Source organism: Francisella-like endosymbiont (assembly GCF_003069505.1).
In the GTDB taxonomy this organism is placed as follows: Bacteria; Pseudomonadota; Gammaproteobacteria; order Francisellales; family Francisellaceae; genus Francisella.
Window position 1 is genome coordinate 1 of record NZ_QAPC01000006.1, and the last position, 57,671, is coordinate 57,671.

Below are 57,671 nucleotides of genomic sequence, written 5' to 3' on the forward strand. Positions count from 1 at the left end.
CTCCCGTAGGAGTTTGGGCCGTGTCTCAGTCCCAATGTGGCTGATCATCCTCTCAAATCAGCTATGGATCGTAGCCTTGGTAGGCCCTTACCCCACCAACTAGCTAATCCAACGCAGGCTCATCCATCTGCGACAGCCCAAAAGCCACCTTTAATCCACAGATACTATGCGGTATTAACAGTCGTTTCCAACTGGTATCCCCCTCAGATGGGCAGATTCCTACGCGTTACTCACCCGTCCGCCACTCGTCAGCAACTAGCAAGCTAGTCCTGTACCGTTCGACTTGCATGTGTTAAGCATGCCACCAGCGTTCAATCTGAGCCAGGATCAAACTCTTCAGTTTAAATCAAATTCTGACTCTAACTACTGATACTCAAATTCTTTAACAAAGTGTTTGTATATAATATATCTCTTAAATATCATCAGAAACTTTCGCCTCTCAACCGCTAACATCACCCGTCCGCCAGTGAAGACATATAATACACATCACCTCACTACAACGCAAGTCATTTTTCAAAATTTTTTAACTTTTTCACTTCTTTTTTTTACAACAAACATCTCAATCACCTAAATATAAATAAAAAATTAATACTCAATATAAAAATATAAGTATAAAATTAAATATTTAGCTGACTTCATCCATAAATGTCTATATAGCTTGTCATTTAAACTATTCGGAGCTACAATAAATATAAGTAAAAGTAGTTTTTATATGAAATTTTTAGGCATTGAGGATTTTTTAAAAATGATGAAAGTACTAGCTAACATATCGAAATTAAATATATATAATTTAGTATATAAACTAGCTTCTGAAATTAAAACTAGTGAAAATAACCAGTCTCTAGCAGAAATGGCTGGACAGATTAATGATTACCTTGCAAGTACTAATTGTAAGGATTTTAAACTATTGAATACTCAGTTATTAAATACAAAAGCATTATATAACAGCGGTGTATTATTGGAATTAGACTATAAAAAATACCAAAAATTCTACGAGATCACCAAATTAAAACAAAATATAGATGATTATATATCATGCTTCTCTAATAGCCATAAAGACAAATTAAAACTTAGTTTTGCTCTTGATGAAATTAAGAAATCGTGTTCAAATGAAACTATCCTGGAGTTACCATCTTAATATATCAGAAAGTTAGACATACTCATGAATATTCTTAACAATGTAATACAAAGATCTCATGAGCTAGACAAAAAAATATTAAAACAATTCAACAAATTAGAAAACATTCTTACTAAAACAATCGCCTATAACCCTTTACTTCAAAAACAAGAGTTAACGATAAGTATAAAACCATTAGACTCAAATTTTAAACCTCAAGATTTAAATTTTGTTTCATCAAAAAACAAACAATCATTTAAAGAAAAATCTCTTAAACTAAATAACTTACATATAAAATGCTTAGAAATTCAAAATTATATATGGCTTAGAAGGAAACTTAACTTTTCAACTAGCATATACTAATAATCACAAAGATTTTGATTTCTTATTAATTCCAAATCAGCCTTTATTAATCGATATTAAAATAGACGACACTTTTAATTTCTTTAAAAAAGATTCAAAAAAAGATCATCATACGCGATCCACTCGTTATGTAGCAATAGCCTTAACCCCTGACAAAGTTAATATTCAAGAAAATTATCAATATGAGTATATATTCATACTCTAAGAATTTTTCATCAGGAATTAAAGAATTCAGATTAAACTTTTATGATCCTCTAAAATCATTATGGATGACGCATAAACCTTCATATATAGACATCAACAAGAGCTTAGATGATATATTTAAAGATAATTTCTATTTTGATAGTTTATTAACATTAGATACCAATAAAAGTAATAAACTAAAATCACGTATGCCCCAAGTGTTTATATCCACTCTAAACAGAAGCTTTTATGATTTTTTTATCGAGCAACTAAAGTGTAACAAATGTTTCTTAAAATACTTCTGTGATAAAAAAACTGGCAAATTAACTTATTATGTTACCGATGAGATTGATGCTTCACTACAAAAAAATATTGCTAACTCAGATGAAGATTTAAAAACCAAATTATCAGCATATGATTTAAGCTGTTTGAAAAAACAAACACTAGTTTCAAAAAAACCACAACTTTTATATAAAAGAGAATAATGTTAATCCTGACATGGTTATAAGCTCATCTAGAAAAGAAGAAAATCAATTTCAGATGCTGAAATAAAAGCTTTTTCTAAAATGTACCAAGATAATATACGACCAATATCATATTATTCACAAGATCCTGATAATGATAAAGAAGTAGAATTACCACAGTTTGAACTTGAGCTTATATCGAAAAATACTCTACCGTTTATTGATAGTGATATCTCTCTAGTGAAGTTAAAAAATGATGGTGATTATCTATTAGGTTCAAGTGATACAAATAATTTTTCATTATTAGAAAAACTTTGTCATTTAAAAGAACCAAATATACTACTAAAGAGCTATATGAAAACATATCTAATTTTCATTATTAAAGTGATTCAGAGTCTGATGTATATGAAAAAATATCATACAGTAAATACCCAAGCCTTACTCATAGAAATACTATAAAATATATTATAAAAGATTATAAGCAACTAAACCTAGAATATCCTACTTACATTAAATTCAATAGTTTTTATATTACTGGTAAAATAACAATTGGAGAAAATGTAAATAAAGACTCGAAAAAGGCTTATAAATTCTTTAAAAACTATAAACCAGAAGAAAGTTCTTTTGAAGAATTTCAAGAATCAAGTGAAAAAGGTTTGTCTTTAATATTAAATAGTAAAGTAGGCATTTTATATGCTATCGAAATAGTTAAAGAGATGCTCTATGCTAAGTCATCTGAGAAGCCTATTATATATCTTCCATCAAAGATAAATATAAATTCTGCCAACAACCAATTTATGCCTCTAAGAAATGAGGATATTATCATTATTGAGCTACAGTCAATTAATAAAGGCGAGATTAAAGAATTAATTTCAAATTCAGCAATCTCGACCAAAAAGGCACAAAAACAACTCCTACAAAGGCAGTTATTAGGTGCTAAAGAAAATTGTGAAATTGCTTATAGCCAAACAAGTGATGGTGAGACTTTCTCATTAACGCAACTAAATAGTACTAGTGAGAACTCTTTTTTATTAAATGATAAAAAAGAATTTTTTAAGATATAAATCAAAAGGAAATTAGAATATGAGTTTTATAAAAAATCACCAAATAATAGTAATTTCTATAGTAATAATAACTCTCATTTTATTAGTTTTCAGTGCTTTTATTATAAAAAAATGGCGCAACTTATCCAAATCATCAAATAAGAAATCTTTATCGGATATCATAAAACAAGCTAAAGCACTAATTAAAAGTCATAAAATAAAAAATAAATTAAGTGAGCTATATATATTCTATGGAGATTTCCGCAGCAAGAGATTATATAATTAAATTAAAGTCCGAATCTAAAGTTATTGATAATAATGAATTACCATTAATAGCTATTGATAGTAATAATACTTCAGTAATATTTGCTAACGATAATACTAAAAGCCTAAAAAAACTTAAGAAAAAACTCGATCTTCATTTTTATAAGTTAAACTTCTGTTTTGATATAGCAAGTCCTCATTTTTATGAAGATAATAAAGTTATGGAGACATACAAAGATTGAGCAAAATTAAGACTTAAAACCTTAGTAGTCTCATTTTATAGCAACTCTAACGCTGAGAATATTGAAAGCTTCAATAAATCAATTGGTAAAAATCAATATTTAAGCTTACTAAAGATGAAGATGCTAACAAGAAAGTTGATCAAATAATTTTATCTAAAATTCTTCACTCAAAAGATAGTGTCAGCAATAAATATTTCAATATTAGAACCCTCAACCAAATTAGAAAATGCTTAAAGGTAATTTATCCTGAGTTTAGTAATATCGATAAAGAAATATTTTTTAACTTTAGCATAAATAAGCCTGATAATATAACAGCAAAAACAGAAGCTATCTTTTTTAGCACTTCTCCCAAAGGAATCACTATAAATTTCATCTCATTATTATTTAGCTTAATATTTATAATAAATATTTTCCAACAAATCGATTTAAAACAAAAATCTCACTTAAAAATCTAAAAGAGCTACCTAATAATAGTACCGATGAAATACTTCAAGAGTTTAAAAACAAAATTAATGATGCATTATTATTAGAAGGTATTTATCCTAAAATATAAAATATCATTATATCTATGAACAATATGCTAGTGACCTTTTAAAGAATGCAATCTTACCAAAATATAGTCGAACTGACGATCTACTACTAGTGACATCATTCTTGATATTTTTTTGAGTATATGAATAATAATTACGCAGTCCCTGAATTAGATAATATGCTCAAAGTAATAAGTAGTCTAACAAATTTATCTGAAAGCCAGCTTGAAATAGTATTGAAATACACCAGTTCGAGTGTAAAGACAGAAACTATGCAACTAGTTCTCAATATGGCTAATAGACTCTATAATAACCATCTTATCATAGTAGGAGCTGATTCTGAGGGTCATTTAAGTACTCAAGGATTTAACGCAGAATACTTAGGAATATCTAACATACAAAGAGTAAAAATAATAAACGATATTTATACAAAATACTTATATAGATGTACTATTGATAACGTAATACATACTTTAAAACATAACTATATAATCCCTATCGAGATAAATAAAATTTTCTCATTGTATGAAGACCAAATTGGTATTTTGTCAAAAAAACTATGTAATTCTTCATATATTAAATCGCTTACAAAGCCTGTTTCATTAATATTTAATCAAAAGAGACAAGTAAAAAATTTGAGAGTTTCAGTGATATGCTAGATCATATAACTTACTTAATAAAATTTCTTGAGAAAAATACTGAAGGAGTATATAATAAAAATAAGGAGCAATCTCAATCAATAACAATCTCTCTAATAAACTATGTTTTAAATAGCATTATTAACTCTACATACAACAACAAAGAATTACCTTTGACAAATCCAGTGAGTAAAAAACTTTATATGGAATTTGCTCCTAATTTCTACAGTAAAAGAATCCTAATATCGCCGATATATTCAAAAAAATATATAAAAGATAATATAGATCCTATCAATAACAAGTTTGATAGACTTATTGAAAATCTAAAAAATAATTACAATATAGAACCTAACTTTATGATAGCAATTTATAAAAGTTCCATAAACAATTATAATTCTAAATATATTCAAGCTTATACTCAGATGATTAATGAACTTAACAGCGATCCTGAATTTAATAAAAATATAACAAGTAAAAATTCTCTTAATTTATATCTATTAGTAATGTCATCAAAAGACTCTTCTTTCAATAGTTTGATTGACTTTTATGCTGCAAATACTAATCTAATAAATGAAGAAGTAGATAATAAATTAAATAAAATAACCAAGAGTCAACAGTTTTATAAAAAGATGGCTAACAGTATAGTTAAACAAGATAATAAACAACAATATGATGTTTCCTTATGGTCACCTATAGGATAACTATTTCAAAGAAAATAATGACTATCTTGAGTCAAAAAGCTATACAGAATACAAAAATATCTTTAAGGAGCTTAATAACCTAATAAGGGAACAAGGCTATACAAATACTTATAAAGATATAAAACAAGGCTTCAAACCTTTACAAAAAGTCTACTCTGACTTATCGGCAATAAATGATCCAAATAATAATAACTTATATATTCTACTTAAGAAGCACCTTGATGTTGCTATTGATGCTATAAGAACAATTACAATACAAGATGCAATAACTAATCTTGAAAATACTGTTAACCTCGAATACGAACTAATAAATAGTCAATTCCCTTTTAACAAAAATAGTGATAAAGTCGTTTCACATACACTAATAACAAAAGACTTTGATAATAACGGTTATATATACTCTAACTTTGTAGAATATCTGGAGCCGTTACTTACTTATAATGATACAAGTGACAAATGGGAAAGCCAAGATTTGACAACACCAGAACAACAAGATTATCTCACCAAATTTAATAAGGTATATGCTTTAAACAAGCTGCTATGGGATAATAAGAGAAACCCAAAACCTATTGAGTTTGATCTGACTCCAATTGCAAATATAAAGATAATGACTATATTTCTTTAGCATTATTTTAGATAAGGAAAACTTTGTCAATTCACTAAATATAGAATACTCAGAAAGTATGAAAATACTATACAATTAGAATTCGACTGAGTCAACAACGATAACTATAAAATTTAATGATGGAAGTACAGACCAAATAAGTTATCAAGGTAAATGGTCTATCCTAAAAGCAATCAAAGATGGCGACTGTAGCCAGGATAACATTTGCACATGGAAAATAAAACATGAGGGAAAAATATACTCTGTAAGCTTTAAAGTAGAGTCAAAAATTTTAGGAATACTAGGTTGGAAAAAGCAAGGAGGCGCTAATGTACAATAACTTTTTAAAGACTTTTTTTAATAATAGTTATAATATTAGGACTTACCAGTTGTACAAGTGATGGTCTATATATCAAAAATAATGTTCCTAAAACAAAAATAGTTCTAGAGTCTCAACCGAACAACAATATTTTCTACTCTGATACTTACCAGTCAGTTACTCAAAGAATTTATAATGATAACATCAAGGTATTCAATCTCAAAATAGGAAAAATGAGTTCACTCTAGATAAAGATAATAAAAATTATGCCGTGTACTTTATATTACCAAATAAAAAGACTGAAAATTGGAAATATTTAATAAATTCTGATAGTGCAAATGAGTTTATTGTAAATGATGATAATATAGAAAAAGATTAAAGGATATTACTATGTCAAAAGCAGACCATATTTTTAACTTAGAGAAAAAAATTATTCATAGATATTAAAGATGAATCTAAAGGCTGCTCAACAAAACTAGAATCCTCTGGTAAGATTACTACTAATGCAACTGAGTCTATAGAATCAAGTGCAGATAAACAAATCGTTGAAAATGTTAAAGACTCAAAAATCTCAATATCGGAGAAAGAAATAATCCTAGCAACAAAAAAATCAAGCATCATGCTAAGTGATGATAAAATTGTTCTAAAAATAGGCAATTCGGCAATAGTCCTTGATGATTCTAGCATTTCTATTGAATCTAATACAATTAATGTAAAAAGTTCTGCAAATACAAATATTCAAGCATCTCAGAATATTGGTATAAAAAGCTTAAATACTAGTATCAAAGCTGATGTTAGTCTTAATGCTGAAGGTGTAAATGTAAATATAAAAGGAAGTACCACAGCAAGTATAAAAGGCTCTGCAGCTACTATGGTAGGATAGTCATGAATAATATAGATAAGAGTTTTGAAACTCTAGTTATGAATATTTTTATATATTATCAGCAAGAATATCAATCCATTACTTCAAAGCTAGATAATTGTCTAAAGATTACAAAAGAGTTTATCTATAAGCCAATTTCTAAAAAAAGTGATGTTTATGATCTTACGTTTATTACTGAGGAGATAAAATATTCGACAAATTATATTCTCTCAGACAAAACTATATATTTGAGTGAGAAAATATTAGTAATACTAGAGAATATATCAAATTCAAAAAACTACGAGGAAATCAAAATTCATTTAAAGAGTTTAATAACTCTCATAGAAAAATACAAACTAACTTTAGGTCAAGATTTTTCTGAGAAAATTGAAGATATCAAAATCAAAAACATTGCTGAGCTAACAGTTAAACTATTTGATAAATTAACTGAAGAAGACATATTTATCATAAACAAAGATGAACTTGTACAAATATATAGCAAAACTATAAATAACCCTAATCAGGTTGTAATTGATCAATATACAGTTTTTTTAATCGTCTTAACGCATTCTTAAAAGAAGAACACACTATAGAAAATTTCATACCACTAAAAGAAAATCCTATTCTAAGTCTAATAAAATTAGCGTACCTCACCAAAAATGGCTCTTATAAGAAAAATAGGCTATGCAATACTGATATCTTGCTTTTAAAAGCTTTTTTCTCATCGAAACAAGATATAGAGAAGTCAGATATAGTTAATATGTATGTAGAGAAGAATAACAATATTGAAACTTTAAATAAAATTCAAACAACACAACAATCTAAAGATTTACGATCAATTATAGAGCATATAGAGCTACAAATATTTCGTCTATCTAGATTTTTTTCTGATTTTTGTATAAATGATATTTTTTCCACCTCACTATCAACAAATAGATATAGCAAGCCCTGAATCTCTAGAGCAATTAATTTACTCTTTAAAAGATCTACCAACTATTCTTTTTGATACAAATACTCTTTACAAGAAAATAAATACTAAAGATGAACCATATAAAAATCTCTTTAATAAAGATAATTATAAAAGACCCTTACAAACAATTATAGAAAATTCTCCCGCGACTTTGCTAACAAAAATAGCTAATAAATACTTTCAAATGTTACTCGAAGTAGCAACAATAATAAATATTCAATTATCAAAAATGACTTAGAACTAATCTCGCCTTTTTTAGATTTTGAGAAATATTTTAATCAACTAACTATAGAGATATCTAAAAATTCTCAGCTAGATCTGCAGATGTTGAATAAAGAAATTTCAAATATTGTCAAATCAAACTATTCATTAATAGAAGCTTATAATATACTAAAAACTAAAGAACTTGATATAATTAATAATCAAAATTTCATAAATTCAGTAGATATATGTAAACTTAACTTTTTTATAAATAAAAAAGAATTTTTGAATTTTAAAGAAATTAAAACTACAACAGCTATGAACAATGTAAATATTAACATTGACAAAAAATTAACCAAAATAAATAAAAGTATTGCTAATGCCAAATATCAAAACGCTTCATTAACCGCAAAAAATTTGACTATGCAGCTTTTATATAAAACATACTACTCATCTCCTAGATTAATAGGAATATATAACCTCCCCCAGTTTCACACAATTTTTATTTAGTGATCAAAGATGTTGCAAATACTTCAATTTTTGATAATATGAAAAATAAACAAGAAATTTACTGGAAAGTTTAGATGTTAGCTACTATAGATGACTCGTTAAAACGCTTAGAGCAAATAAAAGCTAATGATGAAAGTATTAAAAATTCGATAGATGATTTAATTTCAGAATTGAATAATATAAAAACTCTGCTATCCCCTACACAGCTAAATATATCAAGTAACGCATCAACTTTAGTACCTTCAATGGGAGCTCAAATTAAATGCTCTTTTAGCCTAGCTCCAGGTGCTTATCTTAGTACTAGGGTAAAGACATTGGCAGGCAACCTACCTGCTTCAAATATTACAGACTCTAAACTCGGAACGAATATACTGCCTTTTGCTGGGTGTGTAAACCCTGCTAACCCTACCATGAACCCATTTAGCTTTCCTTGGGTATGTATCCCAAATCTTTCTCCTTTTATACCTACTAACCCAACAACATTATTAGAGAATGCTCCTATAACTACGATGAATAGTAAAGCAATGTGTATGTTTGCTCCTGGAGGAATGGTTAATTTTATTAGTAGTGGACAAATAAATGTAAAAATAACTTAATAAGGTTTTTATATAGATGGTTTAAATAAAGAATTAACTACAAATGAAGCTGTTATTCTTAAAAGAACTTTTGAGCAAATAGGTAATAATATAATAAATGACTATAGTAATAGCTTATTATTTAAGTACTATAGTAGCCTTTATTATTTCCTTCCTAAGTCATGTTTATTGGAAGTAAAGGATAAAGGACACAATGGCTACTATATTTATCCCAATGAACACTTTCTCATAGAGAATAAGAGAACTAATAAAGTTTTGACTTATAGCACAAAATCAGAAAATATAGTATTACCAATCCAAGAAATTAAAACTATAAAACAAAATGAAACATCTTTAAATTTATCCATAAGTTTTTATAATCACTTTGAATATGACAATCTAACAATATGGTTAGATCCCGAATTATGCATTCAGAACCCTTTTCTTGCAACGTATATTTTTAATCAAATAATCAGTAACTCTGGTACTGCAAAAATTGAGTTTTCAAGTCATAGCTATGCTATAAGAAATATAGAAATTAAGCCTATTAACATACAGCTAAGACCTACTGAAATGTTAATTCTCAATTTACACCTACCTAATTTAATGTATGGATTTAATATAAAGATTAAAGACTTGTTCAAATATAAAAACGATGACTTTAAGAAAATAGATTTATTCTTAAAAGTTATGATTGATAATTATCCTGAAGAAAAAGTAAATTCCTTATTCAAAGCAAATTTAATTCCGGTATTTAATAGTTTCAATGATTATTCTAATTCAACTACTGCTCTGATTAACTTTTCTAATATTAAGCTTACACATTATCAAAAAGATGATGCTCAGGCCATTGAAGTACTATCAGTTTATGAAAATAACAAACAATGTGCTTTTGATAGTTTTCTTTTCTCAGGACTAAATGAGTACTACTTTAATCGTAATACACAATCTCTAAATTATAATGTAGCCTTTCCGCAACTCAACAACAAAATAGTAGAAACAAAAGTTCATACATACGCAACCTGGACACAAATAACTGAAATTTCTGATATAATTGAAATTAGTTCAAACGCAATAACATCGATTAATTCTAATATATCACCAGTGATTATAAATAATGCAATACATAATTATAATCATAATTCTATGTTTAATATGGTAGATATGATTATTTCTAAGAATATATATTCAAAAACAACTTTTCTAGCTATAGCAAAGCTTTTAAAGGTCGATACTAATAATATATCATTCTTATCAAAATTGTTACAAAATGTAGAAGTGAATCTTATTACAAATGAACTAATTTTAACTACAACTGATAAATATAACAAAAAACACAAACATTTTTTATATTTTTTTGTAAATATTATATGCAAATTTATAAGTCAAAACACTTTTTGTTTTATTAAAAAAATAGTTTTGAATGACTCTAGATAAAGGATTATAAAATGGCAAGTTTTTTAGAAATAGAAATTATTCTAAATATAATAAAAGATACCAGCGAAATTACTAAAGAGCATAATGTTGACAATGAGCAAATAGCTTATTATCGAAATAATATAAGAAAAAATATTTTCTTTCTTCAAGAAGAGCTTTTAGAAAAATATATGAGACTATATGTAAGTATGTAGTTTTCCCGATACTTGCATACGTTGATGAGAAACTAATGTTACTTAGAGAACAATCAGGAAGTAGTATTTCTTAGAGTTTACTACAATTAGAGTATTATGATAGAAAAAATGGTGGCGAATATGTATTCGAAATAATAGATAATCTTTTATCTGATAATATCTATCCTCAAATTTGCTATCAAACAATGTCTATTATTTTACATAATGACTTCTATGGTAAATACTATGAAAATATATACAATCACAGCTATCTTACTTACAAGAAAGAAGTAGATAAATATTTAGATCAACTTTCTGAAAAAGATTCAAGCAATTTTATTGATATTTCCGTTAATACTAGTCCACCATTGCGAAGATATCGTAAAATTATAAAAATGTTATTAATAATTAGTGTTCCAGTAGGTTTATTCTCTGTAAGTTTATTGATTTTCTTAAGTTGGTAACAAAAGGAGATACTCATGAGCGAACTCATGTCTATATTGCAAAATATCGAGTTAATAACATTAAATAAAATAAATCTTATCAGCAATATGCAAATTCAAGCAAAATATGAAAATGCTGAATATAAATCTTTTATTAAAAAAATACTAGGTATTATTAATGACACAAAAAAATATCGATATATACAATTTATTTTTAGCATTAAACTCAGAAATATGTCTTAGCTTAGCTGAAATTGAAAAGATACCGGAAATTATTAGCTCATATTACTCTTTTTTAAGTACGAAATTTACAGAAATAAGTCCTGCAGACACAAAACAAAAAAGTGAATTATCTGAAAAAGGTATAAATAAATTTTATTTATGCTTCAAACTAACTTCGCAGAAATAAAAAACTATAATAATCTATCATCTAAAGACATACAATCAATTATAGATTTAATACAAAACATAGTAATTTTTTTGAGGAAAATCATCTAAATTATGATGTTGATACAAAACTACAATTAAACAAAACCCTTAAAAAAGTTAAAGACTCACTACTATTAGAAGAGAAAAAGTATCAAGAGATTGATATTAGCTCTAATAAAGAAGCTACAAATAAGTCTTCCTCTAGTCAGAATACTCAAGTACCCTTATCAAAAAATATTAACAGTGCTACTAAAGGTTCTTTAAAGTGGATAACGCTTATTGAGAAAATAGAAGTTTTAAAATCATTGATCGATAGTGGAAGGATATTTGAAGTGTCTATTGTCTATAATGATATCCAGAATCTATTAGCAAACTTTGATCCTAAAGAGTATTTCCCAGAAATTTTTTTCCCTTTATATCAAAAAATAGCACCATTCATTAGTAATATACATAATACTATAGATTATTATTCATCAAGTATAGAATGTAGTATAGCTGAAAAAATGTATAATATAGATTATAATAAATTCTTACATACACTTGAAAAATACCAGAAAATAATTTTCTAAACTCTTTTTCTGAGGCAAATAAAAATTACTTTTATGAAACATCTTCAGAAGTAAAAAAACTCCTACAGAAAATCATAAAATAATGACTGATATAGATGCTATTAAAGAAGAAATAGAAATAAAACAACATACTAAAAAAATCAAAACTCACTACAGAAGGTATTTCAGATCAGCTAGATGAAAATTATTTTGAAGATTTTTTTAACATGTAAAATAATATCCATATCCATATTTGGGAAATCTTAAATATGAAATATATAAATAATATCAATAAAAATATCTCACTAAATAATTTTATAAGCTTTCTAAAGAATCAGAAATACCCTTTGGAAAAAATAAAGCTTATACCAGTACCAATGGACAATTTATCATCATCTACCATATTAGATATTTATGAAGATCAAGAAACTCTAAATGTAAAAATAAATATATTTAAAATCAAGCCATTCGCCAAATTACAAAGCATGTATCAAGAATATATCCAAAACAATAATAGTTTGGCTATTCAAGTGCTTGAATATGGTATAAAAATTCTGCTAAATATATACATTCTAGATAATAAAATGCTATACAAACTAACACAAGAAAATACTTATATTCAATCTACCCCTAAACACACTATAGATAGCATAATAAATAGCCTATATAAATTACTCTCAGAGGACTATTGTACTGTAATAAATTATACAGAAAAACCAGTTAACATTCAAAGAAAACAAAGATTAATAGGGCACTCTAGCGTTGGAAACACTTTCTTAGGAGGAAATATGCCTTCAATTATATATAAATATCAGTATATTCCTTCTTAAGAAGAAGGAATCCATTATAGAAAAAATCAAATCACAAATTAAAAAAATTGAGGAAAAAAATTACAGAAGTCCATTTAAAATAGAGTTCCAAATATCAATTGAAAATAGTAGAAAAAATTGTATATACTTAGGTTATTTTAGTTTATGAAAACTTAAATACTATACCTCCTCTGTACACGATGTTTTTTCATAATTTGAGTTGTTTAGTTATTTTATTAATTTTTAACCACAAAACAAAGTCTCTATTTGAGATAGGATGACTTTTGAATAGCATTGGCAATAATACCTAAACCATATCTAAAATAAGAGTTCTTTTTTCTAGCAATTGTTTTTATTTTAGCATCTTATACCAACCAACCTTATGAGCCCCATACAAAGACTATATAGATAGCAAAGCTAATAGCTTTCCTACTTTATTAGTACTAAGTCAAATTGTATCCTCAAGATTAAACTATCTACTTTTAAATCCTTGAAATAAATTTTCAATCTCCTAGTGCATACTATAGATTGCCTATACTCTTAGAATTACTAAAGACTGTTGATTAAATCTATAGATTTCTAACCTCGTAGCCTTAGGATGTACTTTTTCGCAAAAATTAATATGAACTTGTGTTTTTATGTTTATATCTGCAATTTTGGCAGATATATACATTTATTCTAACTAACCTCAGTTCTATAATTATTTCATAGATAAAAGCTTATAATTATTGATTTTGATAGGGTTTATAATAAATTGAGCTAATATGAGTAAAAGCATTATTGATTGCTCTATGTGTATGCCATAAAGTTAGATTATTTTTAAGATAATTGAAAATAGTTTCAATGATAGATCTTTTAGCAAGCATAGCTTTTTCAAAGCTAGTTCTAGAAACTTTTTTCACTTTTTCATATTTTTTTAGTTTTGTTATAAGCTTTAAGCCTTGTTGCTCAAGCAATATAGCTTTCTCTTTAGAAATATAGCCTCTAGTGCCAAATACTAATCCTTTAAGTCCTTTACATAATTTGGTTAAGAGATTCTATCATCTTTATTACCAGGACTAATATTAATACTAAGATTTCACCAATATGGTTTGTCAATAAATGAAGCTTAAAGCTAAAGAACCAACCAGTACTGTTGTCCCTAGCTGCTAAACCTTTAAGCACTCTATGCCTGGACTCTACTTATATTATGACAAGCTGGCAATTTAGTAGCATCAACAAAATATAAGTCTGCATGTTTGCCGTGATTATTTGAGATAAAGTATATCAAAGGCAACATGGCCTTATCTATTAACTCAACAAAAAGATTATATTATGGTGCTGCAGGGAAATAATGCTTCCAATAAATCTTTATAAACTCAATGTAGTAACTCTTAAAATTTTTATACCTGACTGCTTGATACATAATCAAAATTGTCATTATTTCATTAAAGATATACTATACTTTTTTTCTGTTGTATAATAAATTCACTTGCTTTCTAATTGTCTATGGTAAATAATACAAAAGTCGTCTATACGGCAAAAGATTGAAATAAGTTGATCTATCATTATTAGTGGTTTTTAAACGGTTTTTCGCTTATTTTAACCTAAAAACAACTAAACTTCATTCTACAAGGCTTCTAATACCTAACTAAGGTTAACTAAGTCATCATACTGACTGCTTTTAACATGTTAAAACAGCATGATTTTAATAATGCTTGAGCTTGTACTTTGACCGTAGAAAAGTAAAAATTAAATCCTCTTTTTAATCTACCAAAGCATTGCTCAATCTTATATTTAATTTTAGATATAAGAATATTATTAACTTTCTGTCTTTTTGTTATTGGTTTGTTTCTAATAGCTTTTGGCAATATACGATCTTTGATATTTCTACTTTTTAATAGATTTCTATTATCAGCGATATCATATGCCTTATCAGCTAACACCTCTTGAATTGACATCTTTAAATAAAGCCTCAAGCATATGTGCCTTATAGGCTTCTGCTAATTCTGTATAAACAGTTTGAATAAATTCGTGCTTGTTCATCTACACTAGCAAAAACCTTATAACTATAGTGACTTCTTTTGCCTTTCTTTATCCATCTAGCATCACTATCTTTACCATAAGATATATCAGTCTTATTTTGATTTATCTTCCTTTCTATCTTCAATAGGATCTTTTATATATTTGTCCGGTCTACCTGCAGACTCAACTAGTGTAGCATCTATGATTGCACCATTATTAGCACTATTTATATATAAACCTAATCCATCAAGTTGCTTATTTAACCCTTTAAATAGCTTCTTTAACTTTCTCTTTTTTATTAATAAGTTTCTAAACTTATTAATCTGGAAGATTAGAGGTTGGCGTGAAACTCGTAAAATACATAAAATCTACTCTAATTCTTAAACTATTAGCTAACTTTCTATCACTTAAACTATACCATTGAACTAATAGTAGTAACATAAACATCACCACACTATCAAAAGCATAGGTCTACTTTGTCTTGTCACATCTTGTATATAGATTACTTTTAAGTATTTTTCTAAACTTATTAGAATCAACTAACTTATTTAGCTTAACAAATTTATTATCTGAACCTAATCTTTCTTCTAAACCTAAAAAGAAAAAATCCATAAAAATAAATATCTTTCATATCTATATTTTATAAAAATAACCAAGATTAAATCAATAGTCTTTCTGATATAGAATTTCTTTTCTAAAATTAAACATTTATCTAAAATATTGTACTTTCTCATAAAGTCTTCTGAAAGTAGCAGTCCGTAACCCAAGCGATAGTCTTGCTTGTATGTCTAGTCTATCATATGCCTTGATAATCCAGCATTTATTTTTTTGAGTTTATTGGAATGCCACATTTCATCAAACTCTATTTAAGAGGAGATTATCTGCTATTATAGAATTCTGTATAGCCGTTACTTACTCCAAATAATTTTGCTACAAACAATATAATAACATTTACCTAAATAATACATTATAACAATAATTGCTCCCTTTATTGCTGTCTCTGGATTGATTTATCCATTATTAAGAACAAAATTATAGCTACATGACTCACATTTATATCTTTGTTTATTCTTACTATTCCATTTTTATGAATTTCTTGTAAGTTACTAGTTTGCAAATAATAATCATTACAAAAAAAGCTACATACAATATGCGTAATAGCATTATTTTAATAGATTATCTATGATTTTACACTCTCAAATAAATATCAGTAAATTTATTAATAAGGCTAAAATTCATAAAACCTACCTTGATTATTTATAGCTAAGCCGATAACATTTTGCAAAATACACAAAATAACATTCATCATATAGTAAAAACTTAACTATTAGCATAACATTCTGTGAGCTTATATTATAGTAATTTTCTTCTCATAATAAGGAGGTGCTCAGCCATCAGCTATTCGTTCAATATTTACATTCAAAAAATCACCTTCATTATAATTCTTCTTACAATTTTTATTATTTTCATTTATTAGAATACTTCCTTCATCATGTGATAAATATAATTGTGAAGATACAAACCAATTATATATGGCTTTTGAATGGTATGTTTCATATTTATCATTTTTAAATAGACTTAAGCATAAATCTATAACTTCTGGAAGAGGATTTTTTTCATCATATTTATATGAAACTGTTAAATCTTTAACTGATTCGCTAGTAATTGTGACAGCTAAATAATAATTGATACTACTAAGCGGTTCTCTAATTAATTCAGTCATATAAATACATTATTATCACTCTTATCTTTACATGATTTTATATTAGTTGGGCATACATCATCTAAGTTTAGAAAAATAGTAGCATCTTGCCTAGAGCTATTTTTTAATCAAACTTACCGACTGTTATTACATTACTAAATCCTGATTGACTGATATTGAATACCAGTAAAATTAATAATGATAATTTGAATATTTTTTACTCATACGTTGTAGACTCCTTATCTATTTTGATATTTTTCAAAAAAGTTTGATTTATATAGTTCACTTATTTTTTTATATGTTTTTTCAATAGTTATTAGCTTAGTATGAAATACTTTATATTTATCACCATTTAAATTTTTATTTTTATAATAAATAAATTATTAATTAATTTATTTATTATTTCATATTTATATTTGCTTAATACGTCATAAAGTAAAGAAGAAGTATTAGTAGTTTTTGATTTTAAAAGTATTCTGTAATGAACGGCTATTTCTATTAGATTCATAAGAATTTGATAAAAATTTAATTTGTTTTCTCTATTTTCAATTTGTTGATTAATCATATTTCTTTTATATTGACTACACCCAGATTTTAGTTGTTTAACTAACTTCATTATTAAAATATTACTTCCAATATAATCATTGCATAAGAATGAGTTTTGAATATAAAAAATATATTCAAACCAAGCGCTAAAATTAATTTCACTTTTATAATCCTTGTTTTTATGACTATGAATATATAACTGTAGAGCTTTTAATTTTAACTGTTGTCCTTCATATTGAAACAAGATTATTCGTAAACGGCATAATATCAAATTTAAAGTATTATCATCAATATATATTAAGAATAATTAGAAATCTATCTATCACTGCTCTAGAAGCTTTACTAAGGGCAATTTCAAGATTTGTTTTAAATTGTAGTTCAGTTGGTAAATAATAGTGCGTATTTATTGAAGAATAACTTATAATTTTACTATCAATCATTAAGAAACTTATAGTTCTACCATAATATAATTGCATTAATCTAATATAATATAAGGCATCGATAAAAGCATTAGACAATTCTTGTGTCCCTAAGTCATCTAATACAGAAAAACATGATATAGCTTTATGTGATAGACCGACCCAGATTTCATAGTTAGTACTATATAAGCTTTTACCAAAGTTTTTAACTATATCTTCTTTTTGCTTGTCAAAACTAATATATTTATATGATGTTATAATATCTTTAGCTACTTTTTTAAAATCATCTTTGTTGTTAAGCAACTCAAGTGATAATCTGTATATTTTAGAGTCTGAATTAGGAGTTGCAAAGCTATACTTTTGGTCATGCAGGTTTATTAAATAGTTTCCTAACCTATCTTTTATTTTATAAAATGTGGTGATTCTATTTTTAACAAAAAAATCATTAAAATATCCATAACAATATCTTGTATTTTGTTTTTTGCATATACATTACCGCTTTTATTTTCTTCTTTCTTATTTTTTTCTTTATAAACAACATCAAATCTGCTATCTTTAAAATTATATTTTAGATAATCTATATTCTGTTTATCTATAGAGTATAAATTAAAATCTCTTTCAATCTGCCTGTTATGAGATGAAGTATATTTTACTTTAGTATCATACATTCTACCTTGCGCGACAAAAGTTTTGTATTGATTAATTGTTGCATATGTATTATAATTAGCTAGTTTTTGTCCTTCACCATTTCCTATAAAACCTCTTCCTCCTATCTCGGCTTTTTTCTTGCGAGAATATTGTTCTAATAATGTAGAATGTCTTTCACTGTGTGTTGATAGTAAACCATATAAAGATCCTTCTGAAAGTGAACTGTACAAGCAGTTAAAGTTATATAAATCTTCATATAGACCTGATAATTTGGTTATTCTGTTTATATAAGCGTCTCTTAAAATTTTCGAATTTGGTTTACAACTATCTTCATAGCTTTTGACCAAAGATTTAAACTTATCATTTTTAGATAATCCAAATACTGGTCTAGCAAAAAAGTCAGCGATATTAAATATAGGATACTTTTTATCTTTAGAATTTATTAAGTAAGTATTCGAAGACATTAGTATCTCATCTACAGTATGATCGACACTATGTGCCATGAAAATACAGTAAAGGTATGTCATATATAACATTTGATCTTCATCAAGTACTATATTACCATTTTTTACTGTAGTTGCCATTCCAAGGAGTAATGCCTGAGTCATCGCCTGGTCTAAATTTTCCGAGATACCTACCTTAAAATCAAGATTATATAGTTGAGCTACGTTTAACATAGCGTTTCGTAGGCCAATTTCGCTTTTATTTGTTAAATTAAGACTAAATAATGACATTCCATTGTCAATTGAGTGATCTTTTGGTTTGTTAACAGATTTTGACATAATATTTTTTTCTTTTTCTGAGTATTTATTATGTAACTTTTCAGGTGAGTCATATAATTCAAATTCCATTCTATTAGAAACATTTGCGTTTGATCTTAACAAAGCAGTTGTTGAAACAAATGCACCATATCTAAAAACTACTGGTATATAACTTGGTTTAATTTGTGACGATGTTTGTTTTAGAAGTTTAACGACCTCAAGATCCATAAAACTCTTTATATATTTTCCATGCGATTTATTTAAATTATTTAAATAAAGGTTTTCAAGTAAACTTTTACTTTCTACTTTATCAGAATACCAGTCTATAAAGTCGTCATCTGCGATTACAGGGCTCAAGAAGCCTGGAAGATAGCATACTATGAATAATTTGTTTCTTATATCAGCAAAATACGCTTCTTTTGAGTTTCTAAGTTTACCAGTTTCCAGCATACAATTATAGTACGTAAGAGGATTGTTTCCTAAATACCCATAAGGTACTAGATAATTTTTAGTTGAACATAAAAATGCATTTATATAACTAAGAACTCTAAATTTTGGATCTTCTAAAATTTTTGAGAGGTTACTTGCATGTTTTTCCCTTTCTTCATCTGTAACAAAAAGTATTATACTTATTTTTATACTTTTCGAAACTTAGCGTTTTTTTGGATCTTTTTTATAATTTTTTTGTATAAACTTCATACTACTTTTGAAGATTTATAGCATTAATTTTCGGATTAATATTTCCTTCATCTAGAAGATCACATAAAGCTTCTGCCTCTTCAATGCTTAATCCATGAAATGTTTCACCAAGCCAAATAATACTACTGATTTTTTTGTATCATTTACTAATTGATTTTGAATATCTTTATTTAATAGTCCAGCTTTTAATAATTTACTATATTCAGGTTTTACTGATTTAATACCTTTTTCTATTTCATAAACCAAGTAAACTGCTATTAAATAGAGGTGCCTCACAACTAGTGTGTCTAAAAATGTCATTAATTTCTTAAGTAATTCTTCGTTTTCATACCAGGCATCAGATATCACATAATTGATTATATCATTTTTAATTCTCTCATTATTTTCAATTGCTAGTGAATTAAATAAGTTACTCTTTTTTTTATTTTGTAATGTTGGAGCTGCTTTTATAGCTTTTGAGAAAAAATCATCATTTGAACTTATTTCAAAGTCTTTTAATTTGGATACCTTTTCTAAATCTTTTTTTACCTTTAGCAAATTTTTTTAAAGGAATATTGATTTTATTTTCTTTCATATCTGGCCTTACCCAGAATGGTTCCGGAATTTTTACCACTAATTCTCTTGCATTCTCCTGATCTATATTATTGAAAAATTCTGGTGTATGATAAATATATAAAAAATCAGAATGGTATGCTAGATGTATGATGTTTTGGTTGCAGTAAGTTATTAATGGCATAAAGGATGTAAATTTATGATTAACTCAAACTTTATCACCTGTATAAACTACCACAAAATCAACTAATCCCCACAGTTTCTTAAAGTCAAAAATAACACTTTTATGTCCAAAAATAGCGAATTTAATTTTGTGAATCAGTGTATCTAAAGAAAAAATTGCAATTATAAATGAATCTTTTTCCTGTCTAATAGATTTGATTTTGCTCATTGCAATTTTTGAAGGATGAATAACTCTCAATATTTCCATATTTGATAAATAATTTTCTCCAAATTGTAATAGGTATATTTTCTTTTCTTTGTCATCACTTATTTTGAGCACTTTAATATCTGTTTTACTCAGCTTAAAGTCTGCTATGTTAGTAAGTAATTCTACTTTCTCATAATAGATATGGAACTTTTTTTATATTTGTCACTCATGTTCACATCTCCTTTTTATTTATTATGTATCTTACATATAAATTTTAATTTTTTAAAAAATCTATTTACTAGTATATAGATAGTTAGTTCTTTTTCAAATCATAAGCTATGCACAAAAAAATAAATTAGATAGAAAATAGCTAAATCGCTGTTATTTAAAAGTTGAAAAGCATTAAATATCAAAGGCTCAGCAGATGAGTTATCATATAAAAGAAATATTCTAGTCAAGTATTTTATTATTCCTAAAAGCACAAAAAAGTATACATACCAACGATGAAAATAAGTTGAGATTATTTATTGAAGCTGTGTATTACGCCCTGTTACGTACAGGATGTCAATAGAGAATGTTACCTTTTTACTATGGTAAATATAGAGCAATACATAAACGTTTTAAAGATTGGTTTGATAAGGATATATTTTCTAAATTATTTAAATCAGTTCAAGATCCTGATTTACAAGAAGTAATGCTTGATTCAACAGTAACAAGGGTAGATGCTTGTGCTATACAGACTACAATAGAAATAATAATCTAGCTAGTGGTAGATCAGTTGGAAGAATAACTACTAAGATTCATCGCTATGACTGTTTAGGTAATCCACTAGAAATAATAGTTTCAAAAGGCAAAACTCATGACAGTAAAGTGGCTATAAATCTATTACAAAACATAGATAAAACTAAAATTATAGCTGATAGGGCATATCATTCTAATGAAATTAGGGAACATATTGAAAGTATATCTTGCCAAGCTGTTATACCTTGTAAATCAAACAAAATAAACCCTATACCTTTTGATAAACAAGTGTATAAAGAAAGACATTTGATAGAGAATTTCTTTTCTAAAATTAAGCATTTTAAGAGAGTTTTTCTAGATTTGATAAAACTATATCAGCATATATAGGGATGATTAAATTAGCATTTGGTTACGTTGAAAAATTATTTTTGTGCACAGAATCTAATAAATATCTTACTGTAATTTTCCTAAGAAATTTTTATACTCAACCAAAAATTATAATTTTAAATGACTATTTAATATAAATTAATTTGCCCTAATATAATATTATTTTCAGCACCAGTTGCTACTGGAACATTATTATATTTTTGGTGAAGGGTTTCATTTCCTAGCACAGCAAATGCTATTGCTTCCTTAGCATTACTATTCTCACTAAAATCTTCAAATGTTAAAACTTCCACATCAAGTAAATCAGAAATTGTTTTTATCAAAAATTTATTGTAAGCACCACCACCGGTAAATATTATTTGATCTAACTTATATTTGTTAAAAACAAAATCCTGATAGGCTTCTGCAATACTCTTTGCTGTAAATATTGTCAAGGTATGAACTATATCCTCAGGTCTATTTTGCTTATATTTAGCTATAATCTTATCTGTAAACTCGACTCCAAAAAGTTCTCGACCTGTTGATTTAGGCGGTTTCTGCTTTAGATATGGATTCTCCAAAAGCTCCTGTAACATATCTACAATAACTATTCCAGCTGCAGCAATATCACCATCTTTGTCATAATCTCTATTAAATAATACTTCCATAGCTCTATTTATCATCATGTTTCCAGGACCTGTATCAAAAGCATAGATATCATCGATATTTGCATTTTTTCGAATAATTGTCGTGTTTGCTATTCCACCTATATTATGAAAAGCCCGTGATTTATTTTTGTCTCTATATAATATGTAATCTACATAAGGAATAAGTGGTGCACCACTACCTCCAGCAGCTATATCACCAGCACGAAAATTTGATACTACGATTGTTTGACATTGATAAGCAATTGTCGCAGCGTCTCCTAGCTGTAATGATGATTTAACAAACTGTTCATCACTATTTGCTTGATGATAAATTGTTTGACCATGACTTGCTATAAATGCTATATCTTTTAAATTCAAGCTATTGGCTGCTACTAGTTTTTTTACTGCATTTGCATATTCAATACCAAGTTTAAAATTAAGACTACATAGTAGCTGAGCATTACTTGTTGATAAATCTAAAGATTGCTTAATATCATATAACAATTTGGCAGAATACGGATATGTTTGAAAATCTATCAATTTAACATCAATATCTAATCCACTACCTCGAATCTTACACAAAGCAACATCTATTCCATCTAGGGATGTTCCAGACATGATTCCTACACAATATTTATACTCACTCATATCAGATACCTCGTCTTTAAGCATATACAATTTAATTAAATACTAAAAAAGTTCTAAACTCAATCCTTAAAACTTATTTAGTTATATAACTTTGTTTATCCTAAAATCAGAAGCAATTTCTTTATTGGTACATATGAGGTACTTACAACTAAAACTTTCATTTTTCCTCATCTTCTTTATTAGTGCTATTTTACTTAATAGTGTTATATCTTGATATTACAATCGGTCACTCACTATCAAGTCACAGAAGTTCAAGCAAGTATTCTTTAGGCTTGTAAAGATCTAACAATAGCAATCGTTTCATTCGCTATTTATTCATTCATTCCAAGACTTGGTTATAAAAACGCGATGCTTACCAAATTAGTAATTATTGCTACATGTTGTATTGCTATGGCTAGCTTATATAGCTGTCTAACTGCCAAAACACTATTTATATTGATAGGTGTAGGTGTAGCTTTTACTCTTATCAAAGTTTCTGTATATTCAACTGTTGGTTTGATTACAAATGACTCAAAAACACATGCTAGTTTAATGAGCGTATTAGAAGGTTTCTTTCAAATAAGTGTAGTACTATGCTTTTTTGTTTTTAGCATATTTATACGTTTTGGTAACTAGCTTGGCACATACTGGCTACTAGCTAGTTTATGTTTTGTGGTATTTGTTTTGCTTTTATTTACTAAGCTTGATTAATTCAGCAGCACAAATAACTAAACGCTCTAATTTTCTTACCGATACACTAAGTATGTCAAGCTTATAAAACTACCTATAGTTATGCCGTTAGCGTATTTTCTATCTCTTTATAGAACAATAAATGTAATCATGGCTTCCAACATTTAATACCAGAGTGCTTAATTCTTTCTACATCAACTAGTGTCTTTATGGCAAGTGTTTTTTCTTTGAATATTGCTGCTAGTAGAATCACTTTTGGTTTTATTATCAGAAAAATTGACTGTAAAAAAATATTATTATAGGACTTATATGCTGTACAATACTAATAATATCAACACTTCAACTATCTAAACTTATAAACCCTGATGAATCAGGCAGTATTATAGCAATACTTATAGCGTTACTATTTCCGATGATTGGCTTTTTTATGGCGCCAATATATCCTACGTTATGTTTAAGTGTTCTTAGTAGCCAACCTGAGAATTTACAAAGTGCTATGGCTGGTTTAATCATTATATTCTCAGCTTTAGGAGGTACTATAGGATCTAGAGTTATTAGCAAAATATTTGTACACTTTGAAGGAGTAATTGTATTTTATTGTGTCCTTATCAATAGCTCTTTTAGTACTTTTAATACCTCCGTATGCGAAAATTCATGGAAAACTTTGATCTTAAAGCTTTTGTAGAGGATAACTTCTATTCTCCTGTGGCCGAAAACTTTTGATAACGATAAAGAAGTATCACACTACCACAATACATCAAACAAATGTGGAATTTTTTACACCAGTCATCTGACCAGCAGAACTCTTTAAGCTCTCTTATACCTTTACCAAAACCTTATACAATACCAAGAGGTAGATTCATATAAGTCTATTACTGGGACTGCTACTTCACTTGTGAAGGTTTAAGAGTAGATGGCGAAATTCAAATGATTAAAAATATTGCTGATAACTTTGCATATCTTATAGATACTCTTGGATTTGTACCAAATGCTAACAGAAAATATTATCTAACACGCTCTCACCCTCCTTTGCTTTATTTGATTGTGAATATCCTATATCAAGAGCTTGGCATATCTGCTATCGAAAAATATCTACCAGCCCTAGAAAAAGAATACTCATTTTGGATGAACTCTCAAAGTAACATCAATGAATTAAATAGATATTGGGATGACTCCGACACTCCTAGACTAGAATCATATAGACAAGATATTGAGCATGCAAAAAATATAAAAAAACAAATGGGGTTTTTATCCAAATATTCGTACTGCTTGCGAGTCTGGATGGGATTTTTCTAGAACTGGTTTGCCAAAGTAGATGATTTTAATACAATCCAAACAACTAATATCTTATCTGTTGATTTTAATAGCTACTTATATGGATTAGAACATCTACTACTCGCTAAATGGTTCAGAGAAATTTCAGAACAACAAAAAGCCTCCAAGTATTTAGAGTTAGTAGAAAAAACAACTTATCCAAGATAAGTGTTGGAAAAGTGAAAAAGAATTTTTTATGATCTAAATTATAATACAACCAAACTTACAGCCATTACAAGCCTAGTGGGAATAACTCCTTTATTTTTAAACATCACAACGGATGAGCAAGCTTAGAAAGTTGCTAAAATTATAGAAAAAGATTTTTTAACCGAACATGGTCTTATTACAACTCTTACAAATACAACACAACAATGAGATTCTTCAAATGGTTGGACTCCGCTACACTTTGAGGCGGTAATATTCTTAAAGAATTATAGATTTGATAAACTTGCAAAAACTATTGCAAAAAAGTTTATAAATACAGTTAATGCAAAGTTTAAACAAACTGGAAAAATTTGCGAAAAATACGATGTAATAAACTCTGAACAAAAAGCAAGTAAGGAGACTTGTAGTCCAAAATGGTTTTGGTTAGACTAATCGAATAGTTGCAAGCTTTATTAAAACGTATAATTTATAAAAAGTAATTATTAAAAAATCCTCAACAAAAGGTTTTAGCTATTATCCATGACTCTAATTTATATATCATTTATCGATTAGTCACAATAAGATTTTAAAATAAAATTTACTTAACAACAGGATCTAGTTCACCATTTTCATAACATTGAAACATTGTCTCAAGTGAAATAGGCTTAATCTTACTAGCCATGCCAGCACTCCCAAATACTTCATATCTAGCTTTGCAAATTTCTGACATCGCAGCTTTAGCAACAGCATTATATTTGCGCGGATCAAATTCAGCTGGATTCTCAGCCAAGAATCTTCTCACAGCGCCAGTAGCTGCCATACGAAGGTCTGTATCAATATTTACTTTACGCACACCATACTTAGTAGCCTCAACGATTTCCTCTACCGGCACGCCATAAGTCTCTCCCATAGCTCCACCATAAATATTAATAACTTCTAGCCAGTCCTGTGGCACAGAAGATGAGCCATGCATTACTAAATGAGTATGAGGGATTCGTGTATGAATTTCTTTTACTCTTTTGATAGATAACACATCACCTGTAGGTGGTTTAGTAAACTTGTAAGCACCATGAGAAGTACCGATAGCTATAGCTAAAGCATCAACTTTAGTTTTTCTGACAAAATCAGCAGCTTCTTCAGGGTCAGTAAGTAACTGATCCATAGATAAAGTACCTTCAGCACCTACACTATCTTCTTCCCCAGCTTGCCCTGTTTCTAATGAACCAAGACAACCTAACTCACCCTCAACTGATACCCCACAAGCATGAGCCATCTCAGCTACAGTTTTTGTAACATTAACATTATACTCGTAATCTGATGGAGTCTTGCCATCTGATTTTAAAGAACCATCCATCATTACAGATGAAAAGCCTAATTGTATAGATCTTTGACAAACTGATGGAGATGTACCATGATCTTGGTGCATACATACTGGTATATGTGGATATTCTTCTATCGCAGCTAAAACTAGATGTCTAATAAAAGATGCACCTGCATACTTTCTTGCTCCAGCAGAACCTTGTAAAATAACCGGTGAGTTAACCTTATCTGCAGCTTCCATAACAGCCCTAACCTGCTCAAGGTTATTAACATTAAAAGCTGGTAATCCATAACCATGCTCAGCAGCATGATCCAATAGTTGACGTAATGAAACTAAAGCCATTATTATTATCTCCTTATCTTACCTGACCTGCAATTATTACTTTAATCTTATTAGTACTTCCATGAACACCCATACTATCACCACTAGTAAGGACAAAAATATCACCATTTTTAGCCAGCTTTCTGTCCTCTAACTCCATAGATGCTGATCTATTTACATATAATTTAGACATCCTAGTTGAGTCAAAGTATATTGGTATCACTCCTCTAAACAAAGTCATTGCACCTAAAGTTGTAGCATTTCTTGATAATGCATAGATAGGTAAATCAGTATTGATACGTGACATCCAACGCGAAGTATTACCACCTTCTGTCAATACGATTAATCCTTTAGCACCGATATCATTGGCAATTTTAACTGCTGCAACTGATACAGCATGATCAATCCTATCACAGTCAGCTATCTTTTGCTTTTTAGAAACGTGTGTATACTTACTTTTCTCCGCTGATTCACATATTCTTGACATCGCAGAAACTGTCTCAACAGGATATTTACCTACTGCTGTTTCAGCTGATAGCATCACAGCATCAGTACCATCAAATACAGCATTGGCAACATCAGATGCCTCAGCACGAGTTGGTGAAGAGTTATCTATCATCGACTCCATCATTTGTGTAGCCGTAATAGAACCTTTTTCATTTCTTCTAGCTGTACTAATAATAAGCTTTTGTACAGTTGGTACATTCTCATCACTAATTTCAACAGCTAAATCACCACGCGCCACCATTACAAGGTCAGAAGCATCAACAATACTCTTAAGATTATCTTCTAATACAGCCTCTGCTCGCTCAATTTTAGCTACTATTGCAGGTCTCCAGCCAGCTTCGTGGACAAGTTGACGTGCATACTCCATATCCTTACCATCCCTGACAAATGATACCGCTAAGAAATCCACTTGTAGCATTGCTGCTATTTTTATATCCTCTTTATCTTTCTCAGTAAGTGCAAGTGCTGTAAGTCCACCGCCTTTCTTATTGATACCTTTATTATTAGAAACTTTACCACCAATGACAACTTTGGTGACTGCTTTATTTCCTTTTACTGAGTCAACCTCTAAGACAATTTTGCCATCATCTACAAGTAGTATATCATCTTTTTTCACATCTTGAATAAGCTCTTTATAGTCAATGCCTACAACATTCTCATCACCATCACTAACGCCAAGTTCAGCATCAAGCGTAAACTTTTGATCTTTTTTAATCTCTACAGAGCCATTTTTAAATTTTGATAATCTGATTTTTGGTCCCTGCAGATCAGCTAAAATACCAACATAAGTATCTTGCTCTTTAGCAATCTGACGAATCAGCTCGACTCTCTTACGATGATCTTCAGCAGAGCCATGCGAGAAATTACATCTGACTGCATTAACACCTGCTTTAATCATTTCTGTTAAAGCTTCTCTTGATTCACTTGCAGGACCAAGAGTAGCTAAAATTTTCGTTCTTCTCATATAATTATCCTAAATTACCTAGTTGCTTTTTCTTTGAGTATCTCTACAGCTGGTAATTTTTTACCTTCAAAAAATTCTAGGAACGTCCCACCAGCTGTTGATATATAAGAAACTTGATCTTTGATGCCAAATTTTTCTATCGCGGCAATAGTATCACCACCACCAGCTACTGAAAAAGCAACCGACTGTGCTATAGCCAAAGATAAAGCTTTTGTTCCTGCGGCATAATTATCAAACTCAAATACTCCAATAGGACCATTCCATAAGATAGTATTTACTGATTTTAGCAGTTCAGCAATTTCCTTTTCAGATTCTGGACCTATATCTAGAATCATCTCATCATCAGTAACATCAGAGACTTTTTTAGTGATTGCTTGTGCATTTTCACTAAACTCTTTAGCTACTCTTACATCAACTGGTATAGGAATATTAACTCCTAGAGTTCTAGCTTTAGCTAAAATATCTCTTACTTCAGCGACAAGGTCTTGTTCATACAATGAATTACCAACATTATAACCTTCTGCTTTTAGAAAAGTATTAGCAATACCACCACCAACGATAAGAATCTCAACCTTATCAAGAAGGTTATATAGCAATGATAGCTTAGTTGAGACTTTAGATCCTCCAACTATCGCAGCCATTGGTTTTTTAGGCGATTTCAAAGCTTTTTCTAGCGCTTGAATTTCATTAGTTAATAATATCCCAGCACATGCTACTGGTACATACTTAGCAACCCCATAAGTAGAAGCTTGTGCTCTATGTGCTGTAGCAAAGGCATCCATCACAAAAATATCACCTAAGCTCGCAATCTTTTTAGATAAATCTTCATCTGATTTTTTCTCACCGTTGTTAAAGCGTACATTTTCACACATAACAATTTCACCAGCTTTAACATCAACACCACCTAACCAGCCTTTAGCAAACTTAACTGGCTTATTGATAATTTGAGACAAAGCTTCTGCTACTGGCTCTAGAGAAAACTGAGGATTATATTCACCCTCTGTAGGACGACCAAGATGCGACATCAAAATCACAGCGCCACCCTGATCTAAAATATATTGAATAGTTGGAATAGCAGCTTCAATTCTAACCTTACTTGTTACCTTACCATCTTTAACAGGTACATTAAAGTCCACTCTAACCAAGACTTTTTTATCTTTTAGATCAACATCTTTTAATGTTAGAAAACCCATTTATATCACCTATAATGTTTATAGAGCTCCAAAGTACTCTACTACTCTAACCATTTGATTTATATAAGACATTTCATTGTCATACCAAGATACCACTTTAACTAGAGACTTATCACCTAGTGAAGTAACTTTAGTTTGAGTTGCATCGAATAATGAACCTTCAGAGACCCCTATAACATCACTAGACACTAACTCTTCTTCTGTATAACCAAAAGATTCATTTGCAGCAGCTTTCATCGCAGTGTTAACATCTTCAGATGTCACACTCTTAGATACCACAGCAACAAGCTCAGTTAACGATCCAGTTGATACAGGAACACGTTGAGCAGCACCATCTAATTTACCAGCTAATTCTGGAACTACTAGACCGATAGCCTTAGCTGCCCCAGTTGAGTTAGGCACTATATTTACAGCTGCTGCTCTTGCACGACGGAAGTCATTTTTTGCATGAGGAGCATCTAGAGTATTTTGGTCACCTGTATAAGCATGAATAGTTGTCATAAAGCCACTTTCAATTGTTGCTAAATCATGAAGACCTTTAGCCATAGGAGCCAGACAGTTAGTTGTACAAGAAGCAGCAGATATAATCTTGTCATCTGCATTTAGGATATAGTGGTTAACACCAAATACTACAGTTGGTAGATCATTACCAGCTGGAGCAGAAATAACTACTTTTTTAGCACCAGCATCAAGATGAGCTTGTGATTTTGCTTTTGATACATAGAAACCTGTACACTCTAGCACAAGGTCTACATTTAATTCACTCCAAGGTAAATTAACTGCATCTTTTTCAGTATATATCTTAATCTCTTTACCATCTACAACTATAGAGTTTTCTTTTGCTACCGTTACAGCTGCTTTTGAGAATCTACCTTGAGCAGAATCATATTTTAATAAGTGTGCTAACATCTTTGGATTTGTTAAATCATTAATCGCTACAATCTCAATGTTATCTTTACAAAACATTTGACGAAATGCTAAACGACCAATTCTACCGAAACCATTAATTGCAACTCTCATTTTAATCTCCTTAAGATATTACCTTGCGAAAGTTTATTACACATATTTAGCAACAATATTGCTAATATTTTTTACAGTAAATCCAAAATGCTTAAATAAATCTTCAGCTGGTGCCGACTCACCAAAGCTATAGATTCCTTTTACTTCTCCTCCAGCTTTTGGCATATATTTATACCATATATCAGGTTGTGCCATTTCAACAAAAACTGCGGGAATGTCATCTTTTATTACTGATTTTTTATACTCTTGAGTTTGAGCAGCAAAAACTTCTACACACGGTATAGAAGCAACATTTATCTTTATACCTTTCTTTTCAAATTCACTAGCTACATTGACAGCAAGTTCAACTTCAGATCCTGTCGCAACAATAGTTAATTTAGCGTCAGCATAGTATTTAACTAGATAGCCACCTTTAGCAATATTTGCAACTTGATGTTGTGATTGCACTATTAGCATTAAGTTTTGACGCGTTAATACCATTATGCTTGGAGTATCTTTTGATTTTACCGCTTGATGCCACGCTATCATTGTCTCAACCGTATCAGCAGGTCGCCAAACATTAAGGTTAGGTATAAGTCTTAAGCTTGGAATATGTTCTATAGGCTGGTGTGTTGGTCCATCCTCACCTAAACCGATAGAGTCATGTGACATAACATGTACCACAGGCTGCTTCATCAATGCTGACATCCTTATAGCATTTCTTAAATAATCGCTAAATACTAAGAATGTACCACCATAAGGTTTGATGCCACCATATAAACTTAAACCATTCATTATTGCAGCCATTCCAAATTCTCTAACACCATAAGAAAGATAATTTGCACTTTCTTCAGTATTATTTAACCAGACTGAACCACTCCAATTAGTGTTATTTGAGCCTGTCAAGTCAGCTGACCCACCAAACATCTCTGGCATATTATTACACAAGACTTCAAGTGCCATTTGTGAAGCTTTACGTGTTGCCACTTTGATAGGGTTGCTCAGTTGCGAAGCTATATAGTCATTAATAGAGTCTTCTAATTCGACAGGTAACTCTTTGTTTAAAATTCTTTCAAACTCTTTAAACCTAGGGCTATCTTTGAATAAATCCCATTGCTTTTGCCAATTTGCCTCTAAAGCTTGTCCTTTTTCTTTAGCATCCCAGTATTTGTAAACAGCTTGGGGTATTTCAAAAGCTTGATAATTCCAGTTAAGCTCTTTAGCAGCTGAAGCTCTTTCTCGCTCATTTAAAGGTGAGCCATGCACAGAAGCAGTCCCAGCCTTCTCAGGTGAGCCAAAACCAATTATAGTTTTACAACAAATTAATGTTGGCTTTTGCTGCTGTGCATGAGCTCCATTTATAGCTTTTTCTATCGCAGCAAAATCATGACCATCTACATTTTCTATAACATGCCAACCATAAGCCCTAAATCTCCCAGGCGTATTATCACTAAACCAACTTCTAGTATCACCATCTATTGAAATATTATTATCATCCCAAAATACTACTAATTTGTTTAGACCTAGAGTTCCTGCTAATGAGCATGCTTCATGCGAAAGACCCTCCATTAAACATCCATCACCTAAAAATACATAAGTGTGATGATCTATAACTTTTAAATCTGTCGTATTGTATCTTTGAGATAAGAGTTTTTCACCTAAAGCCATACCAACAGCATTTGCCACTCCTTGACCTAGTGGTCCAGTTGTAGTTTCAACTCCTGGTGTATAGCCATACTCAGGATGTCCTGGAGTTTTTGAATGTAGCTGTCTGAATTTTTTAATATCCTCAATAGATACATCGTATCCAGTTAGATGTAACAAAGAATATAAAAGCATTGAGCCATGTCCATTTGAAAGAACAAATCTATCTCTATTTATCCAATGTGGATTGTTAGGATTGTGCTTAAGAAACCTTGTCCAAAGTACTGTAGCAATATCAGCCATACCCATAGGCATTCCAGGATGCCCTGATTTAGCCTTAAGTGTTGCATCAATAGATAAAAACCTTATAGCATTTGAAAATTCACGTGGAATAGATAAAGACATTAGTTATTTAAACCCTTACTTATGTGATTGTTAATTTTTTTAAAAAAACTATATATGATGATACAATAGAGCCTTTCATAAAACAAGAAATCTATATACAATAATTATTACTAACAAAATACCCCAGTAATAGCGAAGATGGAAGGTAAGCATAGTCAGATAAATTACTCAATATATGCCAAGCAAAAAAGAGAATTGGAAAATATTGAGATAACCATTGAGCAACTTGATCAGATTTCTGATTTCATCACAGCTACTCCTCACACATTTGTATGCTCATTTTCTTTTTTTGAAGAAAAAAATCATGCGTGCATTAAATATTCAATCAAAAGTACATTACAACTTATTTGCCAAGATTCTTTAAAGGTATTTGACCATGATTTTGACATAACAAATACTATAATAATTGCTGAGGATGACAGACTAGTAGAAGATAGTCTTCATGAACCTTTTATATGTAAAAGTGCAATTATCGATCTAAAGGATTTAATTAAAGAAGAGATACTTTTAGACCTACCTTTAATACCAAAAAAACACAAGCACTTGTAAAAATATAAAAAAACATTCATACTATAGTGGACAAGAAAATGTTATACAAAAGAAAAGGAATCCTTTTGAGATTCTTAAAACACTCAAGTAGTATACATAATTTAGAATATAAAAAACACTAAGAGGTTATCTAAAATGGCTGTACAACAAAATAAAAAAAGCAGATCAAAGAGAGACATGAGAAGATCTCACAGCTCTTTAATTACTCCTACTCTATCTACTGATAAATCAACAGGTGAACTACATTTAAGACATCATGTATCACCTAATGGTTTCTAATAAGGGTAGAAAAGTAGTAGAAACTAAATCTGAAGACTAATATTTCCCATCAACACTTTTAAATCAGCTTATCTACATGACAGTTAAATATTAATGATGAGCAATAGACAATTAGAGATATAGGAAGTTTTATACTATTATGGGTTACAAAATATCTATAGATACAATGGGTGGAGATCACGGCTTTAATACTACTATCCCAGCGGCTCTTGAAGCAGTAAAAAAAGACTCTAATTTACAAATAGTATTAGTTGGAGATCATCATAAAGTTAAAAGAGCTTTAGACAGATATTCAAAAGTTAAGAAAATAAAACTACCAGTTTTACAAAGAATAGCTATTCATCATGCTAGCGAGACAGTTAGTATGGATGAATCACCATCTATTGCTGTTAGAAAGAAAAAAGATTCTTCTATGCGCGTAGCTATTAACCTTGTTAAAGATGGTACTGCTGATGCCTGCGTCAGTGCTGGTAATACTGGGGCGCTAATGGCTACATCAAAATTTGTATTAAAAACCATTAATGGTGTTGATCGTCCTGCTATTGTTTATGCATTACCTGCATTCAACAGAGAAACTAAACAACTTAGTAAAACTTATATGCTTGACCTTGGTGCAAATGTGGTTTGTACATCAGAACAACTTTTCCAATTTGCAATCATGGGATCAATATTAGCAGCAAGTTCAAAAGGTATTGCTGAACCTAGAGTTTCATTACTAAACATAGGTGAAGAAGAAATGAAAGGTCTAGATAATATCAAAAATGCTGCAAAATTATTACAAGGTTGCGATTTTATTAATTATAATGGCTATATTGAAGGTAAATATATTTTTGATGATACCACTGATGTAATAGTCTGCGATGGTTTTGTTGGCAATGTTTCTCTAAAAACAATGGAAGGAAGCTTAAGGCTTATAGAGTCTCTTATCAAAAAAACAATACAAGAAAGCTCTTGGCTAATGAAAATTCCTATAGTAATGACATTACCAATATTCAAAAAAATGAAAAAAGGTATGAATCTTGATAGCTTTAATGGTGCATCACTACTAGGTTTAACTGGCATAGTGGTTAAAAGCCATGGTGGAGCAAGCGCTAATGCTTTTGAGACCGCAATCTATGAAGCTATCAAAGAAATTAAATACAATATTCCTAAAACAATTCAAGAATCTTTAGAAAAAGTTCTTTAATCTTTCTTATTCATGCTAAAATAAATATCGAGCTATATGGCGAAAAGGCGAAATCTTATGGTTTTTTGTTGTTAATCATAATTTAAAGTAGGTATAACTATATAATGTTTTCACAAATACTAGGTACAGGAAGTTACTTGCCTGAAAAAATCTTAACTAATGAAGATATAAGTAAATTTGTTGATACTTCAGATGAGTGGATCAAACAAAGAGTCGGTATAGAAAGACGTCATTGCGCTAATGAAATAGAAACAACAAGCTATATGGCTACACAATCAGCTAAAAACGCTCTTGAAGCAGCGCAACTAACTGCTAATGATATCGATACGATAATTGTTGCAACAAGTACCCCTGATTTTATAATGCCTTCAACAGCCTCGATGATTCATCAGAACCTACAAATAGATAATTTCAAGGTGCGCTGTTTTGATATTTCAGCTGCTTGTAGTGGATTTGTTTATGCTCTAGATATCGCTAAGCAGTACATAGAGGCTGGTGTCTCAAAAAATATTCTTGTAATCGGTGCTGAAAAAATGACGCGTGTCTTAGATTGGAATGATCGCTCAACATGCGTACTTTTTGGTGATGGTGCTGGTGCTGTTGTAATTTCAACAAGCCAAGAAAAAAAGATATTATCATCTTTACTTTTCACAGATGGCTCGTGTTTGAATATGCTGAATATCCCAAATAATTTACCAACTTCAAGAGGACAAAACATAAATATTGATCCTTACTTAATAATGGAAGGTAATAAGGTTTTTAAATTTGCTATTTCACGCTTATCTTCATTAGCTAATGAACTAATACAAGAAGCTGGAATAAAAGCTAGTGATATTGATTGGCTTGTACCTCATCAAGCAAACTATAGAATACTTAACTCAACTGCCAAAAAAATTGACATGCCAATGTCTAAGGTAGTCACAACACTACAAGACCATGGCAACACATCAGCAGCCTCTATCCCATTAGCTTTAGATCATGCTGTAAGAACAAATAAAATAAAACCTGGTGATACAATAATCTCTGAAGCATTCGGAGCTGGATTTGTCTGGGGCGGTTTTATCGCAAAGATATAATCTTTTTATAAATTTATTATTTTTAAAAGCATAAAAGGAGGATTATTATTATGTCAAAAGTAGCTATAGTTTTCCCTGGTCAAGGTTCACAAAAACTAGGAATGCTCCAAGATTATTATGAAAATTTTGAGACTTTTAGAAACATAGTCGATGAAGCTAAACAGCATCTTAGTTATGACTTATGGAATATTATTCAAAATGATGAAGAAACCCTAAATAAAACTGAGTTTACTCAACCAGCATTACTTGCCACTAGTTACGCTATATATAAAGTCTTAAAAGAGCAAAAACCAGAGTTAAAAGTAGAATACTTTGCTGGACATAGCTTAGGTGAGTACACCGCTCTACTTGCAGCTGGGTGCATTTCATACAAAGACGCTTTACAACTTGTTTCTACACGCGGCAAATTAATGCAAAATGCTGTTACTGATAAAGAATGTGCTATGAGTGCTATTCTAGGTTTATCTAATGAAGATGTAATTAAGTGTTGTCAAGAAGCAGCCGATGTTGGTGTTGTTGAGGCTGCAAACTTTAACTCAACAGGACAACTTGTTATCTCCGGTAAAAAAGCTGCTGTCGAGAAAGCTAATACAATAGCAAAAGAAAAAGGTGCAAAACGCGCTCAGATACTTGCTGTTAGTGTACCTTCACACTGCTCTTTAATGAAAGATGCAGCAGATAAGTTTGAAGCCGAGTTAAATAAGGTAGAGTTCAAAGAACCTACTACTGCTGTTGTACAAAATTTTGATGCTAAATCACATACAAATCTAGCAGAAATAAAAACAGCAGTTATTAAACAACTATACAAGCCAGTACTTTGGACACAATCTGTCGAAGAACTTGTAAAACTTGGAGTCACAGAAGTTATTGAATGTGGTCCTAACAAGGTTTTATCTGGACTAATCAAAAGAATAGATAAATCACTAGTTATAAAAGATACAAACAGTGTTGATAGTTTAGAAAATATTTAAAAGGAGATAATAAATGTCTTTGAATGAAAAAGTTGCTCTGGTCACAGGTGCAAGTAGAGGTATAGGTTTTGAAGTTGCTCATGCATTAGCAAGCAAAGGTGTTACTGTAATAGGTACTGCAACTAGCAGCCAAGCTTCTGCGGAAAAATTTGAGAACTCAATGAAAGAAAAAGGTTTTAAGGCAAAAGGATTAGTCTTAAATATTTCAGATATTGAAAGTATTCAAAATTTCTTTGTTGAAATAAAAGCTGAGAACCTAGCAATAGATATTCTAATCAATAATGCTGGTATCACTCGTGATAACTTAATGATGAGAATGTCAGAATATGAATGGCAATCAGTTATAAATACTAACCTAAGCTCAATCTTTCGTATGTCAAAAGAGTGCGTACGCGGTATGATGAAAAAAAGATGGGGTAGAATTATCTCTATAGGTTCTGTGGTTGGATCAGCTGGTAACCCAGGACAAACTAACTACTGCGCAACTAAAGCAGGTGTAATAGGTTTCTCAAAATCTCTTGCTTACGAAGTTGCTAGCCGTAATATCACAGTAAACGTTGTGGCTCCTGGATTTATAGCTACAGATATGACTGATAAACTAACTGATAAGCAGAAATCTTTTATTGCTACTAAGATCCCTTCAGGACAGATGGGTGAGCCAAAAGATATCGCTGCAGCAGTAGCTTTCTTAGCTTCTGAAGAGGCGAAATATATAACAGGACAAACTCTTCATGTTAATGGTGGTATGTATATGGCTTAAATTTTGCAAAATTATTGCAAAAATGATTAAAAAATAATATCATTGACATAAGTAATTTTCAAAACAAAAATAAGAAGGAAAAAAACATGAGCGTGAATGAAGTATATGCTAAAGTAAACTCTATCATAGTTGAGCAACTAGGTGTTAAAGAAGAAGATTTAAAACCAGAAGCTTCTTTCATCGATGATTTAGGTGCTGACTCTCTAGATACAGTTGAACTTGTAATGGCTCTAGAAGAAGAATTTGATACTGAGATTCCAGATGAAGATGCTGAGAAAATCAAAACTGTTAAAGATGTTTACGACTATATCGACTCTAAAGTAAACTAATCAAAATTAATCTCAAAGTTAGTATGAAGAGCATTTTCATACTTTTTTCTACAATATTATAAACAGGTTAATTTAAATTATGAAATCTAATCGTAGAGTAGTTGTTACTGGCTTAGGTATGGTAACACCTTTAGGAAATGATGCCCCTACGACTTGGGCTAATATCCTAGCTGGTAAAAGTGGTGTAGAAACTATAACTGGTTTTAATACACCTGCTCCTGATATTAGCGAGTTTAAAGTTAGATTTGCAGCAAGAATTAAAAATTTTGATGTAGATGCACTTGTAGGTAAAAAAGACGCAAAAAAAGTGGATCCTTTCTGCTATTATGGTATTACCGCTGCTAATGAAGCTCTTAAAGATGCTGGTATTGATAAAGTATCTGAAGAAGATTCATATAAGTTCGGGGTCTGTGTTAGTTCTGGTATCGGTGGTATCGAGACTTTAGAAACTACTAAAGCTGTAATAGATACAAAAGGACCTTCAAAAATTTCACCGTTTTGTATTCCATCTTCAATCGTAAATATGCTGTCTGGTATCATTTCAATAAATCATGGTTTACGTGGTCCGAATGTACCAATCGTTACGGCTTGTACTACAGGTACTCATAACATTGGTATGGCTGCTAGATTAATCGCTAGTGGTGATGCTGATGCTATGCTTGCTGGTGGTTCTGAAAAAGCAAGTAATGCTATTGGTATGGGTGGATTTGCTGCTGCTAGAGCATTGTCAACGCGTAATGACGATCCACAAAGTGCTTCACGTCCTTGGGATAAAGACAGAGATGGCTTTGTGCTTGGTGATGGATCTGGTGTCGTTGTCCTAGAAGAATATGAAAGAGCAAAAGCTCGTGGTGCTAAAATCTATGCAGAAGTTATAGGTTTTGGTATGTCTGCAGATGGTTATCATATGACTATGCCTTATGCTCCAGGACAAGAAAGATGTATTCAAAATGCTTTAGCTGATGCTGGGCTTGAAAATAACCCTGATGCGATAGATTACGTCAATGCACATGGTACTTCAACTCCACTAGGGGATGTTCAAGAGTCACAAGTTGTTGAAAAAGTAATTGGTCAATATAGAAAAGATTTAGTTATGAGTTCAACAAAGTCAATGACTGGGCACTTACTTGGTGCAGCTGGTGCTATTGAATCAATATTCAGTGTACTGGCAATAAGAGATCAAGTAGCTCCACCTACAATCAATCTGCATAATTTAGATGATGGTTGTAACTTAGACTATGCTGCAAATGCTGCTAAGAAGATGAAAATTGATTATGTACTTAATAACTCTTTTGGTTTTGGTGGCACAAATGGATCTGTAATTTTCAAAAAAATCTAAGTACCAGTAGTTCACTATATTTAGCTGATCTTCGATAAGCCACCAAGTGTGGTTTTTTTGTACAAAAATTAAGGAAGAAATATGCAAATCCATATTATTGATCTACACTACTTGGTTACACAAGAAGAGACAAGCCAAAATTAGACCCTCACATAGAAATTTCTTGAGTATGGCTATACTTAATGGAATATTTCTAGCATCTGGCCCTAAAACATCAAATACAGGTGGTGCTATTATTGCGCGTGGAGATGCTACAAGAGATCAAAGAATTTATCGAAGATGACCCCGTTTTATATCAAAAAAAATTGCCAAATACCATTTCAATAGTTTTGATGCTATCAAGCATATCCAAGAACTTGCGAAGCTCTAAATACTCCATACATCATTTCTCTTTTATTACCAAAGCCTTTATCTTTTTTTACCTCAAAACCATACTTCTGTAATGTTTTTCTTACTTTAGAACTGGCTGTAAAAGTTGCAAAGCTACTGTCATTGTGGCAAAGTTTTGAAATACTCTCAAAAAAATTATCACTCCACATACAACTATTTTTACTTGGTGCAAAACCATCAAGAAATCATGCATCTATAAATGGAAGGCTATAGTGATTAATATTATTAACATCATCGATTATTAGCTTAAGGGTAATATTATCAAACTCATAAATATTTAAACCCTCAAGAGGATTATATTGCTCGAGAAAATTTCGATAATCATCTAACTCATCAAAATTCTTGAGTATTTCTCCAAGGTCATTTAGTGCTATAGGAAACTTCTCAAATGAGATAAATTCTAGTTGAGAATCCTTGCAAGCATATTTATGCCAAAGATTCATTGTCAGGATAAAATTAAGACCACTACCAAAACCTGCTTCACAAATTCTAAAGTATTGATTTTTTTGTAACTGAGAAAATCTCTGTTGTAAATGATTATATACTAAGAAATTGTAAATACTCTCCTGTATACCAGATCGGGTTGAAAAATAAAAATCATTAAAAGATGCAGACTTAGGTGTATTTTTTCCCAAATTATTTTAGCAAATTCCATAATTATATAACTTTTATGATTAAGTATTATTTGTATAAAGAATAACAAATTAGGACCTTGCTAAAAATAGCTGTATATGCAAAAATAGTGCTTTCACATACTTATTATCTAAAACTTAAACATGGAAAGTACAATACACAATTCATCATCACTAAAAAATAAGCTTCTTATAACATTTATCTGTTACCTTTGTTATTTTTACACTGCAAATGTAGTGCTAGTGACAGGTGCGGTGATGCAGCCATTATTAGAATATTTTCATAACAGTAATATTGGCTTTGCTTTCACATTTATCAATGTTGCAATGTGGTTTACAATATTGATTATAGGCATTTTAATGAATAGATTCTCTATAAAGTTGCTACTAATTGTTGCGGTAGCGATAGGGATTGTATCATCATTAATCACTACTATAATCCCATCAATGTTTACTCTTAAAATACTACTTACTTGCGTTGGTATAACTGGTGGTCTTTTTATGGCTATTGCTAGCTATATGATTGTACATATATACAATAACCATAAAATAAGAGCAATGAATGTAATTTTTACTGACTTTTTCTTTAGCTTTGGTGGAGCTTTAGTACCAATATTCGCTGCTTATCTAATCACCCAACACTTTGAGTGGTATACTATTTATCTAATATTACAAATAACTGCGGTAATCACCTTAGTCTTAGTAATATTTTCAGATTTCACGACACTTAATTGCCACAATATCACCAAAGAAATAAAACCAAGTTTAAATTTCTCAACATGGAATCTTAGCTTGTATTGTGTCGCTTTTGCAGCCTTCTTATTCTTATTAGCTCAAATAATTATGACTAGCTATGCTCAATCATATTTCCAAGAAATACTTGGCTGGGGTACTATTGATGCAAACAAGCCACTTTCTTATTTTTGGACAGCACAATGTGGTGGCTTGTTTATTAGCCCAATAATAACTAGATTTATCCCATTAAAATACATCCTGCCAACATTCATGCTAGTTGGGCTAATTGCATTATCATGTATTTTATATATACCAAATATGGATATCGTATTTAAGGCTGCAATTATTTTTGGACTATTTAACTGCTATATTTATGCTGGGCTGCTAGCTTATGGAACATTTCAAATGGAAAATGCTCCATCAACTTTAATTACAACTATACTTCTATTTGGTACAACTGGAACAGCTCTTTCTACTACTACTGGAGCTTTTATAAAGCAATACTTTGGCTTAACTAGTGTAATGCATGCTGTAGTAATCTTTTATATAATATCTTTCATACTTGTTATCTTGGCGATTATTTTCTCAAAAGAGCAAAAGAATGCTTAGGCGTTTGTATCAATTTTACTAATAAATCATATAAGTTCTTTTTGTTACAAAATTACAAATCTATAATGTATAGTTATACAAAATTGATTTAATTAAACTTATAAATAACTATGAAAAAACACTTAACTCAACCAATGATTTTCGGTGTACTACTAGTGGCTATTCTTGCTGGTATTGAATATTTTATCGCAAAGATTTCTGCTATTAAGGAACTTGGTATTAGCCCTTTGATTATAGGAATAGTTTTAGATATGGCTTTGACTCATACTCCAATAAGCAAAATTATCCATAAGTGGAAATAAGGTATTGTTTTTATTGCCAAAAAATTCTTAGATTTGTAATAATTTTTTATGGTTTTAACCTAACATTTCAGTTAATCGCATCTGTCGGTTTAGCTGGGCTTTTAGGGCATATGAGTGATGCTCAATATGATATTTTTGCTGGTGGCTCTAATCCATGAAGTAACTCAAGTTGTAGCTGCTGGTAATGGCGTAAGTCCACATGCGGAAGAGATAGCTGTTACAGTTAAAATGATTCGTGTGATGATCCTAGCGCCTATGTTAATTGTGATAGGTATATGGATAGCTAAATCAGCCACTACTGTTAGTGAAGTAAGTGGCTCAAAACCCCAGAAAAGATCAATTAAAAAATTATCCCTTGGTTTACAATTGGTTTTATAATAGTCGTAGGATTTAACTCTCTTGATCTTTTACTTGGGGCGACTGTTAATAGCATTAGAGTAGCTGATCAATTTTTACTAGCTATAGCAATGGACGGGGACACTAGGATTAGAAACTCATGTATCTAGGTTTATCCAAGCAGGGATTAAACCACTCCTTCTTGTACTAATCTTATTTGCTTGGTTATTTTTTGGTGGTATAGCTATCACTTATGGTATAACTAGCATAATCTAATCGCTTATTTAAGCAAAGCTATCCTATTTTGAGACTAAATAATGTATTATATCTAAAAAATAATAATTTGATAATATTGCAACAATGAAACCTATTCTTAATGCTACAACAACTATTGCCAGAAAAGCTGGCAAAATTATTCTTCAAGCACAAAATGACCTAAGCTCTATCAAAATTTCTCAAAAACTTGATAACACAACTGTATCAAATATTGATGTTGCTGTTGAGAACTTTATTATTGATAACATCAAAAAATCTGGTTTTAATGACTACTTCATAACTGAAGAAAACGGCGAGTTTGGTAACAAAGATAGTCGTTTTACTTGGATTATTGATCCAATAGACGGAACTAATAATTTTGTTCATGGTTTACCACACTGTTGTATATCAATTGCTACTAAAAAAGATGATGAAATAGTTCTAGGTGTTATTTATAATCCTTTTTTAGATCTGATGTTTTGTGCCTACAAAGGACAAGGAGCTCTACTTAATGGTAAAAAGATAAGAGTTGCTCAAAGCCAAAATCTACAGAACACTTTGATTTCAGCATCATTAAAATATTCACGTAAAATACTTAACGATAGCTATATTGCAGAGCTAATTAAGCTTCAACAGGTAATATCAGGATATAGATATTCTGGAAGTATTGCTATGGATATGGCATACCTAGCAGCAGGATATATTGATGGTCTATGGGCATGTGGCGATGTAAAAGTATGGGATCTAGCTGCTGGATATATAATTGTGAAAGAGGCAGGTGCTATAGTTACAGATATACACGGTACAAATAACATTAATACTGGTTTGATTATTGCTGGTAATAAGAAAATCCAACCAAAGCTTATTAAGATTTTAGCAAAACACATAAAATAATGAATACCCGTGCTGTTGCAGCTAAGACTATTTTAGATATTCTTGATAATAAATATTCTCTGCTAACCATTGAGCAAAAACTTCTTAGCCATAACTTATCTGAGCAAGATAAATCTTTCGTTAAACTTTTGTGTTATGAGTTTTTCAGAAACTACTACTCTTTAGATAAGATAGCTGGTTTATATCTAAAACAAAAAACTAAAATAAAAGCTAAAGTTTTAATCATGCTTGGAGCATTACAAATATTTGAAATCAAGCAGCCCTACTACGCAATTATTAATGAAACTGTAGCAGCTTGTAAAAATCTCAAAATTATCTGGGCAACGAAACTCATTAATAGAATACTAAGAGAAATTACCCGTAATCTCGAGGATACAACTAACATCTATAATCAAAATAAAGCAATAGATATGCCTAAATGGCTTAGTGATACGCTTAAAAAACAGTATCCTAAACAGTATCTAGCGATAGCTCAAGCAATTAATACAAAAGCTGATATGTTTATTCGTCTAAATCAAGCTAAAGATACTAAGAAAGTCTTAGATTATTTTGAGAAAAATAAAATAATATACTCTTTTACAGATCTAAAGGATTGTATAAAGCTTGATCAAGCTATAGATATAAAACACAATCAGCTATTTCAACAAGGCTATTTTACAATACAGGATATCTCTGCACAGTATGCAGGCTATATTATCAAAGCTAAAAATGATGATAAGATTCTTAATGCTTGTGCTGGTCCTGGAGGTAAAACTTCGCATATTTTAGAATGTGCTCCACAAGCTGATATTACTGCTATAGACATTATTGATAAGCGTTTAGAGCTTCTTAAAGAAAACTTAACTAGGTTATCTAAAAATAATAATGTTAATGTTTTTAAACACGATTTGACTCTACCTCTAGCTGGAAAATTTAATAAAATTATCCTTGATGCCCCATGCTCTGCCCTAGGAACTATAAGGCGAAACCATGACATCAAATAATAAGAAAGCCAGAGGATATTCAAGCTATCAAAATCTTACAAAGTAAAATTTTAGCTAACTTATGGAATAATAACCTCAGCAATAATGGTTACTTACTATATATCACCTGTTTAATATTAGCAGAAGAAAATCAACAACAAATAAAAGACTTTTTAGCTAAAAATAGTGATGCTGAAATTATTGATATAGACATCCTTGAAAAATATAAAATTAATTGCGGCTATCAAATACTACTATCTCAACAAGGTGGTGATGGCTTTTATTATTGTTTACTTAAGAAAAATTCTTGTTCTTAGCAGCAATTTTTGGGCTATTTCTTGAGGAATACCGGAAAGCTTTAACTTATTTATATGATACTCTGCGAAGAGAAAATAATATCTTCTATTCTATCTTCAATAATAAATCCAATCGATGTATAAAAAGCTAAGGTTTGGATATTTGCATTATATACATATGCAGTATCAACACTATAATTCTCTAACAAATATTTAAGCATAAAGCTTCTAAAACCTTTACCTAAAAACCTCGACTCAACAGTTGAAAATAGTATCTCATTATCTTTTATACACGAGAACCCAATGACTTGACCTTCAGCTGTTAATACAAAGCTTTTAAATGTTGGATCATTAAGGTATTTATCTACTACCAACTTTCCTTGATTATTTATCTCATTAGTAGTAAAAAACTGACAATTGTTCAATAAATACTCTGACCATATATACGATATCATCAAAATCTTTAGCTGTGGCTTCTCTTATTTCCATATCAATCCTTTAGTTGTGTAAATGCTTTAATACGAGTATCCGCTAGCAAATTTTATGTCAAACTACTAAAGTTGTAAACTATATTAGACACCACTTTAAAAAAACTTTGTAAGTAAATTTATCATCTAATGATAAATTATTTGGATATGACCCTGACTGTGCCTGAGGAACTTTTAAACCATATTCAGTATAAAAATCAAACCAATACTGAGATACTGCACTATTATCATCCGCAATATAATTAAGTCTATGTTGTGTAAAGTATTTTGAATTACTTGTACGATTATAAGCTACATGAATTAATTCTGAACAGTAAAGCTTGCATTTTGTATCGGGCAAAAATAAAGCATTATAAGAAAAACCTATAAATTCCTTAGCATTAGCAATTATAGTTTCTAAAAAATTAATACTTTCTGATACGTGCGCAACTAGAGTTTTTTTACCTAAATATTTAGATAACTTAGCCTTTATAATTCCTGCGACTGTCACAGCTTCAATAATTTGGCCATCCACCATATATAAAAACACAATGATAATAACTATAACCTCCAAAACTAGTAGCCAAACTTGAAATATCCTTTTCAGCCTCATCAACTATAAATATTACATCACCTTTTTTTAAGTTATTAATATTCATAGTAAATCTTGTAGATTGTCTTCGAGAATAACTTCTACACCTAAGTCTTGGGCTTTTGTAAGTTTGCTACCAGCATTATCACCACAAATAACCATATTAGTTTTCTTAGAAACACTTGAAGTAACTTTTGCTCCCATAGCTTTTAGCAGCAGCGTAAGCTCGGTACGATTATAATTGTTAAAAGTACCTGTAATTACTACTGTTTTACCAGCAAAATTAGTATTATGATTTTGCTCTAGTGGTTGAGGGTTTCTTATCTCAATCCCAATACTTAGAAGTTCTTCTACAATCTTAATATTTAAACAATCTTGCCAAAATGAAACAATATTATTAGCCATAATCTCACCAATATCATTAATTTCTATAAGCTCAGCAAAGCTAGCTTGACGAAAAATTTGTAAACTACCGAAATGATTTGCTAAAGCCTCTGATGATACTTCGCCAATATCTTTGATTCCAATAGCAAAAATAAATCTTGCTAAGTTTGGAGTTTTGCTTTTTGTGATAGAGTCTAGGACATTTTGCGATGATTTAGCACCCATTCTCTCTAAATTAAATAACTGCTCAAAACTAAGCTTATAAATATCAGCCGGATATTTGATTAAATCTGCAGCAACGAGCTGTTCGATTAGCTTATCACCAAGCTTATCTATATTCATAGCCTTGCGCGATACAAAATGCTTAAGTCTCTCTGTAGTCTGCGCCTGACAATGCCAGCCACCTGTACAACGATGTATAGCTTGATCATTGATATTTTCAATTGCTGAGTTACATACTGGACAAATTGTTAGCATCTCGACTATCTGTGCATCTGGCTTACGATATTTAGCTAAACTTTTAACAACCTCTGGAATTACATCTCCTGCTCTACGCACTATTACTCTATCACCAATACGAATATCTTTGCGTCTTATTTCATTAATGTTGTGTAATGTAGCATTTGAAACTATAACACCACCAACGGCTACTGGCTTAAGTCTTGCAACTGGAGTAATAGCCCCAGTTCTACCTACCTGAAACTCTACATTTACAATTTCTGACTCAACTTCTTCAGCTGGAAATTTATATGCTACAGCCCACTTTGGTCCCCTAGCTGTGTAGCCAATAGTATCTTGTAGCTTAATATTATTGACTTTAAAAACCAGTCCATCAATATCATAAGCTAAATCAGCACGCTGATGACTCATGTTACGATAATACTCTTCAACTTCTGCAAAGTTTTTTGCCAAAAACATATTATCACTAATTGTAAAACCAAAACTTTGTAGCAGCTGCATTAGCTCAAACTGAGTTTGAGGATGAGAAAAGTCTTTTGAAAAATAGCCTATACCATAGCTATAAAGCTTAAGTGGTCGTTTTGCAACAATTCGAGAATCAAGCATACGAATACTACCAGCAGCAGCATTACGTGGGTTTGCAAAAGTCTTATTCTCATGTGCCTGCATATACTCATTAAGTGCTAAAAAACTTTGCTTATCTAAGATAATCTCACCGCGTACTTCTAGTTCTTGTGATGGATTTGGAGTATTTAGTTTAAGTGGGACATTACGAATAGTTTTGACATTTTCGGAGACTTTTTCACCTTGGATACCATCTCCACGTGTTACAGCATAAGCAAACTCACCATTTTTATAAAAAATACTAATAGCTAACCCATCCATTTTAGGCTCACATTCAAGCTCAACATCATATTCTATTTTGTCATAAAAATCACGCAGCTCCTCAAGACTAAAGACATTTGCTAGAGATGTCATTTTCTTTTTATGCTTGACAGTCTCAAACGCTGCTAAAACCTTACCACCAACACGATCTAGTACCGAATTTATGGGTTTAAATTCAGGATTGTCATCTACTAAATCTTGAAGTAGTCTAAATAGCTTATCGTATTCCGAATCAGAAATAACTGGCTTATCCAAGGTATGGTACAAGTGGCTGTGTTGACTAAGATAATCAGCTAATTTGTCTATATAAGCTTTTAATTCTATTTTAGCTAAAATACCGTAATTTATAGAAAAAAAATCATTTGGAGTCATTAAAATGAATATCTTAAATAATTATTTTATAGCAGCTATTTTATACTAATTTAGTTGCTTTTGCATAAGATGAAAACCTTTTTAAATTATAATCTTTTGTCAATTATTCTTTCTTTAAAAAGACTATAAAATCATCTTAAAAATTATTGATATTGCTGTTAAAAAATTGCTAAGTATTTAGTGATATGTTATAAATCGGCATTACAAAAATAAAATTGTATACACAACACTTATACTTTGCAAAAATATTGACCTAGTTTGCTAGGCAATAATAACACTTTTAGTTTAATTATTAAAATGGACTTGATTTATGCAACAGGTACCTAGATATGTCATTGTCGGCAACGGCAATGTAGCAGCACATATGTGCTACTATTTTGAATGCTTAAAATTAGATTTTAAACAATGGTCACGAAATGATTCGTTAGTTAGTCTTGATAATCTACTAGATAATGCAACTCATGTCTTAGTTTTAATCAAAGATGCTGAGATACAAAGTTTTATACAAAAGCACCTCTTAAATAGATTAGATAAGTTAATAATAGTTCATTTTTCAGGACTTTTGAATATTGAAAATGCTTACTCAGCTCACCCGTTACAGAGTTTTCCAAACAAGTATTTATATTCGTTAGCCGAGTATAAATCTATCACTTTTATAACTACTAATAAAAATATCGCTTTTAGTCAGCTTTTACCTATGCTACCTAATGCTAATTTCTATATTAGTAAAGATGACAAAGCTTATTATCATGCGCTATGTGTCTTAGCTAACAATGTAACCACATTGATTTGGCAAAAATTTTACTCTGAAATGGAGAATCGCTTTGATATAAAAGCAGACTATCTAACACCTTTCTTAGAAACCACATTTAAAAATATCAAACAAAATCATCATGCCCTATCTGGACCAATTGCACGAGGTGATAACATCACACTAAAAAAAGATCTCGAGGCTTTAGTTGGTGATGATTTCTATGATTTTTTTAAAGTGATTGTTAACCAATTTTCATTTAAGGATAAAAGATGAAATCTATTCTAAGCTTCAAAAGAGCTAAAGCTAATCGAAAAAAGATATCGATGATCACATGTTATGATTACACTTTGGCTAAAATTATAAACACTACTGATATAGATTGTATTCTTGTTGGTGATAGCGGTGGTATGGTATTACTTGGTAAAAAAAATACCACATATACAACTCTAGCTGATATGCAGTTTATGACTCAAGCAGTAGCTAATGGCGCTACAGATAAGCTTATAATTGCTGATTTACCATTTATGAGTTATCGTCAATCATTAGAAACAACTATGCAAGCTGTAACAACGTTGATACAGTCAGGAGCTCATGCTATCAAACTTGAGGGTACAGCAGGAAACTCAGATAGTATAAAGCATATTGTTGATTCAGGTGTTCCAGTAATGGGACATATTGGTATGACACCACAGTTTGTAAATAGCTTTAGCGGATTTAAAGTCCAAGGTAAAACTGAAGCTGCTGCTAAACACTTACTTGAAGAAGCTAAACTTCTCGAACAAGCAGGATGTTTTGCATTAGTACTAGAATGTATACCTGCAAAAATTGCCAAACAAATTACACAATTACTAGAAATCCCGACTATAGGTATCGGTGCTGGTGTAGATACCGATGGTCAGATTTTGGTACTCCAAGATATGCTAGGTATGAATACTGGCTTTCAACCAAAGTTTGTTAAGAAATATGTAGATGCCTCAAAGTTATTTTCTGATGCTATAAATACATATGTTAAAGAAACAAAAGACAACATCTTCCCTACTAAGGAGCATAGTTATGATTATTGCTAATAATATCCAACAATTTCGTTCAATAAGAAATAACCTTATCAAACAACAAAAAATAGGTTTTGTACCTACAATGGGAGCTTTACATAATGGTCATGTTAGCTTAATCAACAAAGCTAAAGCAGAAAATGATGTAGTTATTGTAAGTATATTTGTAAATCCAACACAGTTTAATAATCAATATGATTACCAAACATACCCTAATCAGTTACAGCAAGATACACAAATATTAAAGTCACTAGATGTTGATGTATTATTTAACCCAAGTGAAAAAGATATCTACCCAGATGGTAACCTGCTGAAAATAGAACCTGAGCTTGCAATAGCTAATATTTTTGAAGGTAAAGCTAGACCTAGACACTTTAGTGGGATGTTGACTGTTGTGTTAAAACTCCTGCAAATAACTAAGTCTGATAATTTATATTTAGGTGAAAAAGACTACCAACAACTTATACTAATTAAGCAGCTTATAAAAGATTTTTTTATTGATATTAAGGTTATTAATTGTCCTACACAAAGAGAACCATCTGGCTTACCACTTAGCTCTAGAAATAAAAATCTCTCAGCAACAGATAGAGAAATTGCTAAAGCAGTTTATAAAATCCTCAAACAAGATGATTTCTCAAACTTAGAAAATCTTATCGACAAAATTAAAGCTACTGGCGCAAAACTTGAGTATATCGATGAGTTAGATAAGAGAATATTTTTAGCATTTTATATTGGCAAAGTACGTTTAATTGATAATTTCTTAAAGGAGATCGGACCATCATGTTAATTTCAGTTTTAAAATCAAAAATCTCATACGCTACTATGAGTGGCAAAGATTTATTTTATGTTGGCAGTATAACTATTGATAGTGAGATAATGAAACAAGCAAATATTATTGAAAATGAAAAAGTCCAAGTAATAAACTTAAACAATGGCGAGCGTCTTGAAATCTATGTAATAAAAGGTCAAGTTAATAGTAAAACTATAGTATTAAATGGCCCAGCTGCGAGAAAGTGTGAAATAGGTGATCAAATTTTTATAATCACTTATGCACAGATTGATCCTACTAAAGAAAGTATAAAACCTAAACTTGTTGATCTAAAAACTGGAGAATAACAAATGATAGTATGTATAGATATTGGTAATACGCATATATTTGGTGGAATCTTTATAGGAGATCAAATCAAATATAATTTTAGGTATCCATCAACTACACCTTGTACTTCTGATACTTTGGGTATATTTTTACTTTCATTCTTCGAGAGAAAAAAACTTGATGTAGAAGTTATCGAAGCAGTTGTGCTTTCATCAGTGGTTCCACACTTAGAGTATTCAGTTAACTCAGCGTGTAAAAAATATTTAGGTATCACTCCACTTGAGCTTAAACCTGGGATAAAAACAGGATTAAAGCTTGATATCAAAAACCCTCTAGATTTAGGTGCAGATCGTGTTGCAAACTCGATTGCGGCTATTTCTCATTTTCCATCGAGAAATATTATTATTGTCGACTTTGGCACGGCAACAACTATTTGTGCTATTTCAGAAAACAAAGCCTATATCGGTGGTGTTATCTTACCAGGGATTAATCTTTCAATGGAAAGCTTATCACAAAAAACTGCAAAACTATCTAATGTGACTATCTCTCGCCCTAGTTCTGCTCTAGGTAAGACAACTATCACACAAATCCAGTCAGGGCTAATATACGGTCAGCTAGGTGCTGTTAAAGAAATTATTAGTAGAATTTCTCAAGAAAGTTTTGCAGACAAAACACCAATATTAATAGCAACAGGAGGATATGCTCATTTGTTTGAAAAAGAGCAATACTTTGACATTATTATCACCGATTTATTATTACATGGTCTAAGAATAATTTGGGAGATGAATAAATAATGTATCCAAATATCCAATGGAATACCCGATTAATTACATTAACAAGTGATAATCAACCCTTTGGTTATATTGCGTTATTTGCTAATAAGGGTAGTTGGCCATCTATAGGAGGTGTCAGAATTCTTGAACAAGATTTTGATAACAAAGGTTTTAATTTAGCTTTATCACTAATCACTAGCGCATACTATGCAACAAAAAGCTCATAGTATTGGGTTTGATATGTCTGGAGCTAAAGCGGTAATCTATGTCTCAAAAAATAAAGATAGAAAACAACTTCTAAAAGATTTTGCCTTAGCTATTAATAATATTGATGGTGAGTATGTAACAGCGGTAGATATAGGTAGTAGCTGTCAAGATATGAGTCTAATTGCTAAATATTCTAATTTGTCACCTGTCTCATCAAGGCTCTAACGATAGAGATTATAATGCTTCGTACTATACAGCTCTTGGTGTATTTCAAGCAATCAAATGCTGTTATAAATACAAATTTAGTTCATTAGCTGATAGTTGTATTAGTATTCAAGGACTTGGTAAAGTAGGACTAAATCTAATTAAACTAATCAAACAACAATTACCTAATGTAACTATTAATGCTACAGATATAGCTATTGATAGATGCCAATTAGCGCAAAATACTTGGCTAAATGTTAATGTTGTCGCCGCTGATGAGATATATCAAATTCCTAGTGACATCTTTATAGCAGCAGCTACATCAAATATCATCACTGAATATCAAGCAAAACTTATAAACACTAAAATATTTGTTAGTGCTGCGAATAACCCTTTTAAGAACAGCCAAACACAGAAAATACTTAACGATAATAATACGCTAGTTTTACCTGATTATATCGTTAATACAGGAGGACTAGTAAGCTGTGTATATCAATATAAGCTGATATTTCAACAACAGTGTCTTGAAAAAATATATCAAATAGGTCTAAATGCTGAGAGGTATATTAACAATTATCAAGCTCAACACAATCATTAACTAAATCAGCTATATTTGAATATCTATAAATTGATTTTTGGATTATCGCATTTAGATTATGATACTGACTAATAATTGTTAACCTATATTTAGCTCGTGTAATAGCTGTATACAATAGCTGTTTACTTAGAGCCTCATTATCTTGTGCCGGAAGTATTATCACAACCTCATCAAACTCTGAGCCTTGAGTTTTATGGATTGTCATAGTATAAATACTCTCATATTTAGGTAGCATATTAAGACTAAAAGCTTTATCTTGTTTACCATCAAAATATGCGCGAAGCTTACCAGTAGCATCTGGCCAGATAATCCCAACATCACCATTAAACAAACCAAGCGAATAGCTATTTTGAGTTATCATAATCGGTTTGCCTTTGTAATTAGAGTCTATTGTTTTACCAATTAGCTTTTCTATCTTTTGATTTAGCTTATCAGTGCCGATTTCTAAGTTTTTATTTGCTACAAGTATTCTAAACTTACATAGTTCAACTAAAGCTTGTTTATAGTCATGACATTTTTCTAATTGTTTATACTCACCTGCATATACTTTTAGGCAACTGACTAAGCTTTTTAGATCATAAAAGTTTATGCTATCATTCTGATATTTTTGTCGATCTATATAACCAGCTAATACATCATTAGCAAGGTTATTTATATATTGTTGTGAACGATAATTTTTGAGCAGTTGTGTTGTATAAGCTGTAATAGTTGTATCACTAGCAACTGTAAAATTAGCTAGAAGACTACCTGCTTCTACCGAAGGTAACTGATTAGCATCACCAATTAAAACCAATTTAGTATTCTCGGCAACAGCACGTATTAATTTGATAAAAATATTAATATCAAGCATCGAAGCTTCATCAACAATAATTACATCATAAGGAGCTCTTGACTTTTGATTATATCTAATATAGGTTGAATTTGGTCGTAAGCCTAAAAAACGGTGAATAGTCTGCCCTTCTAGCTTATATAAAACATCAATAATATCGTCAATATCCAAATCTTTGGCATTAATATTTTTAATAGTTGATCTTAAAGATTCTGTTATACGCAGTGCTGCCTTACCTGTAGGAGCTAGAAGTGCTATTCTCTGCTGATTTTGATTAAGCATTTGTGTAGCTAGCAAAAGTTTGGCAACTGTAGTTGTTTTACCAGTACCTGGTCCCCCAGAAATAATACTAAAATCATAACTTAGACTTTTGATAACTGCTTGTTTTTGCCAGTCAATCTCATGATTATGTTCAAAGAGCTTAGCTACAAGTTGATTGATTTGATTAATATCTACGGTATTTACAGCTGTCTTTTGCCTAATAAACTTGGCTATTTCATTCTCATATATCCATAATCTCTTGATATATAAAGAGTTATATTTTTTAGCAAAATGAATAGGTAGTTTTGTATAATCCAAAGACTTTAGAATAGTTATAATTTCTTGGTAACTTGGTAGCTTAAAACCTGCTTTACTTTGATCTTTGTCACAAGCAAAAATAGTCTTGTCAGCCAAGTTGCTTATTTTTATACAACTGTGACCATGACTATAAGCTGACATAAGTTCGATTAGAAGATGAAATAGAATATCTCTAGCAGAACTATTTCTAGAACTAGTTTGTAAATTAATTAACTCTAGCACCTCTCTAGCAAAGAAAAAATCTACAGCTTTGATACTTGCTAGTTTCTTACTAGCTTCACGGAAGGTTTTATACATTTTCACCTCCATTAAACAAGTTAACTAAGATGTTAATAATCTCTAAGGGTGGTCTTGCTTTATAGACTCCAAAGCCATCTTTCATACCACGAAGATAAAAATAATACACTCCACCAAAATGCTTTTCATAACTATAATCTTGAATATTTTGTTGCAGATATTTATCTAGAGCAACACTATATATCAAGTATTGCAAGTCATATAAACTACTTTGATTTTTTTCTTGTATAGCTTGTTGATTATAGTCTTCTAGTTTATCACCAAGATAGTTTGACTTATAGTCAGCAACATAATATTTACCGTTATGCTCAAAAATTAAGTCTATAAAACCATGTAACATACCAAAGATTTTAGTATTTGATATATTGTTTAAATCAAAATTAATAGATTGTGTGGTCAAGTCTGATGGGATGGCCTGAACTGTTTTACGATATTTCTCTAGAACTTTAATAATATGCGTTTTATAAAGTTTCTCATTTGTCACTGGGAAGTAAAATTCTGCTTCTTTTAATGTTTTTGAATTTAGAATATCTTTTAGACAGAAACTAGTTTTTGTGTCATCCTCTATCTCTATATAATTAATTAGAGCTTCTAAACATTCTTCTAGCCATGCTTTTAAATCACTAAAATCTTCTGCAGCAACAACCTTATATCTAGCGATTTGCTCTTGTAAAAGAGTATCATCAATTTGTCCACTGCTAAAATCTGTATGTTCTAAAACATTATGCAAAATATTACCAATATCAGCTCCCTTTGAAGCTGTAAATCTAAATTCTAATTTTTTGTTTAAATCTTGAGTTTTATCATCCTCTGATTCATCATTTTCTTTCTCTAAAACTGCATTTTGAGTTTTTGATTTGGATATTTTTGAGAAAGATAACATCTCCCAATTATCATTTTCTAAACTGCTAATATCATTTGCTTTCAAAGTGTTATAATCAAGAGCTTCGACTTCGTACTGTGATTTTTTTAATCTAATATTTTGAGTATCTGCAACATTTATTAGTAAACTTTGATTAGCTGGATTAGATATAATTTTTTGTATTTTTTCTAGCCAACTATCATCTTTTTGATAGCCTAAAAATTGTGCTAATGGTGACTTTTCACTATTACGATATTTTGCCACTCCTATATAACATCGATGCTCAGCACGAGTAACTGCTACATAAAATAATCTCATTAGCTCTTCAATAGTTTCTTTTTCAATAGCCTTTTTTATAGCTTCATTATTACCAAGCTTATAAACGGTTTGCTTTAAATTGCTATCATAATATTTATCTATTTTAAACTTTGCAGGACTTACATAACTTGCAAATGGTACAAATACAACCGAATACTCAAGTCCTTTTGAGCCATGAATTGTAATTATCTTGATAAGATTATCATCGCTTTCTAATCTTAACTCAGCTTCACTACTAGCAGTATTTTTGAGTTGTTGACGATACCATTTAATTAGTTGATTTGGATGTTTATATTTATTCTCAGCTACTTTTATAAGCTCCGCTAGATGTAGAATGTTTGTAATAGTTCGTTCTTTAGAGTCACCTCTTTGAGTAAAGCTCTCATGTATAACTTGCATTATAAATGTCATAAAGCTATATTTATGCCATTTGCTGCGTAATTCTTTGGCTTTTTCTATTTGCTCATCCCAAGCTGATACATCATCTTCAGCAAGATATTTAAGCATTTTGTCTACAGTACCACCAAGTAAACTAGTTGATAGCGCCTTTTTAAAAAGAGATTTATTCTCAAGATTATTGATACCTTCCATAAGAGCTAATATCTCTTTAGCCTCTTGACTATGATAGACATTATCTCTTTGGCTTAGATAAACTAAACTAAGATTTTGCTTGCGTAATGCTTGCTGAATAGTTTTTGCTTGAGTGCCATTCTCTACAAGTATTGCAATATTATTTTCTGCTATCTTTTTAGAATTTAATAATCTAACAATCTCATTTGCTATCCATGCAGATAATTTTGTATCAATATCGTTTTTGTTATTACCTTCTTCTACTTGATAATAAAAATAATTTATCGGCTTAAGATTATCTTCAAAGTCTCGTGCTTTTTCATCAGCATTCGATGAGGCTTTGACAGTCTGATAATCAATCCCCTGACTAAAGATATCTTTACAAATAACACCTTCTTCTTGATAATCTTCGGTATAAAAAAGACGATTGTATGCTTTTATCATTTCTCTAGTAGATCGCCAGTTTGTATCCATACTCCATTGATTTTCTGTAGGGCAACTATTCTTAGCTTTTAAGTATGTAAAAATATCACCATTTCTAAAGCCATAAATAGCCTGTTTTGGATCACCTATCATAAGTAACAATAACCCATCTATTCCCCTTTGGTACGAAGGGGTGGCAGTCGCAGACTGACGGGATAGTTTATTGCTTTGTGGGTAAATAGTATCTAATATATCATATTGCTGGGCATCTGTATCTTGAAATTCGTCTATAAGAGCAACTGGATATTGAGTTTGTAGAGTTTTGACTAAATCAGGTGATTTTTTGACACTTTGGCAAAGCTTAGTGATTAAATCGTCAAAGTCTAAGACACCTTTTTGCTCTTTAGCTTTTGCAAAATCTTGGCGGATTCGTAGGCAGGCTTGTTGAATAAATCGAGCTGCTTCAAACTGTTTTTTATATTCTTCTAAATCTTTTATATCTGAATATTTATCTTTTAAAGCTTTAATTTCTTCAAAAGTTTCTATTAATTGTTCTTTTTGTGCATGGCGAGAATATCTTTTACTATTAATGAAGTCAGAAACATCTTTAGGCATCAAGCTTAATTTATTATCATTAGCCCAGATTTCTATAGTCTGCCATTCTTCAATTCTTTTTACCTTATCTTTATGCTTAATAACAAGGTTATCAAAAATAAAAGCCTTATTAATTTCTAAATTATCAAAAACCTGTTTTTTCTCTTTTATTAATTTGTCAACTTCCTGCTCAAAACTATCTACCAAAATCTCATAATTAGACCTAATAAAATTTAGCAAACTATTCCTACCCAAAAATTTCTCTGGTGTATGGAAACCGTAAGCTTTTAGATACTCAAAATTAGTCTGGTTTTTATTGATATTTTTTCTAAAAAAATCCTCAACTACCTTTTGTAAAATATTAGAAGTATCAACCTCCATAGATACATCCATCTCGATACCACTAGCAAAGGCTTGTTCACTTAGAACCTTTTTACAAAAACCATG

Annotated in this window: 49 protein-coding genes, 1 rRNA gene and 15 pseudogenes (1 of these 65 running past the window's edge); 42 read left to right on the forward strand and 23 right to left on the reverse strand. The window is 30.4% G+C overall.

What is annotated here, in order from left to right:
* Window positions 1-343 (reverse strand): 16S ribosomal RNA (locus C9379_RS08110); the annotation flags it as partial.
* A 369-nt stretch (window positions 344-712) separates the two neighbouring features.
* On the opposite strand from C9379_RS08110, the gene C9379_RS08115 reads away from it, so the two are divergent.
* From C9379_RS08115 to iglJ, 16 genes and pseudogenes are all read left to right on the forward strand, one after another.
* Window positions 713-1,138, forward strand: coding sequence for a hypothetical protein (locus C9379_RS08115; RefSeq protein ID WP_318263426.1), 426 nt, complete (start codon window positions 713-715; stop codon window positions 1,136-1,138).
* Window positions 1,139-1,162: 24 nt separating this feature from the next.
* Entirely contained in the window at window positions 1,163-1,480 is a 318-nt protein-coding gene (locus tag C9379_RS08120) for a hypothetical protein (RefSeq protein WP_343377584.1), read from the forward strand.
* Between the two features lie 182 nt (window positions 1,481-1,662).
* On the forward strand, window positions 1,663-2,148 hold the full coding sequence (locus C9379_RS08125) for a hypothetical protein (RefSeq protein ID WP_318263427.1): 486 nt from the start codon (window positions 1,663-1,665) through the stop codon (window positions 2,146-2,148).
* A gap of 81 nt (window positions 2,149-2,229) precedes the next feature.
* Window positions 2,230-2,586, forward strand: a complete 357-nt coding sequence (locus C9379_RS08130; protein WP_318263428.1) for a hypothetical protein — start codon at window positions 2,230-2,232, stop codon at window positions 2,584-2,586.
* Window positions 2,587-2,783: 197 nt separating this feature from the next.
* The gene (locus C9379_RS08135; protein ID WP_318263429.1) at window positions 2,784-3,191 is read left to right on the forward strand and encodes a hypothetical protein; all 408 of its coding nucleotides are present in this window, start codon (window positions 2,784-2,786) and stop codon (window positions 3,189-3,191) included.
* A 19-nt stretch (window positions 3,192-3,210) separates the two neighbouring features.
* Window positions 3,211-6,489, forward strand: a pseudogene (locus C9379_RS08940) (hypothetical protein).
* Window positions 6,479-6,847 (forward strand): annotated as a pseudogene (gene iglE, locus C9379_RS08155) (type VI secretion system lipoprotein IglE). Before C9379_RS08940 ends, iglE begins: the two co-directional pseudogenes overlap by 11 nt.
* 11 nt (window positions 6,848-6,858) lie before the next feature.
* Window positions 6,859-7,351 (forward strand): annotated as a pseudogene (gene tssI / locus C9379_RS08160) (type VI secretion system tip protein TssI/VgrG).
* 2 nt (window positions 7,352-7,353) lie between these two features.
* Window positions 7,354-7,905, forward strand: a complete 552-nt coding sequence (locus C9379_RS08165) for a hypothetical protein (protein WP_143385195.1) — start codon at window positions 7,354-7,356, stop codon at window positions 7,903-7,905.
* A 327-nt stretch (window positions 7,906-8,232) separates the two neighbouring features.
* Window positions 8,233-8,538 (forward strand): hypothetical protein, encoded by a 306-nt coding sequence (locus C9379_RS08170; RefSeq protein ID WP_143385196.1) that lies wholly within the window; start codon window positions 8,233-8,235, stop codon window positions 8,536-8,538.
* Between the two features lie 89 nt (window positions 8,539-8,627).
* On the forward strand, window positions 8,628-9,011 hold the full coding sequence (locus C9379_RS08175; protein ID WP_143385197.1) for a hypothetical protein: 384 nt from the start codon (window positions 8,628-8,630) through the stop codon (window positions 9,009-9,011).
* A 74-nt stretch (window positions 9,012-9,085) separates the two neighbouring features.
* The gene (iglG, locus tag C9379_RS08180; RefSeq protein WP_143385198.1) at window positions 9,086-9,607 is read left to right on the forward strand and encodes a type VI secretion system PAAR-like protein IglG; all 522 of its coding nucleotides are present in this window, start codon (window positions 9,086-9,088) and stop codon (window positions 9,605-9,607) included.
* Between the two features lie 12 nt (window positions 9,608-9,619).
* A complete protein-coding gene (iglH, locus tag C9379_RS08185; RefSeq protein ID WP_143385199.1) occupies window positions 9,620-11,023 on the forward strand; it encodes a type VI secretion system baseplate subunit TssF/IglH in 1,404 nt (467 codons plus the stop codon).
* Between the two features lie 11 nt (window positions 11,024-11,034).
* A pseudogene (locus tag C9379_RS08190) lies at window positions 11,035-11,660 on the forward strand (DotU family type IV/VI secretion system protein).
* A gap of 15 nt (window positions 11,661-11,675) precedes the next feature.
* Window positions 11,676-12,849 (forward strand): annotated as a pseudogene (locus C9379_RS08195) (type VI secretion system protein IglI family protein).
* A 36-nt stretch (window positions 12,850-12,885) separates the two neighbouring features.
* Window positions 12,886-13,446, forward strand: coding sequence for a type VI secretion system baseplate protein IglJ (gene iglJ / locus C9379_RS08200; RefSeq protein WP_318263434.1), 561 nt, complete (start codon window positions 12,886-12,888; stop codon window positions 13,444-13,446).
* Window positions 13,447-14,125: 679 nt separating this feature from the next.
* Here iglJ and C9379_RS08205 read toward each other — a convergent pair.
* From C9379_RS08205 to C9379_RS08965, 10 genes and pseudogenes are all read right to left on the reverse strand, one after another.
* Window positions 14,126-14,973, reverse strand: a pseudogene (locus tag C9379_RS08205) (IS982 family transposase).
* Between the two features lie 92 nt (window positions 14,974-15,065).
* Window positions 15,066-15,365, reverse strand: coding sequence for a transposase family protein (locus C9379_RS08210; protein ID WP_318263435.1), 300 nt, complete (start codon window positions 15,363-15,365; stop codon window positions 15,066-15,068).
* Between the two features lie 382 nt (window positions 15,366-15,747).
* A complete protein-coding gene (locus C9379_RS08215; RefSeq protein ID WP_318263436.1) occupies window positions 15,748-15,876 on the reverse strand; it encodes a transposase in 129 nt (42 codons plus the stop codon).
* Window positions 15,877-15,900: 24 nt separating this feature from the next.
* Entirely contained in the window at window positions 15,901-16,041 is a 141-nt protein-coding gene (locus C9379_RS08220; protein ID WP_318263437.1) for a hypothetical protein, read from the reverse strand.
* 775 nt (window positions 16,042-16,816) lie between these two features.
* Window positions 16,817-17,152 carry a type VI secretion system protein PdpE gene (pdpE, locus tag C9379_RS08225; protein WP_318263438.1) on the reverse strand — a complete coding sequence of 112 codons (336 nt, stop codon included), beginning with the start codon at window positions 17,150-17,152 and terminating at the stop codon, window positions 16,817-16,819.
* Window positions 17,153-17,483: 331 nt separating this feature from the next.
* A complete protein-coding gene (locus C9379_RS08945; RefSeq protein WP_425536938.1) occupies window positions 17,484-17,921 on the reverse strand; it encodes a hypothetical protein in 438 nt (145 codons plus the stop codon).
* A gap of 43 nt (window positions 17,922-17,964) precedes the next feature.
* Window positions 17,965-18,399: a hypothetical protein gene (locus C9379_RS08950; protein ID WP_425536939.1), complete on the reverse strand. Its 435-nt coding sequence runs from the start codon at window positions 18,397-18,399 to the stop codon at window positions 17,965-17,967.
* A 98-nt stretch (window positions 18,400-18,497) separates the two neighbouring features.
* Window positions 18,498-19,955, reverse strand: a complete 1,458-nt coding sequence (locus C9379_RS08955; protein ID WP_425536940.1) for a hypothetical protein — start codon at window positions 19,953-19,955, stop codon at window positions 18,498-18,500.
* Window positions 19,956-20,291: 336 nt separating this feature from the next.
* On the reverse strand, window positions 20,292-20,741 hold the full coding sequence (locus tag C9379_RS08960) for a hypothetical protein (RefSeq protein ID WP_425536941.1): 450 nt from the start codon (window positions 20,739-20,741) through the stop codon (window positions 20,292-20,294).
* 223 nt (window positions 20,742-20,964) lie between these two features.
* A complete protein-coding gene (locus C9379_RS08965) occupies window positions 20,965-21,258 on the reverse strand; it encodes a hypothetical protein (RefSeq protein ID WP_425536942.1) in 294 nt (97 codons plus the stop codon).
* A 328-nt stretch (window positions 21,259-21,586) separates the two neighbouring features.
* On the opposite strand from C9379_RS08965, the pseudogene C9379_RS08235 reads away from it, so the two are divergent.
* A pseudogene (locus tag C9379_RS08235) lies at window positions 21,587-22,283 on the forward strand (IS5 family transposase); the annotation flags it as partial.
* Between the two features lie 99 nt (window positions 22,284-22,382).
* Here the strand turns inward: C9379_RS08235 and anmK are convergent.
* Entirely contained in the window at window positions 22,383-23,528 is a 1,146-nt protein-coding gene (gene anmK, locus C9379_RS08240) for an anhydro-N-acetylmuramic acid kinase AnmK (RefSeq protein ID WP_143385200.1), read from the reverse strand.
* A 348-nt stretch (window positions 23,529-23,876) separates the two neighbouring features.
* Here anmK and C9379_RS08245 point away from each other — a divergent pair, with 348 nt between their 5' ends.
* The 4 genes from C9379_RS08245 to C9379_RS08260 all read left to right on the forward strand — a co-directional run bounded on the left by C9379_RS08245 (window position 23,877) and on the right by C9379_RS08260 (window position 26,108).
* Entirely contained in the window at window positions 23,877-24,143 is a 267-nt protein-coding gene (locus tag C9379_RS08245; protein ID WP_318263439.1) for a hypothetical protein, read from the forward strand.
* 466 nt (window positions 24,144-24,609) lie between these two features.
* Window positions 24,610-24,882, forward strand: coding sequence for a transporter (locus C9379_RS08250; RefSeq protein WP_318263440.1), 273 nt, complete (start codon window positions 24,610-24,612; stop codon window positions 24,880-24,882).
* Between the two features lie 242 nt (window positions 24,883-25,124).
* Window positions 25,125-25,493, forward strand: coding sequence for a trehalase family glycosidase (locus tag C9379_RS08255; RefSeq protein WP_318263441.1), 369 nt, complete (start codon window positions 25,125-25,127; stop codon window positions 25,491-25,493).
* A 435-nt stretch (window positions 25,494-25,928) separates the two neighbouring features.
* Window positions 25,929-26,108 carry a trehalase family glycosidase gene (locus C9379_RS08260; RefSeq protein ID WP_318263465.1) on the forward strand — a complete coding sequence of 60 codons (180 nt, stop codon included), beginning with the start codon at window positions 25,929-25,931 and terminating at the stop codon, window positions 26,106-26,108.
* Between the two features lie 145 nt (window positions 26,109-26,253).
* On the opposite strand, the gene fba is transcribed toward C9379_RS08260, so the two are convergent.
* The 5 genes from fba to tkt are packed head-to-tail and all read right to left on the reverse strand — an operon-like array spanning window position 26,254 to window position 33,009.
* On the reverse strand, window positions 26,254-27,318 hold the full coding sequence (gene fba, locus C9379_RS08265) for a class II fructose-bisphosphate aldolase (protein WP_143385201.1): 1,065 nt from the start codon (window positions 27,316-27,318) through the stop codon (window positions 26,254-26,256).
* A gap of 13 nt (window positions 27,319-27,331) precedes the next feature.
* On the reverse strand, window positions 27,332-28,768 hold the full coding sequence (gene pyk, locus C9379_RS08270; protein WP_143385202.1) for a pyruvate kinase: 1,437 nt from the start codon (window positions 28,766-28,768) through the stop codon (window positions 27,332-27,334).
* A 14-nt stretch (window positions 28,769-28,782) separates the two neighbouring features.
* The gene (locus C9379_RS08275; protein ID WP_143385203.1) at window positions 28,783-29,961 is read right to left on the reverse strand and encodes a phosphoglycerate kinase; all 1,179 of its coding nucleotides are present in this window, start codon (window positions 29,959-29,961) and stop codon (window positions 28,783-28,785) included.
* Window positions 29,962-29,979: 18 nt separating this feature from the next.
* Window positions 29,980-30,981 carry a type I glyceraldehyde-3-phosphate dehydrogenase gene (gene gap, locus C9379_RS08280; protein ID WP_143385204.1) on the reverse strand — a complete coding sequence of 334 codons (1,002 nt, stop codon included), beginning with the start codon at window positions 30,979-30,981 and terminating at the stop codon, window positions 29,980-29,982.
* A 36-nt stretch (window positions 30,982-31,017) separates the two neighbouring features.
* Window positions 31,018-33,009, reverse strand: coding sequence for a transketolase (tkt, locus tag C9379_RS08285; RefSeq protein ID WP_143385205.1), 1,992 nt, complete (start codon window positions 33,007-33,009; stop codon window positions 31,018-31,020).
* Between the two features lie 138 nt (window positions 33,010-33,147).
* Here tkt and C9379_RS08290 point away from each other — a divergent pair.
* The 9 genes and pseudogenes from C9379_RS08290 (at window position 33,148) to C9379_RS08970 (ending at window position 39,868) form a co-directional block, all read left to right on the forward strand.
* Window positions 33,148-33,649, forward strand: a pseudogene (locus tag C9379_RS08290) (YceD family protein).
* A 44-nt stretch (window positions 33,650-33,693) separates the two neighbouring features.
* Window positions 33,694-33,877 (forward strand): annotated as a pseudogene (gene rpmF, locus C9379_RS08295) (50S ribosomal protein L32).
* A 99-nt stretch (window positions 33,878-33,976) separates the two neighbouring features.
* Window positions 33,977-35,023, forward strand: a complete 1,047-nt coding sequence (gene plsX, locus C9379_RS08300; protein ID WP_143385206.1) for a phosphate acyltransferase PlsX — start codon at window positions 33,977-33,979, stop codon at window positions 35,021-35,023.
* Window positions 35,024-35,127: 104 nt separating this feature from the next.
* Window positions 35,128-36,099, forward strand: a complete 972-nt coding sequence (locus tag C9379_RS08305) for a beta-ketoacyl-ACP synthase III (protein WP_143385207.1) — start codon at window positions 35,128-35,130, stop codon at window positions 36,097-36,099.
* Window positions 36,100-36,149: 50 nt separating this feature from the next.
* Window positions 36,150-37,070, forward strand: a complete 921-nt coding sequence (fabD, locus tag C9379_RS08310) for an ACP S-malonyltransferase (protein WP_143385208.1) — start codon at window positions 36,150-36,152, stop codon at window positions 37,068-37,070.
* A gap of 13 nt (window positions 37,071-37,083) precedes the next feature.
* A complete protein-coding gene (gene fabG / locus C9379_RS08315) occupies window positions 37,084-37,830 on the forward strand; it encodes a 3-oxoacyl-ACP reductase FabG (RefSeq protein WP_143385209.1) in 747 nt (248 codons plus the stop codon).
* Between the two features lie 86 nt (window positions 37,831-37,916).
* Window positions 37,917-38,159: an acyl carrier protein gene (gene acpP, locus C9379_RS08320; RefSeq protein ID WP_143385210.1), complete on the forward strand. Its 243-nt coding sequence runs from the start codon at window positions 37,917-37,919 to the stop codon at window positions 38,157-38,159.
* A gap of 79 nt (window positions 38,160-38,238) precedes the next feature.
* Window positions 38,239-39,498 carry a beta-ketoacyl-ACP synthase II gene (fabF, locus tag C9379_RS08325; RefSeq protein ID WP_143385211.1) on the forward strand — a complete coding sequence of 420 codons (1,260 nt, stop codon included), beginning with the start codon at window positions 38,239-38,241 and terminating at the stop codon, window positions 39,496-39,498.
* A gap of 81 nt (window positions 39,499-39,579) precedes the next feature.
* Window positions 39,580-39,868, forward strand: a pseudogene (locus C9379_RS08970) (YciI family protein).
* On the opposite strand, the pseudogene mnmC2 reads toward C9379_RS08970, so the two are convergent.
* Window positions 39,837-40,543 (reverse strand): annotated as a pseudogene (gene mnmC2, locus C9379_RS08330) (tRNA (5-methylaminomethyl-2-thiouridine)(34)-methyltransferase MnmC2). The pseudogenes C9379_RS08970 and mnmC2 sit on opposite strands and share 32 nt — an antisense overlap.
* 121 nt (window positions 40,544-40,664) lie before the next feature.
* Here mnmC2 and tsgA point away from each other — a divergent pair.
* The 4 genes and pseudogenes from tsgA (at window position 40,665) to rsmB (ending at window position 44,930) form a co-directional block, all read left to right on the forward strand.
* Window positions 40,665-41,864 (forward strand): MFS transporter TsgA, encoded by a 1,200-nt coding sequence (gene tsgA, locus C9379_RS08335; protein ID WP_143385212.1) that lies wholly within the window; start codon window positions 40,665-40,667, stop codon window positions 41,862-41,864.
* Between the two features lie 110 nt (window positions 41,865-41,974).
* A pseudogene (locus tag C9379_RS08340) lies at window positions 41,975-42,778 on the forward strand (YeiH family protein).
* Between the two features lie 84 nt (window positions 42,779-42,862).
* Window positions 42,863-43,651: an inositol monophosphatase family protein gene (locus C9379_RS08345; protein ID WP_143385213.1), complete on the forward strand. Its 789-nt coding sequence runs from the start codon at window positions 42,863-42,865 to the stop codon at window positions 43,649-43,651.
* A pseudogene (gene rsmB / locus C9379_RS08350) lies at window positions 43,651-44,930 on the forward strand (16S rRNA (cytosine(967)-C(5))-methyltransferase RsmB). The gene C9379_RS08345 and the pseudogene rsmB overlap by 1 nt, the downstream one beginning before the upstream one ends.
* Here the strand turns inward: rsmB and C9379_RS08355 are convergent.
* The 3 genes and pseudogenes from C9379_RS08355 to ligA all read right to left on the reverse strand — a co-directional run bounded on the left by C9379_RS08355 (window position 44,908) and on the right by ligA (window position 48,068).
* A pseudogene (locus C9379_RS08355) lies at window positions 44,908-45,398 on the reverse strand (GNAT family N-acetyltransferase). The pseudogenes rsmB and C9379_RS08355 sit on opposite strands and share 23 nt — an antisense overlap.
* A 78-nt stretch (window positions 45,399-45,476) precedes the next feature.
* Window positions 45,477-46,035, reverse strand: a pseudogene (locus C9379_RS08360) (YiiX/YebB-like N1pC/P60 family cysteine hydrolase).
* Window positions 46,032-48,068 carry an NAD-dependent DNA ligase LigA gene (gene ligA / locus C9379_RS08365; RefSeq protein WP_143385214.1) on the reverse strand — a complete coding sequence of 679 codons (2,037 nt, stop codon included), beginning with the start codon at window positions 48,066-48,068 and terminating at the stop codon, window positions 46,032-46,034. The pseudogene C9379_RS08360 and the gene ligA overlap by 4 nt, the downstream one beginning before the upstream one ends.
* 310 nt (window positions 48,069-48,378) lie before the next feature.
* Between ligA and C9379_RS08370 the strand changes: the two genes are divergently transcribed.
* From C9379_RS08370 to C9379_RS08405, 8 genes are read left to right on the forward strand one after another with little or no spacing between them, the layout of a single operon-like run.
* On the forward strand, window positions 48,379-49,095 hold the full coding sequence (locus C9379_RS08370) for a DUF2520 domain-containing protein (protein WP_143385215.1): 717 nt from the start codon (window positions 48,379-48,381) through the stop codon (window positions 49,093-49,095).
* Window positions 49,092-49,889 (forward strand): 3-methyl-2-oxobutanoate hydroxymethyltransferase, encoded by a 798-nt coding sequence (panB, locus tag C9379_RS08375; RefSeq protein WP_143385216.1) that lies wholly within the window; start codon window positions 49,092-49,094, stop codon window positions 49,887-49,889. Before C9379_RS08370 ends, panB begins: the two co-directional genes overlap by 4 nt.
* On the forward strand, window positions 49,876-50,661 hold the full coding sequence (panC, locus tag C9379_RS08380) for a pantoate--beta-alanine ligase (RefSeq protein WP_143385217.1): 786 nt from the start codon (window positions 49,876-49,878) through the stop codon (window positions 50,659-50,661). Before panB ends, panC begins: the two co-directional genes overlap by 14 nt.
* A complete protein-coding gene (locus C9379_RS08385; RefSeq protein WP_143385218.1) occupies window positions 50,655-50,990 on the forward strand; it encodes an aspartate 1-decarboxylase in 336 nt (111 codons plus the stop codon). Before panC ends, C9379_RS08385 begins: the two co-directional genes overlap by 7 nt.
* 3 nt (window positions 50,991-50,993) lie before the next feature.
* Window positions 50,994-51,764 carry a type III pantothenate kinase gene (locus tag C9379_RS08390; protein WP_143385219.1) on the forward strand — a complete coding sequence of 257 codons (771 nt, stop codon included), beginning with the start codon at window positions 50,994-50,996 and terminating at the stop codon, window positions 51,762-51,764.
* On the forward strand, window positions 51,764-51,970 hold the full coding sequence (locus tag C9379_RS08395; RefSeq protein WP_143385220.1) for a hypothetical protein: 207 nt from the start codon (window positions 51,764-51,766) through the stop codon (window positions 51,968-51,970). The genes C9379_RS08390 and C9379_RS08395 overlap by 1 nt, the downstream gene beginning before the upstream one ends.
* Entirely contained in the window at window positions 51,951-52,175 is a 225-nt protein-coding gene (locus tag C9379_RS08400) for a hypothetical protein (protein WP_143385221.1), read from the forward strand. Before C9379_RS08395 ends, C9379_RS08400 begins: the two co-directional genes overlap by 20 nt.
* Window positions 52,132-52,752, forward strand: a complete 621-nt coding sequence (locus C9379_RS08405; RefSeq protein WP_343377586.1) for a Rossmann-fold NAD(P)-binding domain-containing protein — start codon at window positions 52,132-52,134, stop codon at window positions 52,750-52,752. The genes C9379_RS08400 and C9379_RS08405 overlap by 44 nt, the downstream gene beginning before the upstream one ends.
* Here the strand turns inward: C9379_RS08405 and recD are convergent.
* Together recD and recB are read right to left on the reverse strand one after the other, a co-directional pair.
* The gene (recD, locus tag C9379_RS08410) at window positions 52,721-54,457 is read right to left on the reverse strand and encodes an exodeoxyribonuclease V subunit alpha (RefSeq protein WP_143385223.1); all 1,737 of its coding nucleotides are present in this window, start codon (window positions 54,455-54,457) and stop codon (window positions 52,721-52,723) included. The two genes, C9379_RS08405 and recD, sit on opposite strands and share 32 nt — an antisense overlap.
* Window positions 54,450-57,671 carry the 3' portion of an exodeoxyribonuclease V subunit beta gene (gene recB / locus C9379_RS08415; RefSeq protein WP_143385224.1) on the reverse strand. 351 nt of this gene lie beyond the right edge of the window, so 3,222 of the gene's 3,573 nt are visible here — the last part of the coding sequence; its start codon lies off the right edge, out of view; the stop codon is at window positions 54,450-54,452. The genes recD and recB overlap by 8 nt, the downstream gene beginning before the upstream one ends.

Excerpts from the sequence above, each read along its gene's own strand:
- C9379_RS08115 (WP_318263426.1), top strand. The coding sequence starts at position 713 with ATGAAATTTTTAGGCATTGAGGATTTTTTAAAAATGATGAAAGTACTA.
- C9379_RS08120 (WP_343377584.1), top strand. The coding sequence starts at position 1,163 with ATGAATATTCTTAACAATGTAATACAAAGATCTCATGAGCTAGACAAA.
- C9379_RS08125 (WP_318263427.1), top strand. The coding sequence starts at position 1,663 with ATGAGTATATATTCATACTCTAAGAATTTTTCATCAGGAATTAAAGAA.
- C9379_RS08130 (WP_318263428.1), top strand. The coding sequence starts at position 2,230 with ATGTACCAAGATAATATACGACCAATATCATATTATTCACAAGATCCT.
- C9379_RS08165 (WP_143385195.1), top strand. The coding sequence starts at position 7,354 with ATGAATAATATAGATAAGAGTTTTGAAACTCTAGTTATGAATATTTTT.
- C9379_RS08170 (WP_143385196.1), top strand. The coding sequence starts at position 8,233 with ATGATATTTTTTCCACCTCACTATCAACAAATAGATATAGCAAGCCCT.
- iglG (WP_143385198.1), top strand. The coding sequence starts at position 9,086 with ATGTTAGCTACTATAGATGACTCGTTAAAACGCTTAGAGCAAATAAAA.
- iglJ (WP_318263434.1), top strand. The coding sequence starts at position 12,886 with ATGAAATATATAAATAATATCAATAAAAATATCTCACTAAATAATTTT.
- C9379_RS08210 (WP_318263435.1), bottom strand. The coding sequence starts at position 15,365 with ATGTCAATTCAAGAGGTGTTAGCTGATAAGGCATATGATATCGCTGAT.
- C9379_RS08215 (WP_318263436.1), bottom strand. The coding sequence starts at position 15,876 with ATGTTTATGTTACTACTATTAGTTCAATGGTATAGTTTAAGTGATAGA.
- C9379_RS08220 (WP_318263437.1), bottom strand. The coding sequence starts at position 16,041 with ATGGATTTTTTCTTTTTAGGTTTAGAAGAAAGATTAGGTTCAGATAAT.
- pdpE (WP_318263438.1), bottom strand. The coding sequence starts at position 17,152 with ATGACTGAATTAATTAGAGAACCGCTTAGTAGTATCAATTATTATTTA.
- C9379_RS08955 (WP_425536940.1), bottom strand. The coding sequence starts at position 19,955 with ATGCTGGAAACTGGTAAACTTAGAAACTCAAAAGAAGCGTATTTTGCT.
- anmK (WP_143385200.1), bottom strand. The coding sequence starts at position 23,528 with ATGAGTGAGTATAAATATTGTGTAGGAATCATGTCTGGAACATCCCTA.
- C9379_RS08245 (WP_318263439.1), top strand. The coding sequence starts at position 23,877 with ATGCTTACCAAATTAGTAATTATTGCTACATGTTGTATTGCTATGGCT.
- C9379_RS08250 (WP_318263440.1), top strand. The coding sequence starts at position 24,610 with ATGATTGGCTTTTTTATGGCGCCAATATATCCTACGTTATGTTTAAGT.
- C9379_RS08255 (WP_318263441.1), top strand. The coding sequence starts at position 25,125 with ATGATTAAAAATATTGCTGATAACTTTGCATATCTTATAGATACTCTT.
- fba (WP_143385201.1), bottom strand. The coding sequence starts at position 27,318 with ATGGCTTTAGTTTCATTACGTCAACTATTGGATCATGCTGCTGAGCAT.
- pyk (WP_143385202.1), bottom strand. The coding sequence starts at position 28,768 with ATGAGAAGAACGAAAATTTTAGCTACTCTTGGTCCTGCAAGTGAATCA.
- C9379_RS08275 (WP_143385203.1), bottom strand. The coding sequence starts at position 29,961 with ATGGGTTTTCTAACATTAAAAGATGTTGATCTAAAAGATAAAAAAGTC.
- gap (WP_143385204.1), bottom strand. The coding sequence starts at position 30,981 with ATGAGAGTTGCAATTAATGGTTTCGGTAGAATTGGTCGTTTAGCATTT.
- tkt (WP_143385205.1), bottom strand. The coding sequence starts at position 33,009 with ATGTCTTTATCTATTCCACGTGAATTTTCAAATGCTATAAGGTTTTTA.
- plsX (WP_143385206.1), top strand. The coding sequence starts at position 33,977 with ATGGGTTACAAAATATCTATAGATACAATGGGTGGAGATCACGGCTTT.
- C9379_RS08305 (WP_143385207.1), top strand. The coding sequence starts at position 35,128 with ATGTTTTCACAAATACTAGGTACAGGAAGTTACTTGCCTGAAAAAATC.
- fabD (WP_143385208.1), top strand. The coding sequence starts at position 36,150 with ATGTCAAAAGTAGCTATAGTTTTCCCTGGTCAAGGTTCACAAAAACTA.
- fabG (WP_143385209.1), top strand. The coding sequence starts at position 37,084 with ATGTCTTTGAATGAAAAAGTTGCTCTGGTCACAGGTGCAAGTAGAGGT.
- acpP (WP_143385210.1), top strand. The coding sequence starts at position 37,917 with ATGAGCGTGAATGAAGTATATGCTAAAGTAAACTCTATCATAGTTGAG.
- fabF (WP_143385211.1), top strand. The coding sequence starts at position 38,239 with ATGAAATCTAATCGTAGAGTAGTTGTTACTGGCTTAGGTATGGTAACA.
- tsgA (WP_143385212.1), top strand. The coding sequence starts at position 40,665 with ATGGAAAGTACAATACACAATTCATCATCACTAAAAAATAAGCTTCTT.
- C9379_RS08345 (WP_143385213.1), top strand. The coding sequence starts at position 42,863 with ATGAAACCTATTCTTAATGCTACAACAACTATTGCCAGAAAAGCTGGC.
- ligA (WP_143385214.1), bottom strand. The coding sequence starts at position 48,068 with ATGACTCCAAATGATTTTTTTTCTATAAATTACGGTATTTTAGCTAAA.
- C9379_RS08370 (WP_143385215.1), top strand. The coding sequence starts at position 48,379 with ATGCAACAGGTACCTAGATATGTCATTGTCGGCAACGGCAATGTAGCA.
- panB (WP_143385216.1), top strand. The coding sequence starts at position 49,092 with ATGAAATCTATTCTAAGCTTCAAAAGAGCTAAAGCTAATCGAAAAAAG.
- panC (WP_143385217.1), top strand. The coding sequence starts at position 49,876 with ATGATTATTGCTAATAATATCCAACAATTTCGTTCAATAAGAAATAAC.
- C9379_RS08385 (WP_143385218.1), top strand. The coding sequence starts at position 50,655 with ATGTTAATTTCAGTTTTAAAATCAAAAATCTCATACGCTACTATGAGT.
- C9379_RS08390 (WP_143385219.1), top strand. The coding sequence starts at position 50,994 with ATGATAGTATGTATAGATATTGGTAATACGCATATATTTGGTGGAATC.
- C9379_RS08395 (WP_143385220.1), top strand. The coding sequence starts at position 51,764 with ATGTATCCAAATATCCAATGGAATACCCGATTAATTACATTAACAAGT.
- C9379_RS08400 (WP_143385221.1), top strand. The coding sequence starts at position 51,951 with ATGCAACAAAAAGCTCATAGTATTGGGTTTGATATGTCTGGAGCTAAA.
- recD (WP_143385223.1), bottom strand. The coding sequence starts at position 54,457 with ATGTATAAAACCTTCCGTGAAGCTAGTAAGAAACTAGCAAGTATCAAA.